This is a genomic window from Bacillus sp. FMQ74, from assembly GCF_001875785.1.
Lineage (GTDB): Bacteria > Bacillota > Bacilli > Bacillales > Bacillaceae > Bacillus > Bacillus stercoris.
Map to the genome: position 1 here is coordinate 230,687 of NZ_MOEO01000003.1, position 57,671 is coordinate 288,357.

Genomic DNA, 57,671 nt, shown 5'->3' on the forward strand with positions numbered 1-57,671 from the left:
AGTACGTATTTGTTACACCTTTATGGAACTTCTCATTCCCGCCAGTGATGAAAGCGTATCTTGATTCTGTTGCCGTTGCAGGAAAGTCATTCAAATACACAGAACAAGGTCCTGTCGGCTTGTTGACTGATAAAAAAGCAATTCATATCCAAGCACGCGGCGGCTACTATTCAGAAGGCCCTGCGGCTGAGATGGAAATGGGACACCGCTACATTGGCATCATGATGAACTTCTTCGGCGTACCATCATTCGATGGCATTTTCGTAGAGGGACATAATGCGGAGCCAGATAAAGCACAGCAAATCAAAGAAGACGCGATCGCGCGTGCGAAAGAAGCAGGAAAAACATTCTAATGAAAAAGCCTCCCCCAATAAGGGGAGGCTTTTGTTTATTTCTCCAGCATAATGGTGCGTTTCTCTTTACTGCTTTTCATCGCAGCTTCAATGATGCGGATGACATCAATACCTTCCTCAGCAGTGACTGGGAGCGCAGCACCTTCTCGTATGCTTTCCGCTATTTTTCGGTAATAAGTAAGATAGGAGCCATTTACTGATGGAACGGTTTCTGTTTTTTTGTCGGAGCCATGAACGGTTGTAAGCTGTCCGTAAAACTCCGGATCATCCGCACCCCAGCTGTCACCCTCTGGTTTTCTTCCCGCTCTGAGTGCGTCTTCCTGCCCGTCGATTCCATATTTGATAAAGCTGGAATTCTTTCCATGGATTTGATAACGGGGACCGTTTGCAGGAACAATTGATCCTCCGTATAGAATGGCTTGAAGCTTGCCGTAATCCAGGATTAAATGAAAATAGTCAACCGTTTCAGCATTTTCCCGCTGAGCCATTACGTTTGCAGTCACGGCTTCAGGCATCCCAAACAAATGCAGGGCTTGGTCTATAATGTGGGAGCCGAGATCATACAGCGTACCAGTGGCAGCACCTTCTTTTTCCCGCCAACGCGCTTGAACTTCAGGTCTGTAGCGGTCATAGGATACTTGATATGTATTGATATCTTCAAGGGATCCCTCAGAGATCAGCTTTTTAATCGTTAAAAAGTCGTTATCCCAGCGCCGATTATGATATACGCTTAACAATACGCCTTTTTCATAGGCAGCCCTTTTTAATCTTTCCCCCTCTTCGGCCGTCGCTGTCATAGGTTTTTCCATCACAACATGTTTTCCGGCCTGTATGCATGCCATAGCATGCTCGTAATGAAGGCCGCTCGGTGTGGTGACAATGACGAGCTCAATGGAAGGGTCATTTGTGATTTCCTCAAGCTCATGCACAACTTCAGCATCGGGAAAATCCCGTTTTACTTCTTCCGTCCGTGATGTCATGATTTTGCTGATGTGATACTCATCGAGAACAGCCAGCAGCGGCCCGTGAAAAACAGAACCGGACAATCCGTATCCTAATATTCCAACCTTTATCGTATCCACTTTTCTTCTCCCCTTTAAAAGCGTTTTCAACAGAAGTATATACCCTCCTGATCAAATGGTAAAACCTAACTGATTCATTTTTTGCGTCGGCATGCTTAGACAACCGTTTGGACAATCAGTATAATGGGAATTAATATCATTAAACAGAGGTGTACGCATGGAAAAGCATAACGAACATAAAACATTAAACCATAAAAGCTCGAAAGAAAAGGATCAAATCACAAACCGGCTGAAGCGGATTGAGGGCCAAGTCAGAGGCATTCAAAACATGGTGGAAAACGATAGATATTGTGTAGATATTCTTGTGCAGATTTCAGCTGTTCAGGCGGCAATGAAAAATGTGGCGCTTCATTTGCTTGAGGATCATGCCCATCATTGTGTAGCGGATGCTATCAAAAGCGGAGACGGGGAACAAGCCATTTCTGAGCTTTTGGATGTATTTAAAAAGTTCACAAAATCATAAAGCGTTTTTTATTGTAATACCCTACGGGGGTATGGTAGGATGAAAACAGAAAGAATAAACAGGAGGAATTCATATGGAACAAAAAACATTGCAAGTTGAAGGAATGTCTTGTCAGCACTGTGTCAAAGCAGTAGAAACAAGCGTAGGAGAACTGGACGGCGTCAGTGCTGTTCATGTCAATTTGGAAGCGGGTAAAGTCGAAGTTTCGTTTGATGCTGACAAAGTATCCGTCAAAGACATTGCGGATGCGATAGAAGATCAGGGTTATGATGTAGCCGATTGATTCAAGATATCGCGCCTTTATGGAGGTGCGATATTTCTTTCATTTTTATATACCCCCCGGGTGTATATAAAGGAGTGAGTATATTGAGTGAACAAAAGGAAGTCGCAATGCAGGTCTCTGGTATGACCTGTGCGGCATGTGCTGCCAGAATTGAAAAAGGCCTGAAGCGGATGCCCGGTGTCACGGATGCCAATGTCAATCTGGCAACGGAAACCTCTAATGTAATCTACGATCCTGCTGAAACAGGGGCTGCAGCGATTCAGGAAAAAATAGAGAAGCTGGGCTATCACGTCGTTACAGAAAAAGCTGAATTCGATATTGAAGGCATGACCTGTGCGGCCTGCGCCAATCGGATTGAAAAGCGGCTTAACAAAATAGAAGGCGTCGCAAACGCTCCTGTAAACTTCGCTTTAGAAACAGTTACAGTCGAATACAATCCAAAAGAAGCGTCCGTCGGCGATCTGAAAGAAGCGGTAGATAAGCTTGGATATAAGCTAAAGCTGAAGGATGATCAGGACAGTGAAGCAGCTGCTGCAAAAAAGAAAGATGAACGGAAGCAAACAGCGAGACTGATCTTTTCAGCAGTCCTGTCGTTCCCATTGCTTTGGGCGATGGTGAGCCATTTTACATTTACATCATTCATTTGGGTGCCGGACATATTCCTCAATCCATGGATGCAGTTTGCGCTGGCGACACCAGTCCAGTTTCTGATCGGCTGGCCGTTTTATGCGGGTGCGTATAAGGCACTCAGAAATAAAAGCGCCAATATGGATGTATTGGTCGCACTTGGAACGACTGCTGCTTACGCCTATAGTCTATATCTTACTTTTCAAAGCCTTGGTTCCCACGGACATACAGACGGCCTTTACTATGAAACAAGTGCGATTTTGCTGACACTGATTTTATTAGGCAAGTTGTTTGAAACAAAAGCAAAGGGCCGTTCCTCGGATGCGATTAAAAAGCTGATGAAGCTTCAAGCGAAAACAGCGACTGTCGTAAGAGACGGAAAGGAGCAAATCGTCCCGATCGCCGAAGTGCTCGTTAATGACATTGTTTACGTCAAACCTGGCGAACGAATTCCTGTCGACGGAGAAGTGATTGAAGGCCGCTCAGCGGTTGACGAATCGATGATTACTGGAGAAAGTCTTCCTGTTGATAAAAATCCTGGCGACAGTGTGACTGGTTCAACCGTTAACGCAAACGGCTTCCTGAAAATTAAAGCTGTCAACGTCGGAAAGGATACTGCGCTTTCTCATATCATCAAAATTGTTGAGGAAGCACAAGGGTCAAAAGCGCCGATCCAGCGTCTCGCTGACCAGATTTCAGGCATTTTTGTGCCGATTGTATTGGGGATTGCCGTTCTCACTTTTCTCATTTGGTATCTTTGGGCGGCTCCTGGCGATTTTGCTGAAGCGATCAGCAAGTTCATTGCAGTTCTTGTCATTGCTTGTCCTTGCGCCCTCGGTCTTGCCACTCCGACGAGCATAATGGCTGGATCTGGACGCGCTGCTGAATTCGGCATTTTATTTAAAGGCGGCGAGCATTTAGAAAAAACACATCGTCTCGATACCATTGTTCTTGATAAAACCGGAACCGTGACAAACGGGAAGCCGCGTCTGACGGATGCCATTCCATTCGGCCGTTTTGAAGAAACAGATTTGCTTCAATTTGCAGCGGCAGCGGAAACGGGATCGGAGCATCCGCTCGGCGAAGCAATTGTTGCTGGCGTGAAAGAAAAAGGGCTAGAGATACCGAAGCTAACCCGTTTTGAAGCGAAAGTCGGCGCAGGCATTTTGGCTGAAGCCGGAGGAAAAAGCATTCTCGTCGGCACAAGAAAGTTAATGGAGAGCGAACAGGTTGAGCATGGGGCTCTTCTCGCCCAAATGGAAGAGCTTGAGGCCGAAGGGAAAACAGTTATGCTTGTATCCATTGATGGAGAAGCAGCGGGGTTAGTAGCGGTTGCAGATACGATTAAGGACACGTCGCGGAAGGCTGTTGCCCGTCTGAAAGAGTTGGGGCTTGATGTCATCATGATGACAGGAGACAATCGCAGAACCGCAGAAGCCATTGCGAAGGAAGCGGGAATTACGAATATCATTGCGGAAGTCCTTCCCGAACAAAAGGCGGCAGAAATTGCCCGCCTGCAAAAAGAAGGCCGTCAGACGGCCATGGTAGGCGACGGAATTAACGATGCGCCGGCGCTTGCCACAGCTGATATCGGCATGGCGATTGGAACCGGCACGGACATTGCCATGGAAACAGCCGACATAACGCTGATTCGCGGCGATTTAAACAGCATTGCCGACGCAATCCGCATGAGCAGACTGACAATGAAAAACATTAAACAAAACTTATTCTGGGCGCTTGGCTATAACAGCCTCGGCATCCCAATCGCAGCACTTGGATTTTTAGCACCGTGGATAGCAGGAGCAGCAATGGCATTCAGCTCCGTTTCCGTTGTTCTGAATGCTCTTCGTCTGCAAAAAGTAAAATGAAAAACCGGCTATATGCCGGTTTTTGTTTTTCATTGACACTTTCTTGGAAAACAACATATAATAGGTGTAATAATTATATGAGTATATGCTCATATATGTATAATAAGTACAATGCTCATTGATACGCTTTGAAGAGGGAACCCTAAATCGGAAGGTAAGGTGAGACTAGTGAAACAGGAATACGTTCTGGACGGTTTGGATTGCAGCAATTGTGCCCGAAAAATCGAAAATGGAGTCAAAGGCATAAAAGGAATTGACGGATGCGCGGTAAATTTTGCGGCAAGCACCTTAACTGTCTCGGCCGATGGGAAAGAAGAGCAATGGGTCACAAATAAAATAGAGAAAAAAGTGAAATCAATCGATCCGCATGTAACGGTTCGCCAAAAGCATAAAAAGAAATCAGCGGATGACGGCTATCGTAATCGAATGGTCAATATGCTGATCAGAATGGCGGCGGCTGTCATTCTCGGCGCAGCGGCATATTTGGTTCATTCCGGAACCATTGAATTTTTCCTATTTCTTGCTGCTTATTTGATCATTGGCGGTGACATTGTCATCCGCGCAGTCAAAAACATCATCCGCGGCCAGGTGTTTGACGAACATTTCTTAATGGCCCTTGCCACAATTGGTGCTTTTCTGATTCAGCAATACCCTGAGGGAGTCGCCGTTATGCTGTTTTATCAAATAGGTGAGCTTTTTCAAGGAGCCGCAGTCAGCCGGTCCAGAAAATCAATTAGTGCGTTAATGGACATACGGCCTGATTACGCCAATGTGAAAACAAAGAACGGCATTGAACAGATTTCCCCGGAGGATGTTCAGACAGGGGATATCATTGTGGTTAATCCGGGAGAAAGCATACCCCTGGACGGTAAGGTCGTGCAAGGGTCAGCGATGGTTGATACATCTGCGTTGACAGGTGAGTCCGTTCCGAGAAAAGCTGCGGAAGGACAAGAGGTAATGTCAGGCTTTATCAATCAAAACGGCGTTCTGCATATTGAAGTCACAAAGGGCTATCAGGAATCAGCAGTATCAAAAATATTAGACCTGGTTCAGAATGCGAGCAGCCGCAAAGCCCGGACAGAAAACTTTATCACGAAGTTTGCTAAGTATTATACACCCGCTGTTGTCATTATCGCGGTATTGCTGGCCTTTGTACCGCCGCTTGTTGTTTCTGGCGCCGCGCTTTCCGATTGGGTGTACCGCGCGCTTATCTTTTTAGTGATTTCTTGTCCTTGTGCGCTTGTTGTCTCTATTCCGCTCGGTTTCTTCGGAGGAATCGGAGCGGCCTCAAAGGCTGGAGTGCTTGTAAAGGGAAGCAATTATTTAGAAGCCTTGAATCAAGTTAAATACGCGGTGTTTGATAAAACGGGAACATTAACAAAAGGCAGCTTTGAAGTGACAGAAATCAAGCCTTCGGAAGGATTTACAAAGGACAGCTTACTTGAAGCGGCGGCATACGCTGAGCTTCATTCACAGCATCCGATTGCTGAATCTGTGCGTAAAGCTTACGGGAAAATGCTTTCCTCCGATGAGATTGAGTCATACGAAGAAATCTCCGGCCACGGCATTTTTGCAAAGATAAATGGAACTGAGTTCCTTGCCGGGAATAAAAAACTCATGGAAAGAGAACAAATTGAGGATGTCCCGGATGAAAAAGCCGGAACAATCGTACACGTTGCCGTTGATCAACGATATGCCGGAGCAATCATCATAGCGGATGAAGTGAAGGAAGACGCAGCACAAGCGGTTGCTGATCTGAAGTCGCTTGGGATCAAACAGACAGCTATGCTGACGGGTGATTCGAAACAAACGGGGGAAGCCGTCGGAAAACAGCTTGGCATCGATGAGGTATATGCAGAGCTGCTCCCGCAGGATAAAGTCGCGCAGGTCGAAGCATTGGAAGCCAAGCTTTTGCCTAATGAAAAACTCATTTTTGTCGGTGACGGCATCAATGATACACCAGTGCTTGCCCGCGCAGATATAGGGGCCGCGATGGGAGGCCTTGGCTCAGACGCCGCGGTAGAAGCCGCAGACATCGTGCTGATGACAGATCAGCCGTCAAAAATAGCGGAAGCGATTCGGATTGCGAAACGGACACGGCGAATCGTGTGGCAAAACATTGGCTTTGCTTTAGGCGTGAAAGCGATCTTTCTCATACTTGGTGCATTTGGAATTGCGACTATGTGGGAAGCGGTTTTCTCCGATGTCGGCGTTACGCTGCTGGCTGTGGCGAACGCCATGCGTGTCATGCGTCTTCAAAACAAATAAATTGTCGGAGAGAATTCATTTTTCGGGGTTTTCTTATCTGCGCTTGTCTTGTTAAAATAAAGAAGTGGGTCAATTGCGATCCGCTTCTTTTTTAATTTTAAAACGATGAGGTGTCGGAGTGAAAAAGAAACAGCAGTCTTCTGCGAAATTCGCGGTCATCCTTACGGTTGTGGTTGTTGCATTGCTAGCAGCCATTGTCATCATTAATAACAAAACGGAACAAGGCGATGAAGCGGTTTCCGGACAGCCGTCTATTAAGGGCCAGCCTGTGCTTGGCAAGGACGATGCACCGGTAACTGTAGTAGAATTCGGAGATTACAAATGTCCGTCTTGCAAGGTGTTTAACAGTGACATCTTTCCAAAAATACAAAAAGACTTTATTGATAAGGGCGATGTGAAATTTTCTTTTGTGAACGTCATGTTCCATGGCAAAGGTTCAAGATTAGCCGCTCTTGCATCGGAAGAAGTATGGAAGGAAGATCCTGACTCTTTCTGGGAATTCCATGAAAAGCTGTTCGAAAAACAGCCGGATACAGAACAGGAATGGGTAACCCCAGGCGTTCTCGGTGATCTTGCAAAAAGCACCACAAAGATAAAACCTGAGACACTCAAGGAAAACCTTGATAAGGAAACATTCGCTTCTCAAGTGGAAAAGGATTCTGACCTTAATCAAAAAATGAACATAAACGCAACACCGACGATTTACGTCAATGATAAAGTAATTAAGAAATTTATGGATTATGATGAAATCAAAGAAACGATAGAAAAAGAGCTGAAAGGGAAGTAACGATATGAAAAATAGAATCGTATTTTTATATGCTTCCTGGGTTGTGGCTCTTGTCGCTATGCTGGGCAGCCTGTATTTTAGTGAAATCAGAAAGTTCATTCCGTGTGAACTGTGCTGGTTCCAGCGTATCCTCATGTATCCGCTTGTCCTGATTTTAGGCATTGCCACCTTTCAAGGGGACACACGCGTGAAAAAATATGTGCTTCCGATGGCGATGATCGGGGCATTTATTTCGATCATGCATTACTTAGAGCAAAAAGTGCCCGGCTTTAGCGGCATTAAGCCGTGTGTAAGCGGTGTGCCGTGCTCAGGCCAATATATTAACTGGTTTGGTTTTATTACGATTCCATTCCTGGCCTTGATTGCTTTTATCCTGATTATCGTTTTTATGTGCCTGCTGAAGGGCGAAAAATCTGAATAACCCAAAAGCGCCTCGTATGCCGGGGCGCTTTTTATTTCGCAAACTCATATCCATCAGCAATGGCTGTATTCCCTCTAAATTTATCTTTTTTTCTCATAAAAATGTTATTGATTTTACGCTTGAGCGATTATAAAATCTAGAGGTCGTCAGAAAATTTAACAAACATAAAAGGGAGTCATCAGAATGGCTTGGGAGCTGCTCAGTGTGATTGGCATCATTGCGTTTGCAGTCAGCGGCGCAATTGTTGCGATGGAAGAGGAATACGATATTTTAGGAGTTTATATATTAGGGATCGTCACAGCTTTTGGAGGAGGAGCGATCCGCAATTTGCTGATCGGTGTTCCGGTGTCAGCGCTATGGGAGCAGGGAGCGTACTTTCAAATCGCGCTTTTATCTATTACAATTGTGTTTCTGTTTCCGAAGCTGCTGCTGAAGCATTGGAATAAGTGGGGCAATTTGTCAGATGCGATCGGCCTCGCAGCCTTTGCTATCCAAGGCGCACTGTATGCCGTCAAAATGGGCCATCCGCTTAGTGCCGTGATTGTGGCTGCGGTGCTGACGGGAAGCGGGGGCGGAATCATCCGCGACCTTCTTGCCGGGCGCAAACCGCTTGTGCTGAAGGCGGAAATTTACGCGGTCTGGGCGGCTCTCGGCGGCTTAATCGTCGGATTGGGCTGGCTGGGGAACTCGCTGGGCTTGTACGTTCTGTTTTTTGTGCTCGTTGTTTGCCGGGTTTGTTCCTATATGTTTAATTGGAAGCTGCCAAACCGTTCTTTTCGCTTAGATAATTAATAGCAAAAAAACCGATTTCGATGTGAAATCGGTTTTTTTTCATATAAATAACCCAAATCTTGATTGATTTTGGGTAAATGTGATAAGATGAATTGTATTTGCCAGTTTTCATCATATATTTTATATATGTATCCAATTATATTTTACAGTAGTTCATCTATGTTTGTCAACTATTTTCTGGAGGTGCCGTTCATGAATCAGAAGGATAAGGAATGGAAGAAAGAGCAGTCAAGAATAGATGAGGTGCTGCAGGAACTCGGAAAAAAAGAGCGGTTTCTGGAAACGTCTGCGGGCGGGTTGAAGCATGATATCATCGGATTAAGAAAAAGCTTTTGGGAGGATGTGAAGGTTAATTTTGATGATGCCCATGAAGCGGTTGAAACGATGGCGAGCATTAAGCAGCAGGCAGAGCTGCTGTCTGATCGGGAACGGAATCATCGACGCATGGCCCAGCAGCTCAAACGAATTCAACAATTAAAAAAATCGCCTTATTTCGGACGGGTTGATTTTATTGAAAACGGCGAGGAGCAGGCAGAGCGAATTTATATCGGTTTAGCTTCCTGTTTGGATGAGAAGGAGGAATGCTTTCTGATCTATGACTGGAGGGCGCCGATATCAAGTATGTACTACAATTATTCCCCAGGAAAAGCGGAGTACGAGGTGTCCGGTGAAACGATAGAAGGGGAAATGGTGCTGAAACGACAGTTTATGATCAAAAACGGCGATCTCAAGGCGATGTTTAATACCGATATGACGATTGGCGATGAAATGCTGCAAGAGGTATTAAGCCATCATTCCGATACCCAAATGAAAAACATCGTGTCTACGATTCAGAAAGAACAAAATCAGATTATCCGTAATGAAAAAAGCAAATTCCTGATCGTGCAGGGAGCGGCTGGGAGCGGAAAAACTTCGGCAGCGCTTCAGCGTGTCGCTTATTTGTTATACAGGCACCGCGGCGTCATTGATGCCGGACAAATCGTTTTGTTTTCTCCTAACTTCTTATTTAACAGCTATGTCTCCTCTGTTTTGCCTGAGTTAGGAGAAGAGAATATGGAGCAGGCGACGTTTCAGGAATATATCGAACATCGGCTTGGCCGCAGGTTTCAATGTGAAAGCCCCTTTGATCAGCTTGAATATTGCCTGACTGAAACAAAGGAAAACGATTTTCCAACAAGGCTTGCGAGTATCAAATGGAAAGCGGGTTTATCTTTTCAGCAATTCATTGATGAATACGTCACACGGCTTTCCTCTGAAGGGATGATTTTTAAAAATATTGTCTTCCGTAGCCAAAAGCTGATTACAAAGGAACAAATTCAATCCTATTTTTACTCATTGGACCAAAATCACTCGATTCCAAACCGGATGGAACAAACCGCGAAGTGGCTGCTGAGTGAGCTTAACAAGCTTGAGAAAAAGGAACGGCGAAAGGATTGGGTCGTTCATGAAGCTGAGCTGCTCGACAAAGAGGACTACTTGGATGTGTACAAGAAACTGCAGGAAAGGAAACGGTTCAGCGAGAGTACGTTTAACGATTATCAAAGAGAGCAGCAGCTGCTTGCCGCCATCATTGTGAAAAAAGCTTTCAAACCGCTCAAACAAGCGGTCAGACTCCTCGCATTTCTTGATGTGAACCAACTGTATCTGCAATTGTTTTCCGGGTGGGGAGGGAAATCCCAGCATGAGAAGACAGCAGCGATAGGAGAGCTGACCCGTTCGGCATTTATGGAAAATAAATTGCTCTATGAGGACGCGGCACCGTTTCTTTATATGCAGGATCTGATTGAGGGCAGAAAGAAAAATACGAAGATCAAACATCTATTTATTGACGAAGCCCAGGACTATTCACCGCTGCAGATGGCTTACATGAGAAGCATTTTTCCGGCTGCCAGCATGACTGTACTCGGTGACATCAATCAGTCTATCTACGCGCATGCCATACATGGGGACCAGCGTATGGATGCGTGCTTTGAAGATGAGCCTGCGGAGTATGTTCGTTTAAAGAGAACATACAGATCCACAAGGCAAATTGTCGAGTTTACAAAAGCGATGCTTCAAGATGGGGCGGATATTGAGCCGTTTAACAGAAACGGGGAAATGCCACTCGTTGTCAAAACTGAAGGACATGAGCACCTTTGCCAAAAGCTCGCGCAAGAAATTGAACGGCTCAAGAAAAAAGGGCACGAAACAATAGCCGTCATCTGCAAGACTGCGCAGCAATGCATACAGGCGCACGCCCACATGAGTGAATATACAGATGTTCGCCTGATTCATAAAGAAAATCAACCATTCCAAAAGGGTGTTTGCGTGATCCCGGTATATTTAGCGAAGGGAATTGAATTTGACGCAGTACTTGTCTATGATGCATCTGAAGAACACTATCATACAGAGCACGACCGCAGGCTTTTATATACTGCGTGCACCCGTGCGATGCACATGCTGACGATATTTTATACAGGTGAAGCCAGTCCGTTTGTAACCGCTGTGCCGCCTCACTTATATCAGATTGCTGAATGAAGAGAAGGGAGTCCTTCTCTTTTTTCTATTTACATGAAGCATAGCCGTTTTATCATTAGGATTCTTAATAGTTATCATCATGTAAATATATTTTACTTAAGCCTAGTATTCCGGTAAAGTTCAATTAGATGCAATTTTCGATCAGTTTATAACTTTGTGAGGTGGATACGTTGCAACTTCAGGTAATGAACAGTCCGTTTAATCAGGAGCAGGCAGAGCTCCTTAACCGCCTTCTGCCGACCTTGACCGAATCCCAGAAAATCTGGCTGAGCGGATATTTATCAGCGCAATCTGTTTCCGCCCAAGAAACTGCGGGTGCGCCGGCGGCAGCTGTGTCTGCGGAAGCTCCGGCACCGGCCGTTTCAAAAGAAGTGACCGTTCTTTATGGTTCACAAACAGGAAACGCACAGGGGCTTGCAGAAAATGCCGGCAAGCAGCTTGAACAGAGCGGTTTTCAAGTGACCGTCTCATCCATGAGCGATTTTAAGCCGAATCAGCTGAAGAAGGTAACCAATCTTTTAATCGTCGTCAGTACACACGGTGAAGGCGAGCCGCCTGATAACGCGTTGTCGTTTCACGAATTTCTGCATGGAAGACGGGCGCCTAAGCTTGAAGATCTGCGATTTTCCGTTTTGGCGCTTGGTGATAGTTCGTACGAATTTTTCTGCCAGACAGGGAAAGAATTTGATCAGCGCTTAGAAGAACTCGGAGGAAAACGGATTTCTCCGCGCGTTGATTGCGATCTTGACTATGATGAACCAGCAGCCGAATGGCTTGAGAGTGTATTGAAGGGATTAAATGAAGCTGGGGGCGGAAGCGCCGCACCTGCGCCGGCGGCTGCGTCTCAAACGGGTGAGTCTTCGTATTCCAGAACAAACCCGTTTCGGGCTGAAGTGTTAGAAAATTTGAATTTGAACGGCAGAGGATCAAATAAAGAAACACGTCATGTGGAGCTGTCTCTTGAAGGATCTGGCCTGACTTACGAGCCTGGTGACAGTCTCGGCGTCTATCCGGAAAACGATCCGGAGCTTGTCGAGCTGCTCCTTAAGGAAATGAATTGGGACCCGGAAGAAATTGTGACGCTTAATAAGCAAGGTGATGTCCGTCCGCTGAAGGAAGCGCTGATTTCTCACTATGAGATTACCGTTCTCACAAAACCGCTTCTTGAACAAGCAGCCCAACTGACGGGAAGTGAGGAGCTTAGAGAGCTTTTAGCCCCGGGAAATGAGGAAAATGTAAAAGCTTATATTGAAGGACGCGATTTGCTTGATCTCGTCCGTGATTATGGCCCATTCAGTGTATCTCCGCAGCAGTTTGTCTCGATTTTGCGAAAAATGCCTGCCCGCCTTTATTCGATTGCAAGCAGTTTATCCGCAAATCCGGATGAAGTGCATGTAACAATCGGCGCAGTTCGCTACGATGCGCACGGCCGTGAACGAAAAGGCGTCTGCTCAATTTTATGTGCGGAACGTCTGCAGCCGGGGGACACACTGCCTGTTTATGTACAGCACAACCAAAACTTTAAGCTTCCGAAAGATCCTGAAACACCAATTATCATGGTCGGCCCCGGGACAGGCGTCGCGCCTTTCCGTTCCTTTATGCAGGAGCGCGAGGAGACGGGAGCAGAAGGAAAAGCATGGATGTTCTTTGGCGATCAGCACTTTGTCACGGATTTCCTTTACCAGACAGAGTGGCAGAATTGGCTCAAAGACGGTGTGCTGACAAAAATGGATGTGGCGTTCTCGCGTGATACGGAAGAAAAAGTATATGTGCAGCACCGCATGCTTGAACAGAGCGCAGAGTTGTTCGAATGGCTTCAAGAAGGAGCGGCTGTTTACATTTGCGGAGATGAAAAGCACATGGCGCATGACGTCCATAACACATTACTTGAGATTATCGAAAAAGAAGGCAATATGAGCCGCGAAGAAGCGGAAGCTTATCTTGCCGATATGCAGCAGCAAAAACGCTACCAGCGTGATGTATACTGATTTGACATGAAAGGAGTTTTTCAACATGGTGACCAAAATCTTAAAAGCACCGGACGGCTCTCCAAGTGATGTTGAACGCATTAAAAGAGAAAGTGACTATTTGCGCGGCACACTGAAAGAAGTGATGCTCGATCGGATCAGTGCCGGAATTCCGGATGATGACAACCGCCTGATGAAGCACCACGGCAGTTATTTGCAGGATGACCGCGATCTCCGCAATGAACGCCAAAAGCAAAAGCTTGAACCCGCATATCAGTTTATGCTGCGCGTGCGTATGCCAGGGGGCGTTTCAACGCCTGAGCAATGGCTTGTCATGGATGACCTTTCTCAGAAATACGGGAACGGCACATTAAAACTGACGACACGTGAAACGTTCCAAATGCACGGGATTTTGAAATGGAACATGAAGAAAACCATCCAGACGATCCACTCAGCGCTTTTGGATACGATCGCAGCCTGCGGAGACGTAAACCGTAACGTCATGTGCGCATCAAATCCTTATCAGTCTGAAATCCATTCAGAGGTATACGAGTGGTCTAAAAAATTAAGTGATGATCTGCTGCCGCGGACGAGAGCCTATCATGAAATTTGGCTTGATGAGGAAAGAGTGGCCGGCACGCCGGATGAAGAAGTCGAGCCAATGTACGGACCGCTCTATCTGCCGCGGAAGTTTAAAATCGGTATTGCCGTTCCGCCGTCTAATGATATTGACGTCTTTTCACAAGATCTCGGATTCATTGCGATTGTCGAAGATGGCAAGCTGATCGGTTTTAATGTGGCGATCGGCGGCGGTATGGGAATGACGCATGGCGACACAGCCACATACCCGCAATTAGCCAAGGTCATCGGATTCTGCCGGCCCGATCAAATGTATGACGTTGCTGAAAAAACAATTACGATTCAGCGTGATTACGGAAACCGTTCTGTCCGCAAAAATGCGCGGTTCAAATACACAGTTGACCGCCTCGGTTTAGAAAACGTAAAAGAAGAATTGGAAAACCGTCTCGGCTGGAGCCTGGAAGAAGCGAAGCCATATCATTTCGATCATAACGGCGACCGTTACGGCTGGGTGGAAGGCATCGAGGATAAATGGCATTTCACGCTGTTTGTCGAAGGCGGCCGTATAACGGATTACGATGATTATAAGCTGATGACAGGCTTACGGGAAATCGCCAAAGTTCACACAGGCGAGTTCCGTCTGACGGCCAATCAAAACCTGATTATCGCGAACGTTTCAAGCGAGAAAAAAGATGAAATCAGTGCGTTAATCGAGCAATACGGACTAACTGACGGCAAGCATCATTCAGCACTCCGCCGCAGCTCGATGGCTTGCGTCGCTCTTCCAACCTGCGGATTGGCAATGGCGGAAGCAGAACGTTATTTGCCAACCCTTTTAGATAAGGTTGAAGAGATTATTGACGAAAACGGCCTTCGTGATCAGGAAATCACCATTCGCATGACAGGATGCCCGAACGGCTGTGCACGCCACGCACTCGGTGAGATTGGATTTATCGGAAAGGCGCCGGGCAAATATAATATGTATCTTGGCGCTGCGTTTGACGGAAGCCGTTTAAGCAAAATGTACCGTGAAAACATCGGTGAAGCAGACATTTTAAGCGAGCTTCGCGTCCTTCTTTCCCGCTATGCGAAAGAACGTGAGGAAGGCGAGCATTTCGGTGACTTTGTCATCCGCGCCGGCATTATTAAAGCAACAACTGACGGTACGAATTTTCATGATTGAGAAAGAAAGACGAGAGACGGGGAATAGCTTCCTGTCTCTTTTTTTGCAATTTGCTCTGATGCAAAAAAGTTCACTGTGAGCATATCATGAGAAAAAATACCCTAAAAAGGGTACTATAAAAAGAAGACAGTGTGGAGCAAACTCCTGCGAAACCACATATCGGATGCAAGGCCAGCCTGGCTCAGCGACTTTTAGACAAGACTCACCATGCACAAAAGACAACAGACGAAGGAGGTCATGCATTTGGACATATTTTTAGTTGTGCTCGTTTTATTAACGATTATTGCGATTTCTAATATCGTGAACCGATTTATTCCGTTTATTCCGGTGCCGCTGATTCAAGTGGCTCTTGGGATTCTTGCCGCCTCATTTCCACAGGGACTTCATTTTGAATTAAACACCGAATTGTTTTTTGTTCTGTTTATCGCGCCTCTGCTATTTAATGATGGAAAGAGGACGCCGCGGGCGGAGCTTTGGAATTTAAGAGCTCCGATTTTATTGCTTGCACTCGGCCTAGTGTTTGCGACTGTGATTGTAGGCGGCTATACGATTCACTGGATGATTCCTGATATTCCGCTGGCAGCGGCCTTTGGACTTGCGGCCATTCTTTCACCGACTGATGTCGTCGCTGTCAGCGCATTATCAGGAAGAGTGAAAATGCCAAAAGGGATTCTTCGCCTGCTTGAAGGTGAGGGGCTGATGAATGACGCATCAGGCCTTGTAGCCTTTAAGTTTGCGATTGCAGCGGCAGTGACTGGTGCATTTTCATTAGCGCAAGCGGCTGTCAGTTTTGTCTTTATCTCTCTTGGAGGCTTGCTGTGCGGGGTAGTCATTTCATTTTTGATTATTCGTTTTCGCCTATTTCTGCGCCGCCTTGGCATGCAGGATGTCACGATGCATATGCTGATTCAAATTCTGACGCCGTTTGTGATTTATTTGGCCGCTGAAGAAATCGGCGTTTCCGGCATTTTAGCTGTTGTGGCGGGAGGGATCACTCATGCGGTTGAACAGGATCGTCTGGAATCAACGATGATCAAGCTGCAAATCGTCTCCTCAAGTACGTGGAACATTATTTTATTTATTTTGAACGGCCTGGTCTTTGTTATTCTCGGCACGCAAATCCCAGATGTGATTTCTGTTATCTTTAACGACACCGCCATCAGCAACATGAAGGTGATCGGCTATATCCTAGTCATCACATTTACGTTAATGCTCCTCAGATTCCTGTGGGTGCTGTTCTTTTGGAACGGCAAATGGTTCTTTAATAAAGATCAAAACATCTATAAACCGGGTCTTCGTTCGACACTGTTAATTTCGATTTCCGGTGTGCGCGGAGCAGTAACGCTTGCGGGTTCTTTCTCCATTCCGTATTTCCTGGAGGACGGCACGCCGTTTCCGGAAAGAAATCTGATTCTCTTTTTAGCAGCCGGCGTCATTTTATGCACGCTTGTCATTGCCACCGTAGTGCTGCCGGTTCTGACTGAAAAAGAAGAAGAGGACGAGGAACGAAATAAGAAGCTGCTGACGGCGAGACGCAAGTTGATCAAAACAGCCCTCCAAACGATAAAGGAGGACATGAACGATACAAACAAAACGGCCTCTCTTGCGGTTATAGCTGAATACAATGAGAAAATGAAAAACCTTCGTTTTCAGCAGTATACCTCATCTAATCGTATCAAAAAGCATGAGCGGAAGGTCCGTGCGCAAGGGGTTAAGGCTGAGCAAGAGGCACTGATGAAAATGCTGGAGCGGGGAGACATCCCGGAAGAAACAGCAAATGTGCTGCAAGAACGATTTAACGAGTTGGAAATTTTGTATGCCAACCCGTTTAAGGTCGGGTTATCAAAAACAAGGCTCAAGAGGCTGATGTATTGGATTTTCTTCGGTGAACATAAAAAGCCGGAGATGTCGATATTAAATGAAGCGGGATTGATACGGGCAACAAGAGTAAAAACGGCAAAAGCAGCGATAGAATATTTGGAAAAACATAAGACGGAAGAACATAAGGAAGTGTTTTTATCTGTCATTACCTTCTATAAACAGTTAATTTTCAGGCTGGAAAACAGCCATCATGAGTTAAAATCAAGCGCCCATTTTGAAAATCAAAAACTGGAAGTGAAGCTGAAGGCTGTGCAGGCGATCAGAAATGAAATTCAAACGCTGTTCGAAGAAAGAGAAATTTCCCGGGACATCTCCCATGAGCTTCGCCAATACATTAATGATGTTGAAGCCGCCATGCTTGAAGGCGGCGAATAAATGCAGCAAAAAAGCTGGTGCGTGAGAGCGCCAGCTTTTTTCTATATTAAGGGCGATGAAATTCGACAGTGCTGCCATCCCGGTCGAACCAGCCTCTGAAGGCCCAGTTAATCCAGCCGCCATCGCCCTTATTTGTAAATGTTCCGTCTTCAAATACCCAAATGCCATACGTAATGCCGTCATAAACGGCTGAGCCATAAAATTGCACACCGTTCAAATGATCTTCATATTCCTGGCTTAAATTAAATACCATGACGTTATATTTTTGGCCGGACGCGTAGAAGGAAGACTCCATGAGATTTTTCACAAATCCATCCCGATTCTGTGCGGATTTAATGGCATCAGCGATCTGGTTGGCAATTCCAAGTACATCTAGGTTGACGTTTAAACCTACATCAGCGGCAGTTGTTCCGGCAGTTGTTGTCTGCGAGATCTTCGGAGCAGGATTTTCTTCAGCGGAAGCAAAGGACAAAGGGGCAATTGTCAAAGCGGCACCAAGAGCAAGTGTCATTGGGATACGAATACGTTTCAAGTTGTTTCCTCCTTTGTTTTCATTTGGTTACACTAAACGCATTCCCTGCTCCATGTATTTGTAATCTCAATATTGTTAAAACAGGAAAAAAATAGTGTTTTGTTTTGCCTTTGCTGTGAAAAAAGAAGCAAAAAGAGGGTCTTAAGCGTATGATTGGTATCGGCTGAGAGGAATGTGAGATAATATAGACGCTTACATTTCAGTGAAAGGGTGGATGTTCAAGTGCCAACAAGTTTAAAAGATACGGTAAAGTTACATAACGGAGTTGAAATGCCTTGGTTCGGTCTAGGTGTTTTTAAAGTGGAAAATGGTAGTGAAGCGACCGAATCAGTGAAAGCGGCAATTAAAAACGGCTACCGCAGCATTGATACAGCAGCGATCTACAAAAATGAAGAAGGTGTTGGCATCGGGATTAAAGAATCCGGTGTGGCAAGAGAAGAGCTCTTCATCACATCAAAAGTGTGGAATGAAGATCAAGGCTATGAAACAACGCTTGCTGCCTTTGAAAAAAGCCTGGAAAGACTGCAGCTTGATTATTTAGATTTATATTTGATCCATTGGCCTGGCAAAGATAAATTTAAAGATACATGGCGCGCGCTTGAAAAGCTGTACAAAGACGGCAAAATTCGCGCGATCGGTGTCAGCAACTTCCAAGTTCATCATTTAGAAGAGCTGTTAAAAGATGCTGAAATCAAACCTATGGTGAACCAAGTTGAATTTCACCCTCGTTTGACGCAAAAAGAATTAAGAGACTATTGTAAAAAACAAGGCATTCAGCTGGAAGCGTGGTCTCCGCTCATGCAGGGACAGCTTTTGGATAACGAGGTGCTGACACAGATTGCTGAAAAACACAATAAATCTGTAGCTCAAGTGATTTTGCGCTGGGATCTGCAGCATGAAGTTGTAACCATTCCAAAATCCATTAAAGAACACCGTATCATCGAAAACGCTGATATTTTTGATTTCGAATTGTCTCAAGAAGACATGGACAAAATTGACGCATTAAACAAAGATGAGCGTGTCGGCCCAAATCCTGATGAGCTTCTGTTTTAATCAAAAAGCTCCCCGTTACGGGGAGTTTTTTAGTGCGTTTTTTTCTGTTGAATGAAAAACAGCATCAAAAAGGAAATGACAACAATACAGACGACCCATGCCCAGGCAAGGGTATTGTTTCCTGAATCCAATGCGACATATATGGCCGTCGGCAGTGTTTGTGTAACACCGGGGATGTTCCCGGCAAACATGAGTGTTGCGCCGAACTCTCCAAGCGCCCGCGCTAGGCTCAGGATGCTTCCGGTTAGCAATGAAGGATAGGCAAGCGGGACGGAGATATGGATAAAGACCTTCCATCTGCTTGCGCCGTCTACCATTGCCGCGCCTTGTATATCGGGGTCAATGTCAGCAAATCCGGTTTTGGCTGATTGATACATGAGCGGAAAGGCCACAACAGCCGAGGCGATCACAGCGGCCCACCAGGTGAAAATGACAGGCTGCTGGAAGATCCACTCGATGGCTTGTCCGATGAAGCTATGCTTTCCGAAAATGACGATCAAAATAAAACCGACAACAGTAGGCGGAAGAACGAGAGGAAGCATAAAACATGTTTCGAGCGCCGTTTTTCCGAAAAATGATGCCCGTGACATCCATGCTCCAGCAAGTGTTCCGAGAATAATGACAACAATTCCGGCAACTGCCGCCACCTGAAAGGAAAGCACAACGGGTGTGAAAAATTCTGAAGCGCTTATGCTACTCGGCAGTAAAGCCATATTTCTCAAATACTTTCATTGCTTCATCAGATTGCAGGTATTCGTAAAATTCCTTCGCTTCCTTACGGTGTTTTGTATCTTTTACGATTCCTAACGGATAGACAATCGGGCTGTGTGTATCTGCTTTTGCCTCGTCAATGATTTTGACCTTTTTTGAGACCAAGGCATCTGTTTTATAAACAATACCTGCGTCTACATTGCCGGTTTCCACATAAGAAAGAACTTGGCGAACGTCTTTTCCATACACAATTTTATCCTTCACTTTGTCCCATAAAGACAGCTTTGTCAGTGATTCTTTCCCATAAGCTCCTGCCGGTACGGATTCCGGAGTGCCAAGTGCGATTTTTTCTGATTCAGCCAGATTGCTGAAGCTTGTCACAGGTGAATCTCCGTTTTTCGGTACGACCAGCACAATTTCATTACCGACTAAATCAGTGCTGTCTTTTTTTGCGATATCCCCATCATCCACCAGCTTTTTAAATTTGTCCTCAGCAGCTGAGAAGAACAGATCTGCTCCTGCTCCTTGAGAAATCTGTTTTTGCAAGGCGCCGGATGAGCCATAGTTATCTTGGATGGTAATGTTTTGATGTTCTTTTTCATAGTTTTTTTGGATTTCCTCAAGTGCATCCTGTGCGCTTGCGGCAGCTGAGATCGTTAATGTTACTTTTTTCTCGCTGTCCGTTGAAGACTGGTTTGAAGAACAGCCTGCTGCAAGAAGAAAAGCGGTTAAGGCTGCGATTAAAATAGAATACTTCTTAAACATGATTGCACCCCTTATGATTAGTTATATCTAATTATAACTGATTATGTTTGGTTTATGTGGGTTTTTTTACATTCAGCGAAAAGGTATAATAAAATAGGAGAGTGATGATGATGAATGAAACCTCTTCCTATACGATAGAAGAAGTTGCAGGTCTGCTGAAGGTATCAAAGCTGACCGTTTATGATTTGATTAAAAAAGGCGTGCTGCCTGCTTACCGTGTCGGAAGGCAGATGCGTGTGGATGAAGAAGATTTAAAGCAATATAAGACGAATATGAGAATGTCTCAGCCCATCGCTGCAACAGAAGCGCCGAAACAGGTGCAGGAGGCTGAGCCGGACGGCAGACCGAATGTCATGATCAGCGGACAGGACATTTCGATGGATCTTCTCAGCAAGCATTTAGAGAATGCCATTCAAGAGACGCCGCTCCGTAAATACAAAGGAAGCTTAAACAGCCTGATTGATATGTATCAAGGCAAGTGTGACATTGTCAGCCTCCATTTGTACGATGCTGAAACGGGCCAGTATAATGCGCCTTATGTGAAACGGATTTTGTCAGGTGAACCGTTTTGTCTCATCAATGTCGTTCTCCGCAAAGCAGGACTGTATGTGCAAAAAGGGAATCCGAAGAACATTCAAGGCTGGAAAGACTTGAAAAGAGCTGATATCCGGATCATCAACAGGGAAAAGGGTTCTGGCGCAAGGGTGCTCCTTGATGAACAGCTTGGCTTGCTTGGTGTGAATCCGGCTGATGTAAAGGGATACGGCGATATTGTGACCGATCATTACGCTGCCGCTTCACAAGTTTCAAGCGGACAGGCTGACGCGGGAATCGGAGCGCAGCACGCGGCACATATGGGACGTGTTGATTTTATCCCGCTCATCGACGAACAATATGATATCGTCGTTTTGAAAAAAAATGAGCAGCTGCTCAAAGCCGTGAAGGAGATTTTGAATTCTGAGGACTACAAGGCGAATCTGTCTCATTTAAACGGCTATGAAACGAAGCTGACTGGCAAGGTGATGTTGGAAACGTAAAAAATCCCTCTTTAATAGAGGGATTTTTTCATTCGGAAAACCTGAGCAGGTCACCATTTAAAATTTTATCAGAGAGAGACAGTTCTTCGTTTGCTTTCTCCTTATAAGGGAGGCACGCATCCTGATCTTCCAGTATTTCACCTGTTTTTTGGCTGTAGCACGTGTTCTTCGTGTATATAAAATCGTTCGTAATAAAGCTTCCGTTTCGCAGAACGGCGAATGGTGTGCGATCGCCTGACAGCAAATCATTGCCGAATTGAATATCGCCTTTTGTGTCAACGCCGAGTAAATGCATCAGTGTCGGTCTGACGTCGACTTGTCCGCCAACATCAGAGATGGTTTCCGGTTGTTGATCGGTGATTCCCGGGATATGTATGATAAACGGCACCCGCTGGAGCTGAACATTGTCATACGGCGTGATTTCGTCTTTTCCTAAAAACTCCGCCAATGCCTCGTTATGGGCTTCTGAAATGCCGTAATGATCTCCCATAAATACAATCAGCGAATTTTCGTATAAGCCTTCGTCCTTCAGCTTTTTGATAAAATGCTTTAATGCCTCATCCTCATAGCGCACTGTTGTCACATAACGGTTTAGCAGGGCGCTGCTCGAATCGTATTCATCAATCAGCTGATCCTCTTTATCAATCTCAAACGGAAAATGATTCGTTAACGTGATGAAACTGCTGAAGAATGGCTGCGGCAGACTTTGCAGCTTTTCGGCGGACTGCTCTAAAAATTCCTTATCCTTTAAGCCCCAGCTTGTCGATGTTCCGGGAGTGACATGGAAGTCATCTACATCAAAAAAGCGGTCAATGCCAAATGTATCGTACATGACATCTCTGTTCCAAAATGTTTTATGATTGGCATGAAAGGCTGCTGAATAATAATCATGCTGTTTCAGCGATTTGTACATCGTATGAAATTGATGGTCGCTTTTCGTGAAAAAGACGGCGCCGCTAAGGGAAGGATACAGCGAGTTAGCAACGATGAATTCTGAATCAGATGTTTTCCCTTGTTCTGTTTGCTGATAGAAATGATCAAAGTAATAGCTTTTTTTAATGAGATCATTCATAAATGGGGTAATTTCTTTTCCATTGACTTTTTCATTCAGAACAAAGCTTTGGGTCGACTCAAGTGTTATAAAGATGACATTGCGCCCCTTTGCCAGTCCGAATTTGCTTTGATCAGGCTTGCTGTAATCAGCCTCTGTGTAATTTTTAATGGCAGTTATGCTGTCTTCATCGGCAAATGCCTTCGCGCTTATATTAACAGTCTGAGAAATCGTATCGTATATATGGAACTGAAACAGGCCGATGCTTTTGACGAGCATTTCCCGGTCAAAGGAATGTGCCAAAAGCTTCGGCTGCTGTACTTCTGCAAGTGCCAGCGTGCATAAAATCATGCCGCAGGAAGCTGCAAAGTACCGTTTGATCGTGCGGGGAGCGGCTTTTGTCTGCGGCTGTTTCGTTTTTCTAGCGAGCAGCAGCAGACAAGCCAAATCCGCAAACAGGGCAATAAACAGAGGATGGAACAGTTCTTTTACACTGCTGCCCATATCGCTCATGTTGCTGGCCTGAAATAAAACCGGAATGGTAATAAAATCGATATAAAAGCCGTAAAAAATCGTATTGGAGATCAAGATGACAGTCAGAACCAAATTGGCAATCAGCAAAAAGACCCGTTGCTTGTTTCCGTTCAGAAGCAGGCCGATCCCGAATAAAGGAAGGATAAAGCTGAGCGGATTGATCAGCAAAATCAGCTCTTCCAACAGAGTATCGATCTGCAAATCAAAGCCGAGTTTATATATCACATACGTTTTGATCCACATAAACAAGATCGAAAAACATAAAAACCGCTGATTGTGAAAAAAGGTTCCTTTCATCAATATGACTCCTCACGTTTTCTTGATCATCTGCATGAAATGCTTCTTAAGTAAAACCTACTAAAAACAGCTGGTTCAGACAAGTCTCAGCACTCGCGTTTACAACATGCGCCCATGAAACAGCATATAAAAGTAGTAACATGAAGCAAGGGTCAGGCCCGCTAGCACGAGCTGCTCAGAAAAACTGCCTGTCTTCATATATAATGGAAGCCGCACGCGGATCGTTGAAGGGAATAGTAATTTGATTCCGTTCACCGTCCAAGCGTCAAGAATCAAGTGGCTCGCCATTCCGATCATCAAGCCGGCTGAGATGTTTTTATCTGGAATATATGTAGAAGTGATAAAAAACATGATGAGCATAAACAGCAGGCTGTGTGTAAAGGTACGGTGGCCAAAAACGGAGCTGACCACTTTCGATAAAATAGGGAATTTTCTCCCGATTTTGCTTTGCGTGTGGCAGATATCGGGAATCAATGCCCCAACCGCGCCTGACGCAGCCATAAGCACTGGATCAAATCCATAATAATAAGCCGCCGCCGTACAAGAAGCGATGCCTCCCATGATGTGTGTTTTTCCTGTCATTTGCCGCTTCTCCTTTTATCTTTTGCAAAAAATCTCTGAATTACAAATATATCAAGAGAATGTATGTTTGATCAACAGGACTTTGTACGATAAAAAATATCCCGCATAATTTTTCAGGAAAAAGGCATCTTAAACATGTACCTATTTTTTAAAAGAGGTGATACGAATGGGTTTCTTTAATAAAGATAAAGGAAAACGTTCCGAAAAAGAAAAAAACGTAATCCAAGGAGCTCTTGAAGATGCTGGTTCAGCTCTAAAAGATGATCCGCTTCAAGAGGCTGTGCAAAAAAAGAAAAATAATCGATAACCACATGCGGATAGGGCTTGGCTCTATCCGTATTTTCCATCTGTTCCCTTTGACAGATCATCCTTTCTTTGATAACCTTCTGGGAGTAACTGAATAATTAAATCCTCACTCTTTCTCAGTGAGGTAGAGGTTGCGCGGATGATGAGTCACACATGCCAGGCTGACAGGGGCTGTTAAACATGTGTAAAAGGCATCAGCGCCGAAGTGTGGAGAAAGCCGATCCTTCTCTATGCTGGGACTGTATCTGAATAAGTGCAGGACTGCCGCGTGCTTTTTCGCGGAGGGCTATCCGGAGATCAAGGGTGTGTGTTTCTTTAAGCATGGACTTTTGTTCAGGCTTTTTTTGCGTTTATATGATCTCGGGGTCTGGTCCGTACAAAGAATCATGGAGGTACTGGAATGGAACAGACAAAAAAATGGGGTTTTTGGTTATTAACGGCGTTTGTCGTTGGAAATATGGTTGGATCAGGAATTTTCTCCCTGCCGAGCTCGCTTGCTTCAATCGCAAGTCCGTTTGGCGCTACGTCCGCCTGGCTTTTGACAGGTGCCGGCGTGCTGATGATTGCGCTTGTGTTCGGGCACTTGTCTATTCGCAAGCCTGAACTGACAGCGGGACCGCAAAGTTATGCTAGAGCGTTGTTTTCCGATCCGAAGAAAGGCAACGCTGCCGGTTTCACAATGGTGTGGGGCTACTGGGTGGCGAGCTGGATCAGCAACGTGGCGATCATCACAAGTCTCGCCGGTTACTTGACTTCGTTCTTCCCGATCTTGGTTGACAAACGTGAGATGTTTTCGATCGGCGGGCAAGAGGTGACACTCGGCCAATTGCTGACGTTTGCCGTATGTACGATCTTGTTATGGGGAACGCACACGATTCTTGTTGCCAGCATTAACGGAGCAAGTAAATTGAACTTTGTCACAACGCTTTCTAAAGTATTAGGTTTTGTCTTCTTTATCGTTGCCGGTTTGTTTGTGTTTCAAACGACATTATTCGGTCATTTTTATTTCCCGGTTCAAGGAGAAAACGGCACAAGCATTGGAATTGGCGGCCAGGTTCATAACGCCGCGATTTCTACACTGTGGGCGTTTGTCGGAATTGAATCCGCGGTGATCCTGTCCGGCCGTGCGCGTTCTCAGCGTGATGTGAAACGTGCGACGATTACCGGCTTGCTGATTGCTTTGAGCATTTATATTATAGTGACTTTAATTACGATGGGTGTTCTGCCGCATGATAAGCTTGTCGGCTCTGAAAAACCATTTGTTGATGTACTCTATGCGATTGTTGGAAACGCGGGAAGCGTGATTATGGCGCTTTTGGCTATCCTTTGTTTATTCGGAACGATGCTCGGCTGGATTTTGCTTGGCTCTGAGGTGCCATACCAAGCCGCTAAAGCAGGAGATTTCCCGGCATTTTTTGCAAAAACGAATAAAAAGGGAAGCCCGGTCATTGCACTCATTATTACAAACGTCATGTCACAGGTCTTCATTTTCTCCGTTATTTCCCGGACAATAAGTGACGCATTTACATTTTTAACGACAGCGGCGACACTCGCATATTTAATTCCGTATCTGGTATCAGCAATCTACAGCTTGAAGCTTGTCATCAAAGGTGAAACGTATGACCAGCTGAAAGGCTCTCGTGTAAGAGACGGATTGATCGCGATACTGGCGTGTGCATACTCTGTGTTTGTTATTGTAACAGGCACAGCAGATTTAACGACATTTATTCTTGGCATTGGTTTATTCTTTGTCGGCTTGATTGTTTATCCATTTGTGAGTAAAAAGTTCCAGAGAGAAAAACAAGCATAATGAAAAGACACCTGATTTGTTTTGTCAGGTGTCTTTTTTTATAAAAAAGAATTTCTACTGTTCGTTAACATAGTTCACAGGAAAGCTGGAATCAAAAAATTAAGTGGCAATCGAATATGCAACTTCCTGAAAATATCCGATCAAATTGAACGATCCTTATAAATGAGACAAAAGAGCCGCGGGCAGGCGGCTCTTTTGTTTATTTAGTCAAGCTTTCCGTAATAAACTTCAGCTGTCCTTCTAATGAAATCGGGTCAGAGAAATAGAATCCGATCGGGTCCATCTTGTAGACATGGCCATTTTTAACGGCGTTAAGGTTCTTCCAAATGGAGCTGTCAAAAACGCCGCCATCATCACCGCCTGATTGCCATGGGCCCGCGAAAATATAATCTCCTGCGAAGTCAGGGAGTTTTTCTAATGAGATACTTGTATAACCAGGTCCCTGGTCAATGGCTTTTTCTTTTGTCAGCTTTGTCGCCTGCAGGCCGAGGTCTTTGTAAATGATGCTTCCGCCTCTTCCAAAGTCTTTACCGAATACGTAAATGTCTTTTCCGTTCGTTTGCATAATGGAAATGGTTTTGTCACCGACCGCTTTTTTGATTTTTGTTTTAGCTGCCGCAACTTTTTTATCCCACTCGGCCAGCCATTTTTCAGCTTTATCTTCAGTTCCAGTCATTTTTGCAAATTCTTTCAGCTGTTCGATGTTGTCGAGCTTATCGTATTTTACTGCGACAGTCGGCGCGATTTTTTCAAGCTTTTTAATATCAGCACCCTGTGTTGTCCAGACGATAATCAGGTCAGGGTTTAAATCAATGACCTTTTCAACCGAAGTGCCGTCTCCGATGTTTTCGACGCCGGCTGTTTTTCCTTTGTAGTAAGGGTTTTTAAATACGTTCTCAGGTGCACCGACAACGTTGATGCCAAGTGTTTTGAAGTAGCCGTAGTAGCCGTCAGCCATGACAACCACCCGTTTAGGATGCTTCGGGATTTTTACATTTCCGTTTTCAGCCTTGTATGTAAAGGTTTCTGCGTCTTTTGAATCAGAGGCAGAGCCTTTGCTTTCTGAGTTATTCCCGCAGGCTGCCAGAGCTGCAATCAATAACAGGGCAAAAAACGCGGCTCCGAGTTTCTTGTATTTATGGGTCATATCTCATACCTTCTTTCTAAAAAAAAGATGAAAAAGAGAATCATTATCATCTGTGATTATACCATTGCAAGTGCCGGTTGACACGATATTTTTGCAAATGTATTTTCATTTTTGTTCAAAATCAGCTGAAAAAAGTGATATACTGAAACAGCAATTGATAATCATTATCAGTATCAGAAAGGAAGTACGGCAGTTGAGTCAACATAAAAATATACAGACTGCATCAGAAGAAATCCAATGGACGTCAAGGACATGTGGCGCGGTTATCGTCCTTATTGCAGGTCTATGCCTGCTTTGCCTTGGCGCACTTTTATCCATATCCCTCGGTGCAGCGGATATTCATTTGCGCACTGTATGGGACGCCATTTTTCATTATCAGCCGACAAAGACATCTCACCAAATTATACATGATCTTCGGCTGCCGAGAACGGCTGCTGCCGCACTTGTAGGCGCATTGTTAGCAGTGTCGGGAGCGATCATGCAGGGGATGACGAGAAACCCTTTGGCAGAACCTTCGATTATGGGTGTGACATCAGGCTCTGCGTTTGCTGTTTCGATTGCGTTTGCCTTTTTTCCCGGACTTTCTGCTATGGGGCTTGTGCTATTGTCCTTTGCGGGAGCGGGACTGGGTGCATCGACGGTAATGGGCATCGGCATGTTTTCAAGGGGCGGACTTACGCCTGTAAAGCTTGCTCTGGCGGGTACGGCAGTTACTTATTTCTTTACCGGCATTTCAACTGCCATTGCAATCCGCTTTGATGTCGCTCAGGATATCAGCTTTTGGTATGCGGGCGGGGTAGCGGGTGTGAAATGGTCAGGGGTCCAGCTTTTGCTTATTGCAGGGGCTGTCGGTTTAACGCTGGCGTTTTTCATCGCCCGGTCTGTGACAGTGTTAAGTCTTGGTGACGATCTGGCAAAAGGGCTAGGACAATATACATCAGCGGTAAAGCTGGTTGGTATGCTTATCGTAGTGATTTTGACCGGAGCTGCGGTTTCCATAGCCGGCACCATCGCATTTATCGGGCTGATCATTCCGCATATTACCCGATTTTTGGTTGGTGTGGATTATCGGTGGATCATTCCCTGCTCGGCGGTGCTTGGTGCTGTCTTGCTTGTTTTTGCTGACATAGCGGCCAGACTCGTAAACGCACCCTTTGAAACGCCTGTCGGCGCACTGACTTCTCTCATCGGCGTTCCCTTTTTCTTTTATTTGGCACGTCGTGAAAGGAGAGGGCTGTAATGAAAACAACAACAAGAAAACCGCTCGCAGTAATGGCTGTGACCCTTATGCTCATCGTGGTGGTCTTTTTTATCAGTCTCAATTTGGGTGTTATCAAAATTGCACCGCTTAAAACGCTTCAGGTCTTTTTCGGCCAAGGGACAGCGCGTGATGAACTTGTCTTATTTGAGTTCAGGCTGCCCCGGATCATCCTTTCTTTGCTTGTTGGAGCAGGAATCGCCGTTGCTGGCGCCATTTTGCAAAGCGTGTCTCAAAATGATCTTGCTGAACCTGGTATTCTCGGAATTAACGCCGGCGGCTCACTTGCCGTTGTGCTTTTTATATACTTTTTTCAAGGATCAGCTTCAGATCTCAGCTTTTTCGGAACATTTATGCTGCCGTTCAGTGCTTTGGCAGGAGCAATCCTCGCTGCGTTTCTCATTTATCTTCTGGCATGGAAAAAGGGCGTCACACCGATTCGGCTGATTTTAGTCGGCATAGGGGTAAATGCCGGATTCAACGCCCTGTTGCTGATTTTTCAGCTCAAGATGGACCCTCATGATTTTATGCAAGCCGCGGTTTGGATATCCGGCTCAATATGGGGAGCGAACTGGAATATGATCTGGGCGATCCTTCCTTGGATTGTGATCTTGCTACCGTTTACTTTATATAAGGCACGCTATTTGAACATATTGCAGCTAGGAGACCAATTAGCCACCGGACTGGGCACTGCTGTTGAAAGGGAGAGGCGGATTCTCCTTCTGGCAGCGGTCACTCTTGCCGCTTCATGCGTGGCAGCTGCGGGAGGCATCGCGTTTCTCGGATTGATCGCGCCTCATGTGGCTAGAAGGCTGACCGGTCCGCGTCACCAGACGCTGATACCGGTCTCCGCTCTCATCGGCGCATTCCTGTTTTTGCTCGCTGATACGATGGCGAGAAATGTATTGGCACCATCAGAAATTCCGGTCGGACTTGTCATTTCCGTGCTAGGTGCGCCTTACTTTATTTATTTATTGATGAAAGCGAATTAGAGGAGGGGGCCGAATATGAATTCATTATCAACGGAACAGCTTGGAATCGGTTATGGCGACAGGGTGATTGTAGAGGATTTAAATATAGCGATTCCTAAAGGGAAAATTACCACCTTAATTGGCCCGAACGGCTGCGGGAAATCAACGATTTTAAAAACAATGTCCAGAATTATGCGTTCGCATGCAGGTGCCGTCTATTTAAACGGCAAAGCGATTCATAAAATGTCTACAAAGGACATTGCAAAAGATATGGCGATTCTGCCACAGACACCTGAAGCGCCGAGCGGCCTAACGGTGCACGAATTGGTGTCGTACGGCAGGTTTCCGCATCAATCAGGATTCGGCAGAATAAATGACGAAGACCGCCGGATTATCAAATGGGCGCTTGAAGAAACAGGAATGGCTGAATATGCTGAACGGCCGATTGAGGCATTGTCAGGCGGACAGCGTCAACGCGTGTGGATTGCCATGGCGCTTGCGCAAGGGACGGAACTGCTGCTGCTGGATGAACCTACGACGTATCTTGATCTTGCACATCAGCTTGAAATTCTGCAGCTGCTTGACAGACTCAACAAAGAGCAGGGGCGGACGATTTTAATGGTCATTCATGACCTTAACCACGCAGCTCGTTTTTCCCATTATATGATCGCGCTCAAAAAAGGCACGGTCATCAAGGAAGGAACTGCACTGGAGGTCATGACACCGGACATTTTGAAGCAGGTATTTCAGATTGATGCCGAAATCGTGACTGATCCCCGTACAAATAAACCTGTATGCTTGACCTATGACTTGATTAAAAATGAAAAAGAGTAGTTACTGTATGAAAAAATCCCGGTTCGAAGCCGGGATTTTTTTTATTCGGCTTTGAAAATACAATTTTTCTATTTGATTTCGTCATTTCAATAAAAAGATTGCAAGTCTTTTTGAATTAATAGATAATATTGGTTAGAATGTTTCGAAAATATTACATAGTTTACAGAAAGAGGAGATCGTTGTGTCAAAGAAGAAAAAATGGCTTATTGGCGGTGCGATATGTGCCGGTGTGCTTGTATTGGCTGGGATCGGCGCCGGCGGTTTTTACTTTTTTACTCACATGAACCAAGTTGCCGTATCATCGGAGCCCTATGCTGAATCGGTAGCGGTATACATGGGAGGAGATTCAGAATCAGGCCAAACGTTTTCTGGAAAGGTTGAACCTGAGAAACAGCAGAAAGTATACATAGATTCAGAAAAAGGCAGTATTAAAAAAACATACGTCAAAGAAGGCGATCAGGTTAAAAAGGGCGATAAGCTTTTTGAGTATGAGGGCGAGGATCACTCTGATGAAATTGAGCAAGCCAATTTGCAAATCGAAATGACAACTTTGCAAATCAGCCGTTTGCAAAAATCAATAACAGAAACGGAAAAGAAGCTGAAAGCTGCAGGAAAAGAAGAGAAAGCCCAGCTTCAAGATGAAATTGACCAAGCCAATTTCGATTTGAAAACAAGCCAGCTTGAACTGAAGCAGCATCAAAAAGAACTGGCTGGCCTGACGAAAAACAAAGGTTCCAATGTCATTACAAGCAAGCATGACGGAATCGTTCAAAGCGTCAATCAGGATATCGCTGACGGGGCAACAGGCGACCAGGCAACAGGCCCGTATATCCAGATTGTTTCGACGGGCAAATATCTAGTCAAAAGCCAAATCAATGAGCTGTTAATGGACTCGATCAAAAAAGGCAGCAAAGTCAGGGTTACGCTGAAAACAGGCGGTGAGGGCGAGTGGAAAGGAAAGGTCACCTCGATTGGCAAGCTTCCAGCGGGAGCAGGCGAGGGTGAAGAATCAGAAAGCTTTGCTGATGAAGAAATGAATCCTCAGTCCTCTAACTATCCTTTCACCATTTTATTAGACAGCCATAAAGGTCTTGAAGTCGGCTATCATGTCAACATCGAAGTGGTGAGTGATGATGCTGATGCGGATACGATCAAGCTGCCGTCCGACATGGTCATTCAGGATGACGGCGAACCGTACGTGTGGAAAGCTGATGAGAAGCAGAAAGCGGTTAAGCAGCCTGTTGAAATCGGCGAGACTGATGAAAATAACATGGTGGAAATTAAGAGCGGTCTGACGCCGGAAGATTATGTGATCTACCCTGATCCCGCGGTCAAGGAAGGAAAGCAGGTTACAGTCAATGCTGACACTGAATAATATTTCGAAATCGTACAAGCTGGGAAAAGAAGAAGTTCCAATCTTGAAACATATCAATCTGACCGTCCAGGCAGGGGAGTTTTTGGCTATTATGGGGCCTTCGGGTTCTGGAAAGTCAACGTTAATGAATATTATCGGCTGTTTGGACAGGCCAACCTCAGGAACCTATACGCTTGATCAGATAGATATATTGAAAGGGAAAGACGGAGCTTTAGCCGAAATTCGCAACGAATCAATCGGGTTTGTGTTTCAAACTTTTCATTTACTGCCGCGTCTCACCGCGCTGCAAAATGTCGAGCTGCCGATGATTTACAATAAAGTGAAGAAAAAAGAGAGAAGGCAACGGGCATATGAAGCGCTGGAAAAGGTCGGATTAAAAGACAGGGTCTCCTACAAACCTCCTAAGCTGTCAGGCGGTCAAAAGCAGCGGGTGGCGATAGCGAGAGCCCTTGTCAATCAGCCGAGGTTTATTTTAGCTGATGAACCGACCGGGGCGCTTGATACCAAATCAAGTGAACAAATTTTGTCACTGTTTTCCGAACTTCATCGGGAAGGCAAGACCATTATTATGATAACCCACGACCCGGACGTCGCCAAAAAAGCTGACAGAACCGTTTTTATCAGAGACGGAGAGTTGGTATTAGATGAGAGAGGGGATATCAGCCATGCTTGAGCATATTCGAATCTCCTTTCAATCCATTTTCTCTCATAAATTAAGATCCATTCTGACAATGCTCGGCGTGATTATCGGCATAGCGTCAATCATTGCGATTGTTTCGATGCTGAAGGGCCAAAGTGAGCAATTAAAGCAAAGTATGATCGGCATGGGAAACAACGCGATCAACGTTGTCTACCAGCCGTCGGGCGGTGAAGAGGAGGGCGGCGGCCCTCAGGTTTCGTATACGTCCGCGCCGCCTGTAGCGGAAGAAACAGTAAAGGCGATCAAATCTGATCCTATTGTCAAAGGATTATCCTTATATTACATGTCAGAAGGCGCGAGCGTTTTTCATTTAACAAACGTTTCGTATCCCCAAGTATACGGAGTGGACGATGATTACTTCGATATGTTCCCAATCCGAATAACCGAAGGGAGAAAGCTGACGGAAAACGAATTAAACAGCACACACCAAGTGGTGATGATCAATGAAGCTGTCAGAGATGAACTGTTTCCAGACGGAGACGCTCTGCATAAAAGCATTGAAATGAATGGTGTGCCGTTTAAGGTCGTCGGTGTTTTTAAAGAAAAAAATCAGCAGGAAAGCATGTTTGAAGGCGACTACGCGAACCCGGTTTTGTATGTGCCGAAAAAAGTGTGGCCGCTTATTGAAGGGTTTGATGCGCCTACGCAGATTGCCGTGCAGGCTGACTCTTCTGAGCATATCCAAGAAGCGGGTGTAATGGCTGCGGATCTTTTAAATCAGGGACTGTCAGAAGCTGAGTTGGAGAAAGCAGAGTACAGTGTAATGGATCTCCAAGAGATCGCGCAGGAAGTAGAGTCCTTTAATCAGTCATTTGCATTGTTGCTTGGCGGAATCGCCAGTATTTCACTTTTGGTGGGCGGTATCGGCGTCATGAACATTATGCTCGTTTCCGTAACGGAGCGCACGAGGGAAATCGGGATTAAGAAAGCGCTCGGTGCTAAGCGGCGTGTAATACTATTTCAATTTTTAACTGAGGCTGTTGTGCTGACAAGCATTGGCGGAATACTCGGTGTGCTGGCGGGCTTCGGCATCGCTAAGCTGCTGACGGTCGTTTTTCCGATGCCTTTTATCGTCTCTGTTCCAGCTGTTGTCGGAGCACTCATCTTTTCAATGGCAGTCGGCATTATCTTCGGCTTGCTTCCGTCCATCAAGGCATCTAAGCTTCAGCCTGTAGACGCGCTACGCTATGAATAAAAAGAACGCATCCAATTGGAATGCGTTCTTTTTTTAGCTGGGAAGTGCTGAGTTGCATTTGTCTAAAATCAGAAATACGGCTGCGATGATCATTTCTTCAGTGGTAGACAGCCAGATGTCGCTGATCATTTCGTCTGTTGTATGAGCAGTCATCCATAAAAACATAAGCTGGACGATGCCTGCCAGGAGAATGAGTAAGCGTTTGTCTGTCTTGAAAAATGTAAAACTATGTATCATCAGGCGTTCAAATGGTTCTAGGAATAGCCCAAGGATAAGAAATAACACAGCAAAAAGCAGGACATGAGCTGCTGAGCGGTAGCTCGTTCCCGCTAAGGAAAATAATATATAGATGACAGCAAAATAGGTCAACACCACTGCTGCTGCGGCCAGCAAGTATTTGATGGAGAGCCGCAATAAGCGTTTTGAAGACGTTTGATGTTTCACAGGTTCAGCTCCTTATAAAGGGCTTGCAGAGAACGAGTGCTCTCTGCAAGCTGTAAGTCTATTATTTACTGCATTTCTTTTTTACAACTGGGTGCTTTTCTTTTGAAAGCAAATCAGTAAAATCTTTGCCTAAGTCAAGGTGAGCTTGAACAAATGTTTCAGGAAGCATGGCAAGCCATTGGTTTAAAGATACATCGGCATAATGGTCGTCTTTGAAGATTTCTAAAAAGACAAGCGGTTCATCCCCAATGTTTTCAACGTAATGACCCATTGCAAATGGTACATATCCGACATCACCGGCTTGGTAGTTAAACGTTCTGGCATGGCCGTCAGATGCAAAGACGGTCATTCTTGCTTTACCGGAGATGTAGTATTGCCATTCGTGTGTATTCGGATGCCAGTGCAGCTCTCTCATGGCGCCGGGTTCTACTGTTACGAGCGCTGATGCGATGGTTTTAGACACTTTGAAGTTTGTCGAATCTGCAATGTATACTTTTCCTCCCTCAGATTCAATCGGCTCTTGTTCAAGAAGGCGGTAAGTAAATGGATAAGGAACTTCGCCGTTTGGCCCTTCCACAATGTCATCTTTTAAGCTGCCAGGGAGTTGGTTTTCAAATATATATTTTTCTTTGCCTGGCAAATTAGCAATCTCTTCTTCTGTCACGCCGAAGTTCGCAGCAATCACTTCTTTTGGAGTGTGGGCAAGCCAATCTGTCAGCTGGAACGTGCTGTTTTCAGAGAATGATCCATCGTCAAACACAAGCAGGAACTCAGCCCCCTCATCCAGCGCTTGGATAGAGTGCGGCAGGCCTGACGGGAAGTACCAAAGGTCACCTTCACTTACATCATCAATAAAGCTGCGCCCTTTTTCATCTACAATTGTGACTCTTGCGCTTCCGTAAATCATATAAGCCCATTCTGCTTCTTTATGCCAGTGCAGCTCGCGAATGGCGCCTGGTTTCAGCCGCATATTTACAGATGCAAGGTTTTCTGAAATCGGCAGTTCACGTACTGTCACTTCACGGGCATATCCGCCTTTTTCTAATCGGTTATGAGTATCAGAGAACGAAAATTTCATATTGCTGACGGTGCCATGATCGGTTTCAGGCGGAACAAGCATATCAGGGTTTTGCCGATCTCTTTCAATATTACGTGGGATTTTTACCGTTGCTCCTTTGTCTCCTCTAATTGGCTGCGGAATGTCATTTTGTTTTTTCATGAAATGTTTCCTCCTTACATTTAATTGTGATAGCAGAAAGAGAAGGTGAAAGGCCTTTCGTTTTCCCTTCTGTTTTGTTAAGTGAAAAAAATCAGCGAAAAGTCAACTTTGATTGAAAAATTATTTTTTTGCATGATCTTTCAGTTCTGTCATTAGTTCTATTAGTTGATCAAACTTCTTTTCGAATCGGGTCAGCAGGTACATTGCAATCAGCGCGGGAAACCCCAAATTGCCGATTTGTTTTACGACTTCCTCTATAAAAACTTGATCCATAGGAAAATACCTCCCTTCTTTTTCTGCAGTCATGTATGTAAGTGAAGGAAATCCGATAAAACGTAAACTGCTGCAAAGTATTTTGGAAGACACTAGTCGGAAAGTAGTAGTTTACTTTTTTTTGCTTTCCTTCATTTAATTTAGTAGGGAGGCGGTTTGATGGACTATCAAAGTCTTTTACGGTCAAAATGTAAGGAGATAATGAAGCATCCCATCGTGAAGCATTTTTTGAGCAATCCTCAGCATTACCGTTTGTTCAAAAACGTAATGGAAAGCCCTAACGAAAAAGATGCAAAATCATTGGACGAGCTATTTAAGCAGTTTTATAAAGAAATCCGCATCGTCAAGTATATGAATTCAATGATTCGCATCTTTTCTATTGATTTTGATAAGCGGGTTCGCAAAAATCAAAAACGGTATCCACTGATGGTTGATCATCCGGAGGCAGGAGATCGACTTCCTTCCGAAACAGGAAGCGATGCATTTGAAGAATTTTTAGACCGGCAGGATGATTTGAGCCAGCATGTTCAGGATTATCAGCTCTACCAAGCGATTCAGAATCTGACTGACAAACAAAAAAGCGTGCTGACGAAAGTGTATCTTCACGGTGCCACGATGCAGGAGATTGCAGATTCATTAGGGGAGTCCCGACAAAACATTTCCAACATTCATAAAAAGGGGCTGGAGAATATCAGAAAGCAGCTAGCGGCGCAAAAAAAGGGGGAAAAGTAAGCTGTGAACGGCCAGTTTGAACAAAAAAAGAAACAAAAAGACGAGACTTATGACATTGAGCACCTGATAGCATGCTTTTCACCGATGATCAGAAAAAAACTCAGCAATACGTCTTATCAAGAAAGAGAAGATTTAGAGCAAGAGCTGAAGATCAAAATGTTTGAAAAGGCTGATATGCTTTTGTGTCAGGATGTCCCGGGATTTTGGGAGTTTATTTTGTACATGGTAGATGAGAACTCATAATATTTTAGATATGAAAAAACATCAAAAGGGAGCGCTTGTTTGCTCCTTTTTTGCTGTTTTGATTTGCCAGCCCCAATGTATTCAAAAATGTACCATAAATAAACGATATAATGATAAGATGAAAAAAACAGTGACAGAAAGGAACATAAAAGTGGAAAATGCGTCAATTTTAATCGTAGACGATGAGAAAGCGATTGTGGACATGATCAAGCGCGTTCTCGAAAAAGAAGGTTATCGAAATATACTGGATGCGGCAAGCGCAGAAGAAGCGATTCCTGTTGTGAAGGCCAATAAGGTTGACTTAATAGTGCTGGATGTCATGATGGGCGGAATGTCCGGTTTTGAAGCCTGCACGCTGATCAGGGAGTATTCAGACGCTCCGATTTTTTTCCTGACGGCAAGGTCATCCGACGCGGACAAATTATCGGGCTTTGCGGTCGGAGCTGATGACTATATCACAAAACCATTTAATCCGCTGGAATTAGCGGCGCGGATCAGAGCGCATCTCAAGCGTACATATCAATCGAAAGAAACGAGTTTAAATCAAACCTACACATATGATTATTTTACTTTTTCTCCGCAAAATGCCGAGCTGATCGTAGGCGGGGAAGCCGTTGCTTGTTCAGCTCAGCTTCTGCAGCTTTTGCAGTATTTTTGTGAACACCCTAACGTGGTGCTCTCCAAGGATCAAATATATGAAAAAGTATGGGGCTACCCTTCCTATGGTGACAACAACACCGTCATGGTTCATATTCGCAAGCTTAGGGAGAAGATTGAGCGCGATCCGAGCAATCCAGAGTATATTGTAACCGTTCGAGGTCTCGGCTATCGTTTTATCCCAAATCCTGAAGGCAAGCGGTCATGAGGTTAAGATGGAAGTTTTTGTTTCACTTTTTCGGGCAGATGCTGATTGTGATCCTGCTGCTTACGGTGATGCTTGTTGCGTCGTTTTTCTATTTAGACGCTCGTTTTAGCGATGCGGAATCCAATTCAGGGCTGACGAAGGCGACGACCGACACACTTGAGGCATATCTCGATGTAAACGAAGACGGGACATGGGAAGTGGATAATTTCCTGAAGAAATCTGTTGATAAACAGCACGGCTGGATGCAAATCATTGATTCGGAAGGAAACACTGTTTATTCCTACAGCGTGCCAAAAGACGTGCCGGGCACTTATACCAAGAAAGAGCTTTTGTCTATTTATAAAATCAAAAAGCTTCATAACTATAAACTGAATTATTGGGCCATCAATATTGAAGATAAGTCGTATCTTCTATTGTCCGGCTGGAAATCAAAGAGTGAACAGCTCCTGACTTCCGTTGAAAAACGTGAACAAAAGATAGACGCTCTAGCGCACTATAAGTCCAGCACCATCGACTATATTAAGCAGAAAAAAGGCGCCATTTACCTGTTAGACAGCAATGGAAACATTCTCGACAGCATCAACAGCACAAAAAGCGAAAGAAAAACGATGAACCAGCTGGAGCTGCTGAAATACAGCTCTAAACCTTGGAACTATAAGCGGGAAATTTCCGTTAAGATCCTCAATAAAGACAGATGGATGGTCGCTACGGTGCCGAACCCTGTCTATGTAACCGATCAGGAGTTTAACAAATCGTTCCTGAAGGTTGTATTAAAAGCGATGTTTCTTGTTATGGCCGTTTTGTTCATGTATATCATTTGGATGACCGTTTGGTATATGTTCCGATTCGGGCTGCCGATTTTTCACACGATTAGATGGCTGGTCAATCTGTCAAAAGGGAAGCTTGAGGAGCCTAGAAACCGGGAAGGCCGTCCTGTCAGCAAAAATAAAAAGGGAAAAATCAAACAGCCGTACCGCTTCTTCGGTGAGATATTTGAATCAATGGATCAGCTGACTGAAACGCTGAGAAGGGATAAAAGAAACAGAGAAAAAATCCAGGCGACAAGGGAAGAATGGATCGCCGGTTTGTCACATGACTTAAAAACACCGCTCAGCAGCATTTACGGCTACAGCATGATGCTCGAGTCGAAGCAGTATGACTGGTCGCCGGAAGAAGTGAAAGAAATGGGACAGGTTGTCAGAGAAAAATCTGAATACATGTCCAAGCTGATTGAAGACTTAAATTTAACATATCGGCTGAAAAATGATGCTCTTCCTATTGAGAGAAAGCTTACTAGCCTTATCCCGTTTTTTAAAAATGTCATTGAGGATTTTAAGAAAAATCCGTTTTCTGAAGGATATGATATCTCGTTTGTATCCAAAGAAGAGCATATTGAATTTGCCCTTGATGAAGCGTGGTTCAGGCGCATATTAGAAAACCTCCTTGGGAATGCCGTGAAGCACAACGGCAAAGGAACAGAGATTCAAGTCATTCTGGAACAAACAAAAAATCATATTTCTTTAAAGGTGAAGGACAATGGGAAAGGAATGGATGAAGAAACCATTACCCATTTGTTTAACCGTTACTACAGAGGGACGAACACAAAAGATTCAACTGCCGGAACGGGTCTCGGGCTTGCGATTGCCAAGGAGCTTGTCCATCTGCATAACGGAACGATCCATGTGAACAGCAGAATGGACATTGGGACGGTCATTACCATCCTTTTTAAAAAACAATAAACATCATGTGGTTTGGACACCTCTTTGCCGGGAATAACAATATATAGACTGAAGCTAAAGAGGTGTAACACATGGATGCAGTATTGGAAGCAGACACTCGGGCAGTGATTGGAGAAGGCCCGTTATGGGATGAAGAAAACGGCCGCTTATATTGGGTTGATATCCTGGGGAGCGAGCTCCACATCTTTGACCCTGAAGAAAAAATCAACCGATCGATCAAATTCAAATCCTTTGTGACAGCGCTTGCGAAATATTCAAAGGATGAACTGATAATGACGATGAAGGATGGGTTTTACCTGTATCATCTTCGGGATGACAGCCTGGAAAAAATTAAACAGCCGAAGGACATGCATGAGAGCCTGCGATTTAATGATGCTAAATGTGACCCGTACGGAAGGCTTTGGGCGGGGACGACGAGCATGGAAGGCGAGCAAAAACAAGCGTCGCTGTACCGTTTGAATCTAGACGGCAGTCTTGTCAAAATCAAAGATCAAGTCTCTACCTCAAATGGTTTGGATTGGGATCGCGAGCGGAATTTGATGTATTACATCGACACGCCGACGCAGGAGATCGTGTGCTACAGCTATGACCCTCAAAGCGGAGATGTTTCAAATCCAGAACCTGTCTATCGTTTTAACCAATCAGAAGGATTGCCGGACGGCATGACAATCGACCAAAATGGCATGCTGTGGGTGGCGCTGTTTGGGGGCAGCCGCGTTGTTCACATTGACCCGTTTCAGAAAAAGGAAATCAATTCAATCAGCGTGCCGGCTAAGTATGTCACCTGCTGCGCGTTCGGCGGCAGAGACTTAAAAACCCTTTACATTACAACTGCAACGGAACAAATGACAGAGAAAGAAAGATACGAGCAGCCTCACGCTGGAGGGTTGTTTTCAGCACAACTGGAAACAGGCGGATATCAGCCGGTACCATTTGCTGGAGACGTATAAAAAAACGCATCCGATAGACGGATGCGTTTTTGCATGTTACAGAGAACGGATAATGCCGCCTTCCACACGCTGTGCCGTGCCGTTAATGGCGGAGGCGGCGTCAGACGCGAGGAATACGATTGTGTTGGCGACTTCTTCTGCTGTCGCGTACCGCTGAATAAGCGAAGTCGGCTCATTGACCTTGAAATAATCTTTGATAAATGTATCTGTATCCTGGCCGGCTGCTTGTGCGGCGCCCTCCATATAGGAGGCCACGCCCTCTGTCCAAGTAGGCCCCGGAAGCACTGAGTTGACCGTCACATTCGTGCCTTTTGTCATTTCAGCCATTCCTCTTGAAAGGCTGATCAGCGCCGTTTTTGTCATTGAGTATGGAATCATCGTTGGCAGCGGTTTGATGCCTGCTTCACTTGCAATATTTAAAATGCGGCCGCTGTTTTTAGCAAGCATTTTTGGAAGGAAGTGACGGCTTGTCCGAACGGCGCTCATCACGTTCACTTCGAAATATTGATTCCACTCTTCATCTGTCACATCGGCAAAGTCTTTTACTTCGAAGAAACCGAGGTTGTTGACAAGGATATCGATATCACCAATTTCATTTACTTTTTCAATAAAAGCCGCTGCTTCATCTGTCTTTGACAAATCGGCAGCCGCACCGTGCACTGTTCCGTATCCAGAAAGCTCTTCAACCGTGCGATCGACAGTCTCCTGTTTGCGTCCGTTGACAATGACTGCCGCACCCTCTTGCAGAAAGCTTTTTGCGGCGGCTTTCCCGATACCGGACGTCGAGCCGGTGATTAAGACGAGTTTGTCTTTTAGCTGTAAATCCATAAGAATCATTCCTTTTGATTGATGATGGTATTAAGTATACAAGATCAAATTTAGTGTTTACGAGGATTTTGCTTCCATGCATAATACGGGGAAAAGTCATTCAGGACGCATATACAAGCCTGTCAGTCATATAGTATAATTACTCCGAAAAAAGGATACCAATGTCAAATAGGTGCCGGTCCGTGGATAACAGCCGGCTTAATAGGGAAACCGGTAAAAGCCGGTGCGGTCCCGCCACTGTAATTGGCCAAGCGCCAAGAGCCAGGATACCTGCCTGTTTGATCAGCACGAATTCTGCGAGGACAGATGATGTGTAAACAATAGGCTTTTTTGTGTTGTTTACAGCATCTTTACCGTCGTAGAGATGCTTTTTTAGTTCGTTTAGGAGGAAAAGATTATGAAAAAACGAGCCGGGATATGGACTGCGCTCCTGCTGGCTGCTGTTATGCTGGCAGGCTGCGGCAATTCTGCGGATCAGAAGGATTCCAAGGCAAAACAAAAGTCAGAAGCATTCCCTGTCACCATTGATGATGCGTCAAACCAGGATGTAACCATCAAAAAAGAGCCGAAAAAGATTGTTTCATTAATGCCGAGCAACACAGAAATTACATATGCTCTCGGCCTCGGTGACAAAGTGGTCGGTGTCACCACAAACGATACCTATCCAAAGGAAGTCAAAAAGGTTGAAAAAGTCGGAGATATGAATGTAAACGTTGAAAAAGTCATTTCTCTAAAGCCAGATCTCGTTCTGGCTCACGAGTCTTCCATGTCAGCGTCAGCGGATGCCATCAAACAGCTGAAGGATGCGGGCATTACCGTGCTGACTGTCAATGATGCACAATCATTCTCCGAGGTGTACAAATCAATCGAAATGATCGGAGAAGCAGCCGGGGCGGAGAAACAAGCCGATCAGCTCGTGAAAAGCATGAAATCAGATGTAAAAGATATTCAAGAAAAAGCGAAAACCATTTCAAAGGACGAGGAGAAAAGGGTATTTATCGAGGTTTCTCCTGATCCTGACATTTATACAACCGGAAAAGACACGTTTATGAATGAAATGCTGAATGTCATCCATGCTAAAAACGCAGCGGCGGATCAGACTGGATGGGTACAAATGACAGATGAGGCGATCGTAAAACTCAATCCTGATGCAATTGTTACAACAGACGGTGTGAAAGCGAAAGCTGTGGAAAAACGCGATGGCTGGAGCGAAATCAATGCTGTGAAACATCATCGCGTGTATGATGTGGACCCTGATCTTGTAACACGTTCCGGTCCCCGTCTGATCGAAGGGGTCGAAGAACTTGCGGAAAGCATTTACCCGGATACGTTTAAGGAATAATCGTTTCGCTGCATATATCATCGGTTTCTTATTTTTAGCCGTGAGCATCATATTAGGAATTTCTTGCGGCAGCCTGCAAATTCCTATTCTCGCAGTCTTTCGTGTCTTTTGGCATCAAGGCTTCGGTGGCTCTATCGGCTCTGATGATCAGATGTACACAAATATTATGATGAATATCAGACTGCCGAGAGTTGTGCTGGCCGCCCTTGTGGGGGCGGCTCTTTCTATCGCAGGGGCCGCTTTTCAGGGGCTGCTGAAAAATCCGCTTGCTGATCCCTATACGCTCGGTGTTTCATCCGGTGCTTCAGTTGGCGCGGTTGTGACCCTATTTTTTAGCCTGCAGCTTCCTGGCATCGGAGGGTTTACACTCCCGGTTATGAGTGTAGCTGCGGCGCTTGCCACGATGGCGGCGGTCCTTTCCTTCAGCCGCCTCGTTCACACTTCGATGTCTGTTTCCACCCTCATTTTGACTGGTGTTATCATCAACTCTTTTTTGGGCGCATTTATTTCTCTTATCATCGCCTTGACAGGAGATAACCTGCTTCCGATTGTGCATTGGCTGCTTGGCAGCGTCTCAATGAGAGGCTGGAGTTATGTTATTTTGTTTCTTCCGTTTTTTCTTTTGGGAACCATTTTATTGATCATAAACGGAAGGGAGCTGAACGTGATGACATATGGAGAAGACAAAGCAAAGCTTCTCGGAGTCAGCGTTCAGCAGAGGAAGATGATGATTTTAATAGCCGGCTCTCTTTTGACAGGAAGCGCAGTGGCAGTGTCGGGCACGATCGGCTTTGTCGGCCTTGTCATTCCGCATATCACAAGGCTTTTGTGGGGAACAGACCATCGGCATTTACTGCCGCTGTCTGCATTGCTCGGGGCAGGGTTTCTCGTTTTAGCCGATCTGCTTTCCAGAACGATCATTGAGCCTATTGAACTGCCGATCGGGATCATTACGTCCTTGGCGGGAGCGCCTGTGTTCGCTCTGATTTTAATTCGGCAGCATCGCGGGAGGAAAAGCTTATGATGAGGACAGAAGGGCTGTCGGGAGGATATGGCGACAGCTGCCTGGTCAACAATGTCAGCTTAACAGTGGAGAAGGGAGAATTCCTCGGAATTCTCGGCCCTAATGGAAGCGGGAAAACCACGCTTTTGCACTTGCTGACAGGTACGCTGCCGGCCAAGGAAGGCAGCGTTTATCTGGCCGGAAAACCGCTGGCGGACTATAAACCGAAGGAACTGGCGCAAATCATGGCTGTCCTGCCGCAAAAAACGGATCAAGCCTTCACCTTTACCGTCAAAGAAACTGTTGCCTTTGGCAGATATCCATTCCAAACGGGACTGTTCAGACAGCAGACTGAAAAGGATGAAGCTATTGTACAGGAAGCAATGGAGCAAACAGGAGTCGCCGATTTTGCGCAAAAGCCGATTCGCGTACTAAGCGGAGGGGAACAGCAGCGGGTGTATTTGGCACAAGCTTTGGCGCAGCAGCCGCGTATTTTATTTTTGGACGAGCCAACCAATTTTCTCGATCTGGCTTATCAAAAGGACCTGCTTGATCTGATCAAACGCCTGACGAGAGAACGCGGATTGGCAGCTGTTAGCGTTTTTCATGATTTGAACACCGCAAGCCTGTACTGTGATGGGCTCATGTTTATGAAAAACGGTACCGCAGGGCCTAAGCAAAAACCGGAATATGCTGTCACAGAACATTGCATAAAGGCGGTGTACGATACAGATGTCACCGCCTTGGTTCATCAAAGCTCACCTAAACCGATGATTGTGATTCAGCCTGAAAAAGATAGCGTGAAGCGGCAGTCTATCCCATTTGAAGCATTGCTCCAAGCGGGGCGTGATGACATTCTTCTGCAAACGGAAATCCCGCTTCGAACATTGTCCTCGACGCCTATCGGTGCAGGGTTTTCGTGGAGCAGAACGCTGATCCATAAACGGCTGCCAGATCAGTCAGATCCGATAAAAGGACTTACAGCTTACCTTTCAGAGAACGGTTTTCAACTGGAGGAAACGTGTGCCACCGCTTCTTCAGAAAAGCTTGACCGTTTCGTGTATCGAACGTTTGAAGATGGGGAGTTATCTGTTTTCATATGCGTTCTGACCGGCTTTTCAATTTGGATTTTGATTAACGGCTATGCATCAGATCAATTCTTCATCAAAGCTCTTATGGCAGCCGAAGCAGAACGGACGAAAGGGCTGGGAGACGGACGAGGCACAGGTGATATTCTCGTCGCCGCGACCCAAACTCAGCAATCCGAAAACACAGAACAGCGGCTGATTCAATTGATACAGAACGGGACAGCTGAATGTGTAAAAGAGGCTGTTGAGCTGTTTGAATAAGTCTGTAAAGGAGATTCAGGTATGAAACTATATACAAAAACAGGCGATAAGGGACAAACGGGCTTAATCGGAGGCAGAACGGACAAGGACAGCCTACGCGTCGAAAGTTACGGCACGATTGACGAGCTTAACAGCTTTATCGGGCTTGCTTTGGCAGAGCTTTCCGGGCAGTCCGGTTTTGAAGATCTGATAGCCGAGCTGCTGGCCATCCAGCATGAGCTGTTTGACTGCGGAGGCGATCTGGCAATTGTCACGGAAAGAAAAGACTATAAACTAACGGAAGAATCTGTTTCCTTTTTAGAAACGCGCATTGATGCCTATACTGCAGAAGCGCCGGAACTGAAGAAATTTATTCTTCCAGGCGGATCGAAGGGTGCTTCGCTTCTCCATGTGGCGCGTACCATTACAAGGCGGGCAGAACGAAGAGTGGTGACACTGATGAAATCGGAGGAGATTCATGAAACAGTGCTGCGTTATCTCAATCGACTGTCCGACTATTTCTTTGCCGCTGCACGGGTTGTGAATGCAAGATGCGGTATTGGCGATGTAGAATATGAAAGAAGTGCTATTGTGTTTCGGGACCGAAACAGCAGTGAATCGGAAAAGTAAAAGTGAGAGCCGGCGTGTTCAAATACATGCCGGCTTTTTTGTTTTTCACTCTGTCAATTTCCCATTTTACGACAAAAAATGAACCTTATGAATTATTGACTGAAAAATGGAAAAATGAGATATTGTAATGAATAGATGTAAAAAATAGGCAGTGGGGGGCTCTGATGGATGGTGAATTTAATTGAAAGTGATAGCATCTGGAAGAGAAATTTCAATTATCTGTTTTTCTCAAGAATAGTCAAGATATCCGGCGATATGTTCGCATTTAATTCAATATTATGGTTTTTAATTTATGACGGCAAAGGTGCGATCGGCACTGCTTTATTGATTGCTGTCACTTTTTTGCCGGAAGCCGTGCTGGCGCCAGTGACAGGGCCATTTATGAAACAGAGCACGCTGAAATTTTGGATGTACTTTTCAGATTTGACAAGGGCAGCAATTGTTTTGATTATCCCTCTATGTCATTTTGCGGGCTTCTCTCCGCTGTGGTTTGTCATGACGCTTATGATAGTGCATTCAGCTACTGGGGCTGCCTACAATCCCGCCTCTATCGCTTTGATACCTCAAATCGTAAATGAACAGGGCATTCAAAAAGCAAACGCTGTGCTGCAATCCTCCGCTCAAATTGTCCGGCTCGGGGCTGTCACATTATGCGGCGCTTTTCTTACATTTATCAGTCCTTCTTATACAATGCTTATCGCACTTGTGCTCTATTTGGTGTCAGGTTTTCTCGTCCTTTTTATTAAGTACACTGCGGTTGAGTCTCAATCAGAGTCTGCTGTTGTTACACAGAGAGGCACGTATATCGGAAGACTGAAACGCGGTTTTAGGCTCGTCAGAAAACATCAGATTTTATATCCGCTCGCTATTTACTGTATCTTTATGAATTTCGCGGCTGCCCCTTGGGAAGCGCTCTCGGCCGTATACGTTGCGGAAGATTTAAACGGCCAGCCGATCGTTTACTCGCTTTTAAAGGCCACCACCGCCGCAGGTGCATTTTTATTAGGATTTGTGCTGGCGAAAGTCAAAGTAAACAGGTACGGGCTGCTTTTCGTCACTGCCGGCATTATTGAAGGCTTTGCTTTCTTTATTACCGGGATGAACACCTTTTTGCCGCTCGTGTTTTTCGCTGCGTTTACCTTTGGCGCCGCAGTCAGTGCTGTTAATGTTCCTGAGTACACGATTATCCAGACCTCTGTGGATAGTGAGGATCAGCCGCAGGTTTACGCCGTTATACATATGATCTCAAATATTTCGATCCCTGCCGGAGCTGTCATTTGCGGGTATGCCGCCAATGCTTTCGGCTCAGGAAAAGTGATCGCTGCCGGTGGGATTGTCGAAATTATTGCGGGTATCGGAATTTTGCTGTTTACAAAACTGGCCAAAGCAGAAAGGTCCGACCTGATTAAAGAAAGGGAAGCAAGTGTTCATCTGTAAAGGGTTTTGAAACGCCATGCCTCGTGCATGGCGTTTTTTTGTGCCGATGGGTCCGGTGCGAGATACGACTCGGGTCTTATATAAAAATCAATCTCTGATTCGTTTTGCATAAATGCCAACTTGTATAAGATGAAGACAAGGAAAACGAAAGGAGGATCTGCATGAAGATAAACAAAAAAACAGTAGGCGGATTCTTATTAATTGTATTTGGGATATCTGTCTTTTTTGGAGGAGGAAGCTTCGGCTTTATCATCCCGCTCGCCATCGGGAGCTTAATGACATACGCAGGAGTCAAAAGGTTTGCCGCGGGAAAAACCATCACGGGAATCATCGTGGGCGGTATCGGAGCCATTATGCTCATCTGCTCACTTCCGTTTGTCGTCGGAATCGCATTGGCAGCCGCTATGGTGTACTACGGCTGGAAGCTGATGAAAAACGGATCAGCTGATAACGGTATATCATCTTTTGATCCTGAACCGGCTTCGGCTGCCTACCAATCTCACTTTGATGACGAATGGGAAGAATTTTTGAAGAAAAAATAATATCAATATATTAGGAGGAATCAGGTATGGTATTAAAAAGAATCAGAGACATGTTTGTTGCGTCAGTTCATGAAGGACTTGATAAAATGGAGAATCCAAAGGTAATGCTGAATCAATATGTACGCGATATGGAAAGTGACATTGCAAAAGCAAAGCAAACAATTGTGAAACAGCACACGATTGCCTATCAATTTAAGAAAAAATATGAAGAAGCCGCTGAAGTGGCTGGCAAACGGAAAAAACAGGCACAGCTCGCATTTGACGCAGGTGAAGAAGAACTGGCGAAAAAAGCGCTGACTGAAATGAAGTATTTAGAAGGGAAGGCGGCTGAGCATAAAGTTTCCTATGAACAGGCTGACAGTCAGCTGGCTGACCTGAAAGAACAGCTGGCGGCACTTGAAACTAAGCTTCAAGACGTAAAGGATAAAAAACAGGCGCTGATTGCGCGGGCAAATGCGGCGAAAGCTAAAGAGCATATGAATACGACATTTGACAAAATTGACAGTGAAAGCGCGTATCGTGAATTTTTACGTATTGAAAATCGTATTGAAGAAATGGAAATCCGCGCGAATTATTCAAAGTCAGCGGAAGCCGGCACAGAACTAACACGCAAGGAATTCGCAGATGATGTGGAAGCGGAGATTGAAAAAATGCGCGCGCTCTCACTGCAAAAATCAGACAAGACACAAGCGGCAAATGAATAAGCGGAACAGGGAAGGATTTGCTGTCAAGTCCTTCCCTTCCGCACGTATCAATTCGCAAGCTTTTCCTTTATAATAGAATGAATGAGAAGGATGAAACCGAATGAAAAAAATGCTTGGCAAACTGTTGATCACTGCCGGTATCCTTGTCTTTTTCGCTGTCGTCGTAAAAGACGTGTTTGCCGCAGGCCTGGGTTTCATAAATGGCACAGAAGCCGATTCAGCCAGCGCGTTGCCGCGAGACATTGACAGCATGGTCATAGAGTCTGATAGCAAGGATGTCCGGGTCATCGCGGAAGAACGAAATGACATATCAGCAGGCATTGAAGGAGACTCTGGAAAGTTATTTGTTACTGAAAACAAAAGAAAATTGGAGCTGACCGTAAAGGAAAAAGAATTTCAATTTTTGAATGGGTTTAACCGTTCGACTCTTATCGTCCGGCTTCCGTATGACTACAAAGGTGATCTGACAGTGCGAACCTCAAGCGGGGACGTGTCTGTGGTCGGGAATGACCATCTTGCGCTTTCCAGGCTGAACGCAGTATCTGCAAGCGGAAATACGAGAGTGACCGACGTCCGTCTTCAAGAACTGAAAGTAAAGGGATCATCCGGAGATGTCACCATTTCAAATACCAATTACAAAACAGCCGGCATTGATTTAGCTTCAGGGGACGCAAATCTGGTTCATGTATCAGGCTCTCTTGATGTGAAAATGACTTCAGGAGATTTTAATGCTGTATTAAAAAAGGTAACCGGCCCCGTATCTGTCACGCTGACAAGCGGTGATGTCAATCTAAGCCTTCCCCAAAACGGCAGCTTTACAGTCAAAGCGAAATCAGCGAGCGGTGACGTCAGTTCGCCGTATTCATTTGCTGATACAGCACATAAAGAACAGCATCACATCACAGGCACACAAGGAAACGGCCAGCATCCAATCGACATCAAAACGGACAGCGGGGATCTAGCGATACGGTAATACCAGGCAGAAGAAAGGAGGCGGACACCAGGAATGACAAAAAAACAGCTTCTCGGATTGATCATTGCTTTATTCGGCATCAGTATGTTTTTGCAAATTATCGGAATAGGCGATCTGCTGTTTTGGCCGCTCTTTTTTCTGATTGCCGGCTATTTTCTTAAAAAATATTCCCGTGATTGGCTTGGCTCCGTCATGTATATCTTTGCCGCGTTTCTATTTTTGAAAAACCTCTTCAGCATCACCTTTAATTTATTCGGCTATGCGTTTGCCGCGTTTCTGATTTACGCCGGCTATAGGCTTATCAAAGGGAAGCCGATATTTGAACCGAATGAGAAACAGGTCAATCTCAATAAAAAAGAACATTATAAGCCGCCAAAAGATGTAAAACATCCAGACTTGCGCAGCTTTTTTATCGGAGAGCTGCAAATGATGAAGCAGCCGTTTGACCTGAATGATTTAAATGTCTCTGGTTTTATCGGTGATATCAAAATCGATTTGTCTAAAGCGATGATTCCCGAGGGAGAAAGTACAATCGTCATTAGCGGAGTCATCGGAAACGTTGATATTTATGTACCATCGGACCTTGAAGTGGCTGTCAGCTCGGCTGTTTTTATAGGAGATATCAATCTGATCGGTTCGAAGAAAAGCGGATTAAGCACGAAGGTATATGCCGCGTCAACCGATTTCAGCGAGTCAAAGCGCCGGGTCAAAGTGTCCGTTTCCTTATTTATCGGTGATGTGGATGTGAAGTACGTATGAGAAAAAAAATGCTTGCCAGCCTCCAATGGCGCGCCATCCGCATGACAACGGGAATCAGCCTGCTCCTTTTTGCCTGCCTGATTTCCTTTATGATGTTTTACTATCGGCTCGATCCGCTTGTTTTGCTGTCATCAAGCTGGTTCGGAATTCCGTTTATCCTGATTTTGCTGCTGATCAGCGTGACGATCGGTTTCGCCTCAGGGTATATGTACGGCAATCGGTTGAAGACAAGGATTGATACATTAATTGAATCCATTTTAACCTTTGAAAACGGCAATTTCGCTTATCGGATACCGCCGCTCGGTGATGATGAAATCGGCCTGGCCGCCGATCAGCTGAACGAAATGGCGAAGCGCGTGGAGCTTCAAGTCGCATCCTTGCAGAAGCTTTCCAATGAACGTGTGGAATGGCAGGCGCAAATGAAGAAATCGGTTATCTCAGAAGAACGCCAGCGATTGGCCAGAGATCTACATGATGCGGTCAGCCAGCAGCTCTTTGCAATATCGATGATGACATCAGCCGTGCTGGAAAATGTCAAGGGTGCTGATGACAAAACAGTCAAGCGTATCAAGATGGTCGAGCATATGGCAGGCGAAGCCCAAAATGAGATGAGGGCTCTGCTGCTCCATTTACGGCCTGTTACCCTTGAAGGAAAAGGGCTGAAGGAGGGCCTGACGGAGCTTTTGGACGAGTTCCGAAAAAAGCAGCCGCTTGATATTGAGTGGGATATACAGGACACAGAAATATCCAAGGGTGTTGAAGACCACTTGTTCAGAATCGTCCAGGAGGCCCTTTCAAACGTATTTAGACATTCGAAAGCGACAAAAGTAACCGTGATTCTGGGCATAAAGAACAGCCAGCTCCGTCTGAAGGTGATTGATAATGGAAAAGGCTTTAAAATGGACCAGGTGAAAGCATCCTCATACGGCTTGAATTCTATGAAAGAACGTGCAAGTGAAATCGGCGGGGTCGCCGAAGTGATTTCAGTAGAAGGAAAGGGCACACAAATCGAAGTGAAGGTCCCGATTTTCCCGGAAGAAAAAGGAGAGAACGAACGTGATTCGAGTATTATTGATTGATGATCATGAAATGGTCAGAATGGGGCTCGCGGCTTTTTTGGAGGCGCAGCCCGATATTAAAGTCATCGGCGAAGCATCGGACGGCGGCGAAGGTGTTCGGCTTGCTGCGGAACTGTCGCCGGATGTCATTTTAATGGATCTTGTCATGGAGGGCATGGATGGCATTGAAGCTACAAAGCAAATTTGCCGGGAGCTTTCCGACCCGAAAATTATTGTGCTCACTAGCTTCATTGATGATGACAAAGTGTACCCGGTTATTGAGGCTGGCGCGCTCAGCTATCTGTTGAAAACCTCAAAAGCGGCAGAAATCGCCGATGCCATCCGCGCCGCAAGCAAGGGAGAGCCAAAGCTGGAATCAAAAGTGGCGGGAAAAGTATTGTCCAGGCTGCGCCACTCAGGTGAAAACGCGCTCCCGCATGAATCACTTACGAAACGGGAGCTGGAAATACTCTGCCTGATCGCAGAAGGAAAGACAAACAAAGAAATAGGCGAGGAACTGTTTATTACAATTAAAACAGTCAAAACGCATATTACCAATATTTTATCAAAGCTAGATGTCAGTGACCGGACGCAGGCGGCGGTGTACGCACACCGAAATCATCTCGTAAAGTAGGCGGCTGCTATTTGTTTGCGCCTTTCGTTCCGAAGTCTCTGACAACCACATTGACCCGGTAGTCTATTTCCGCATTGCTGAAATAATCATCATCCCATTTTCTTGAAATCTTTTTCCACTTTTGAGGATAATGAATTCTGACCTCGTTTCCCAGCCCGGTGACGTCCGCTTTGATCTCTTTCTGCAGCTTCTCTGTAATAAATGTCGTTACTGTTTTGTGTACTTTTTTTTCGACTGTCTTTTCAATGCTTTTAATATATGAATCCTTAAACGAATCTTCACTGGGATTCCAGTCCTCAGATAGACGACCTTCAATAGTGCGGGTGACAGTGAATTTGAACTTTCCGTCCTTATAGGCCGTCTTGATCTTCCGATTGCTCGAATATACTTCATAAGAAAAGAGATGGCCATCGCGCTTCATCTCAATGACGCCACCCTCGACAGTGCCAGAAAATAAGTTAATATTTTGAACCTCAATCGGGGTGAGATTCCGGTGCCATAATTTATTTTTTATGATAGAGGCTCCGTTTATCGCGAGCATGCCGTTTTCCTTACCGACATGAGGGATGAGGAATGAATCGTCAGAGGTTAAGTGTTCTGAGATCTCCCCCAATGTAACTGGCTCCATCATTCTGATCGTCACCTTATTATTCTCTGTCAGATCATATATCACGTTGGATGCGGGCTCGCCTTCATCATTCATTTTAAATATATCCTTAGTTCGGCCATTGGTGATGAAGACGTAGGAACTCCTCCTTGTTCCGTTGTCTCTGACAAACTGGTTAATGATCGCGTCCATTCCAATGTGATTCGCAATCACGCTTTTGGAAAGCAGAATGAGACGCAAATGCTGTGAAAATGTAGGATTATGCTTTAATGCAGAGGTTCTCATCATTTGATGGACAGTTTCACCCTTTGTGATAGACAGCTGTGTCGGGTCAGATGAAGAGCTCTCCTTGGCGCTGATTTTTTTTGGCACGAGAATCTGCTGTGTCAGCTCTAAATTCTGATCGTCGGGCTTGTCTAGGCCTACTCCGATCACCAAGCTTAATTCCTCGATGTTTTCGCTGTCCCAGCATCCGGACAGCAATAGGGTGCATAAAAACATACATAAAATCCGGATTTTCATTTTGCTGTAATCCTCCTTTTGAGAGCTACAATGAAAAAGAGAATGAAGGGAAGCAGAAACAGGGAGACAAAAATATATCCAAGATAATTGCTGTACATCATGACTTGATTGGCGTCATCCGGCCAGAGAGAAAAATAAAAGACCGTTATGCCGATAATCACCATGCTTGTTTTAGTCGATAATCCGAATGTCTTCTTTAGCCCGTTAGCGGCAAAGTATCCGTAAATGACAAATGTTGTAAAAAATTGGATGATCCAAACCACCAGTAAAAACGATTCAAACCGTTCAATGAATATGCCTTTAAGCTCAAAGGACTGAAAGAGAGAAATAGTCGGCCAAATCAGCGTTTTCACCTCGGGTGCGGTCAAAGCTCCGACAACGATAATATACGTAATGATATATAAGATAATCGGAATCAAAAATCCTAGAGACGCATATCTGAATGTGTATTTCTTTTTCTTCATATGTTCAGGAAGAAACAGCATCACTTCCATTCCTAAAAAAGAGATGGAAACGACGGTAAGGGAGTTTGCAACAGGTCCAAGGCCTTCACCTAAAACAGGACGCAAATTATTGATATCAAAAATTTTAAAACTGATCCCAAACACAACCAGCAAAATTATAATGGTTACCGTTAAATAAAAGGGAAACAGCCGCGACACATCACTTAAGCCTCCAACCATTAAATAAATACCGCAGCAAATAAACGTTAAAATAATGACTTGAATTGGTGTTCTCTCCAGCAGGAAAAACTTCACCATTTCAGCCATCGCCCGGGTCTCGAAGCTGGCTACGCCGAGGAAATAGCCGCAAATCAAAAGGCCGATGATACCGCCGATCCATTTTCCAAGCCCTTCCTGCAAATACTCAAAGAGTGAAGGGTATTGATGTTTTTTCTGAATGAGCGTGTTTAAATAAATGAAGAAAATAAAAATGAAACCTTCTAATATCAGCGTGATCCAGCCGTCAGGCGTATTAGCCTTAGTGGTCAGCGCTCTCGGCAAGGTTAAAAGTCCGGCCCCAAGCATTGTATTAGCAATAATCGAAATACCTTGAAAGGTATTAAGTTTCAGTGGAGTCTGTTTTTGGCTCATTTGGATTATTCGCCTCTTTTGGTTTGTTTTTAATTGGGAGACGGATAATGGAGTCATCCGTATTTTTCAGGCTAAAGAATCCGTTTGGCGAAAAATACGGAGACCCAAAGCTCGTTTGTCTCGTTAAGTGCGTATAAACGACAAGCATAAATAAAATAATGCCGTACAGCCCTAAAATAGCGGCGGAAAACATCGAAATAAAACGCAGCACCCGGAAAGACAGCCCCATTCCGTATTGAGGAACGGTAAAGGATGCAAGGGCAATGACACTGACGACAATGACCATAATCGAACTGACGAGATTCGCTTCTACAGCCGCCTGTCCGATGACTACGCCCCCGACGAGGCCGATCGTCTGTCCGAGCGGATTGGGGAGTCGCAGTCCGGCTTCCCTTAGCAGCTCGATGGTTACTTCCATCAGCAAGGCTTCAAATATCGGAGGGAACGGCACGTTTTCCCTGTTCGCCGAAATTGTAACGGCGAGTGCGGTCGGCAGCAGCCCCTGATGGAAGGAAACAAGTGCAATATAAATCGATGACAAAAACAAGGTGATAAAGATAGAAGCAAAACGCAGCGACCGGATAAGAGATGCTGAAATCCAGCGTTCATAGTAGTCATCCGGGGACTGCATCAGGATGCCGAGAGAAACCGGCACCAGCAGCACAAATGGTGAACTGTCGACCAAAATTGCCACACGGCCGTTAAACAGGGCTGAAGATACCTTGTCGGGTCTCTCCGTATTTTGAATCTGCGGAAATGGTGAATATTTATTATCTTCAATGAGCTCCTCGAGCGTTCCGCTGTCCTGGATATCCTCCAGCTGGATATTTTTAAGGCGTGCCTTTACTTCTTTTATGACGGACTTTTTTGCTTTGCCCTCAATGTACATAATGGCTGCAGGCTTCAGCTTGTTTTCGCCGATCATGATTTTTTTGGTGATTAATTTCGGATGAGAGGTTCTTTGTCTGATCAGAGCGAGATTTGTATCGAGATCCTCTACAAACGCAACTTTTGGGCCGCGAACCACTTTTTCTGTTGTCGGCTCTGTCAGGCTTCTTGTTTTTTTCTTTGCTGTGCTCAGAATATAGGCTTTGTCCAATCCGTTGATAAACACAGCACAATTGCCGTTGAGAATCGATTCAATCGTTTTTTTTGCGGTTTCAATAGGTCTTGCGTCAAGCTGGTCAAGGCGTTTTTTGACCTGGTCAAGCGTTAAGGTCTCCTCATCTTTAATCAAAGTTTTAATGGCTTCTGACACCTTATTCTCATCAGTCAGTTCACTGAAATAGAGATAGTAAAAAACCAATCCGTTCGCAAGCATTTTTTTATTTTTCACAAGATCATCGTTTTCTTTTAATTTTGGGAGCACCAATGCTAAATTATCGTGTATATATTCTTTAAACTCTGTTTGTTCCAATGAGGTCACCTCTTATCCAAAACCTTAGTAGAGGTTATCTTTTCCTGTTAAAAAAATGATATACTGTGTTAGAGTATTTCATGGAGTAAGTTTTTTTATGAAAGCGGAGGAAACGAAGTGGCACAGGTAAGGCTTGCTGGTAAACAAGAAGAAATCGAACAGCTCATCAGATCATTTGAACAGCATTATGATGTCTCTTATACATCAAAGGAGTACGGCAGGACGAATCCAAAATACAAATATTCAAAGGATTCTCGCGTATATCTTGAATTAAAATTAAAATCTGCCAAGATCGAAAAATAAAAAGGATTTTTTGTGTCATTGGCGAATTATGATCTATTGAAGCAACCGTTATGGAGGGATACATAAATGGAATACAGAATTGAACGAGACACCATGGGAGAAGTAAAAGTTCCTGCTGATAAATTTTGGGGCGCCCAAACACAGCGAAGCAAGGAGAACTTTAAGATTGGTTCTGAAAAAATGCCGATGCGTGTTGTGAAGGCGTTTGCAATATTGAAACGAAGCACAGCTCTAGCTAATAAACGCCTCGGCAATCTGGATGCTGAAAAAGCTGAAGCGATTGCAGCGGTTTGTGATGATGTCCTCAAAGGCAAGTACGATGACAACTTCCCGCTTGTTGTATGGCAGACCGGAAGCGGCACACAAAGCAATATGAACATGAACGAAGTGGTAGCCAACCGTGCGACTGCTTTATTAAAAGAGAAGAACTCTGATCTAACGATTCATCCAAATGATGACGTGAACCGCAGCCAAAGTTCAAACGACACATTCCCGACTGCGATGCATGTTGCCGCTGTTTTGGCTGTTTACGAACAGCTTGTGCCGGCGCTTGATCAGCTTCGCAATACACTGGATGAGAAAGCGAAAGCATACAATGATATTGTCAAAATCGGACGCACGCATCTTCAGGATGCTACGCCACTGACCCTCGGGCAGGAAATCAGCGGATGGGTTCACATGCTGGACCGTTCGAAGGAAATGATTTTGGAAGCGACAGATAAAATGCGTGCGCTTGCAATTGGTGGAACGGCTGTCGGAACGGGTATCAACGCCCACCCAGAGTTTGGAGAGCTTGTCTCAGAAGAGATCACTAAGCTGACCGGCCAAACGTTCAGCAGCTCGCCGAATAAATTCCACGCGCTGACAAGCCATGACGAAATCACTTATGCGCATGGCGCATTAAAAGCGCTTGCGGCTGACTTGATGAAAATCGCGAACGATGTCAGATGGCTTGCAAGCGGACCTCGCTGCGGCATCGGGGAGATCGTCATTCCTGAAAATGAGCCGGGCAGCTCCATTATGCCTGGTAAAGTCAACCCGACACAAAGCGAAGCGTTAACAATGATCGCAGCGCAAATCATGGGGAACGATGCGACAATCGGCTTTGCGGCGAGTCAGGGGAACTTTGAACTGAACGTGTTTAAGCCTGTTATTATTTACAACTTCCTGCAATCTGTGCAGCTGCTCAGTGACGGCATGAATTCATTCCATGATAAATGTGCTGTCGGTATTGAGCCTAATAAAGAAACCATTCAGGAAAACCTGTCAAATTCATTAATGCTTGTTACGGCGCTGAACCCGCATATCGGTTATGAAAACGCGGCGAAAATCGCCAAGCTTGCCCATAAAGAGGGATTGACGCTCAAAGAAGCGGCTTTGAAGCTTGAATTGCTGACAGAGGAGCAATTTAACGAAATGGTTAAGCCGGAAGATATGGTAAAACCAAAGGCGTAATAGAAAGAAAAAACGGCTGCTTTTTAAGCAGCCGTTCTTCTAAATATGTTGCTGTTTTAATAAATATTTAAGCTGCTCCGCATCTTTGGCGAGCGCTTCAGACTCCGCCAGATTATGAATCATTCCTTTTATGATCGCCAGCTTCGGTGTTTTTTTCTTCATTTCTGCTTCAAGTATGTCCAAGCTCTCCGATAATTCAAGAGAGGAGTTTGTGTGTAAGCTGTTAATTTTGTCACGTAGGCTTTTCACAATCGATTCAGTCAGCGGGTCAGGCCGTCCGTGTGTAAGAGGCCCAAATAAAGAGCTCGCCTCTTCCAATGTGATGAAAGGCTTATCGTTTCGTTCAGACATGCCTTTTACCATATCATCAATTCGATTCATAATGATATCAGCTAATTGAGACGGCTTCACAGTATACCCGAGCAAAATCATGCATTCCAGGTAAATCTGGCTGATGCCCTCTATTAAAAAACAAAGCTCTGCAGTGTACGGTTCCGCTTTTTTTCCGTAGATGTTCAGCAGACTGTCAATATGAAATTGAAGTGAGGACTGGCGGATTTTTTTTGCGCATTGCTCCACTTCCTCTGTGTAAGGCAGAGAACCTTCCTTCATTTGCATGCTGATAAAATCCTTGTGTTCAAGGATGTTTTCATAGAGTACGGTCAGTTGTTTGCGGTAAGCCGTTCTGGGGCTTTCGCCCTTCGTTTTAATATTTAAAATTCGGGTAAACGTTTTATCATAATAGTAGTTCAGCATAGACAGAAGAAGCGCTTCTTTCGAAGGAAAATAAATATAAAAAGCGCCTTTAGATATTTTGCATTCTTTTGCGATTTCTTGGACTGATGTTGAGTTGTATCCTTTTTGGGCAAACAGTTTTAAGGCTGTTTCAATAATCAGCTTTTCTTTTTCCTTCAATGGTTCCACCCTTTCGGAGCCCGGAGGCCTGCTAGGATATGACCATATAGT

Annotated in this window: 55 protein-coding genes and 2 riboswitches (1 of these 57 cut by a window edge); of the genes, 40 read left to right on the top strand and 15 right to left on the bottom strand. The window is 45.1% G+C overall.

Annotated features, from left to right (window positions below; genetic code table 11):
* On the top strand, nt 1–353 hold the 3' portion of the coding sequence (azoRB, locus tag BLL41_RS08000) for an FMN-dependent NADH-azoreductase AzoRB (protein ID WP_069150319.1). It extends 283 nt beyond the left edge of the window; the window shows 353 of its 636 coding nt (coding positions 284–636); its start codon lies off the left edge, out of view; it ends in the stop codon at nt 351–353.
* Nucleotides 354–388: 35 nt separating this feature from the next.
* Here azoRB and iolW read toward each other — a convergent pair whose 3' ends face one another.
* Complete coding sequence (gene iolW / locus BLL41_RS08005; protein WP_071577437.1) at nt 389–1,465, bottom strand: scyllo-inositol 2-dehydrogenase; 1,077 nt, start codon at nt 1,463–1,465, stop codon at nt 389–391.
* Nucleotides 1,466–1,592: 127 nt separating this feature from the next.
* On the opposite strand from iolW, the gene csoR reads away from it, so the two are divergent.
* The 11 genes from csoR (at nt 1,593) to BLL41_RS08060 (ending at nt 17,446) form a co-directional block, all read left to right on the top strand.
* Complete coding sequence (csoR, locus tag BLL41_RS08010) at nt 1,593–1,898, top strand: copper-sensing transcriptional repressor CsoR (protein WP_003228404.1); 306 nt, start codon at nt 1,593–1,595, stop codon at nt 1,896–1,898.
* 73 nt (nt 1,899–1,971) lie between these two features.
* A complete protein-coding gene (gene copZ, locus BLL41_RS08015; RefSeq protein ID WP_071577438.1) occupies nt 1,972–2,181 on the top strand; it encodes a copper chaperone CopZ in 210 nt (69 codons plus the stop codon).
* Nucleotides 2,182–2,264: 83 nt separating this feature from the next.
* Nucleotides 2,265–4,676 (top strand): copper-exporting P-type ATPase CopA, encoded by a 2,412-nt coding sequence (gene copA / locus BLL41_RS08020; protein WP_071577439.1) that lies wholly within the window; start codon nt 2,265–2,267, stop codon nt 4,674–4,676.
* A gap of 159 nt (nt 4,677–4,835) precedes the next feature.
* The gene (locus tag BLL41_RS08025) at nt 4,836–6,944 is read left to right on the top strand and encodes a heavy metal translocating P-type ATPase (protein ID WP_141770193.1); all 2,109 of its coding nucleotides are present in this window, start codon (nt 4,836–4,838) and stop codon (nt 6,942–6,944) included.
* A 118-nt stretch (nt 6,945–7,062) separates the two neighbouring features.
* Complete coding sequence (gene bdbD / locus BLL41_RS08030; protein WP_071577441.1) at nt 7,063–7,731, top strand: disulfide bond formation protein BdbD; 669 nt, start codon at nt 7,063–7,065, stop codon at nt 7,729–7,731.
* A gap of 4 nt (nt 7,732–7,735) precedes the next feature.
* Nucleotides 7,736–8,152 carry a disulfide oxidoreductase gene (locus BLL41_RS08035; RefSeq protein ID WP_071577442.1) on the top strand — a complete coding sequence of 139 codons (417 nt, stop codon included), beginning with the start codon at nt 7,736–7,738 and terminating at the stop codon, nt 8,150–8,152.
* Between the two features lie 183 nt (nt 8,153–8,335).
* Nucleotides 8,336–8,944 carry a trimeric intracellular cation channel family protein gene (locus BLL41_RS08040; RefSeq protein ID WP_071577443.1) on the top strand — a complete coding sequence of 203 codons (609 nt, stop codon included), beginning with the start codon at nt 8,336–8,338 and terminating at the stop codon, nt 8,942–8,944.
* A 192-nt stretch (nt 8,945–9,136) separates the two neighbouring features.
* Nucleotides 9,137–11,461: a DNA helicase IV gene (gene helD / locus BLL41_RS08045; protein WP_071577444.1), complete on the top strand. Its 2,325-nt coding sequence runs from the start codon at nt 9,137–9,139 to the stop codon at nt 11,459–11,461.
* 170 nt (nt 11,462–11,631) lie between these two features.
* Nucleotides 11,632–13,449 (top strand): assimilatory sulfite reductase (NADPH) flavoprotein subunit, encoded by a 1,818-nt coding sequence (locus BLL41_RS08050; protein WP_071577445.1) that lies wholly within the window; start codon nt 11,632–11,634, stop codon nt 13,447–13,449.
* 25 nt (nt 13,450–13,474) lie between these two features.
* Complete coding sequence (gene cysI, locus BLL41_RS08055) at nt 13,475–15,190, top strand: assimilatory sulfite reductase (NADPH) hemoprotein subunit (protein ID WP_071577446.1); 1,716 nt, start codon at nt 13,475–13,477, stop codon at nt 15,188–15,190.
* A 243-nt stretch (nt 15,191–15,433) separates the two neighbouring features.
* A complete protein-coding gene (locus tag BLL41_RS08060; protein ID WP_014665376.1) occupies nt 15,434–17,446 on the top strand; it encodes a Na+/H+ antiporter in 2,013 nt (670 codons plus the stop codon).
* A gap of 46 nt (nt 17,447–17,492) precedes the next feature.
* Here BLL41_RS08060 and yvgO read toward each other — a convergent pair whose 3' ends face one another.
* Nucleotides 17,493–17,978: a stress response protein YvgO gene (gene yvgO, locus BLL41_RS08065; RefSeq protein ID WP_014665375.1), complete on the bottom strand. Its 486-nt coding sequence runs from the start codon at nt 17,976–17,978 to the stop codon at nt 17,493–17,495.
* Nucleotides 17,979–18,200: 222 nt separating this feature from the next.
* Here yvgO and pgoN point away from each other — a divergent pair, with 222 nt between their 5' ends.
* Nucleotides 18,201–19,031 carry a glyoxal/methylglyoxal reductase gene (pgoN, locus tag BLL41_RS08070; RefSeq protein ID WP_069150310.1) on the top strand — a complete coding sequence of 277 codons (831 nt, stop codon included), beginning with the start codon at nt 18,201–18,203 and terminating at the stop codon, nt 19,029–19,031.
* A gap of 29 nt (nt 19,032–19,060) precedes the next feature.
* Here pgoN and modB read toward each other — a convergent pair whose 3' ends face one another.
* Together modB and modA are read right to left on the bottom strand one after the other, a co-directional pair.
* Nucleotides 19,061–19,753, bottom strand: coding sequence for a molybdate ABC transporter permease subunit (gene modB / locus BLL41_RS08075; RefSeq protein ID WP_014906541.1), 693 nt, complete (start codon nt 19,751–19,753; stop codon nt 19,061–19,063).
* Nucleotides 19,725–20,507 carry a molybdate ABC transporter substrate-binding protein gene (gene modA, locus BLL41_RS08080; protein ID WP_071577447.1) on the bottom strand — a complete coding sequence of 261 codons (783 nt, stop codon included), beginning with the start codon at nt 20,505–20,507 and terminating at the stop codon, nt 19,725–19,727. Before modA ends, modB begins: the two co-directional genes overlap by 29 nt.
* Before the next feature lie 110 nt (nt 20,508–20,617).
* On the opposite strand from modA, the gene BLL41_RS08085 reads away from it, so the two are divergent.
* Nucleotides 20,618–21,544, top strand: a complete 927-nt coding sequence (locus BLL41_RS08085) for a substrate-binding domain-containing protein (protein ID WP_071577570.1) — start codon at nt 20,618–20,620, stop codon at nt 21,542–21,544.
* A gap of 28 nt (nt 21,545–21,572) precedes the next feature.
* Here BLL41_RS08085 and BLL41_RS08090 read toward each other — a convergent pair whose 3' ends face one another.
* Together BLL41_RS08090 and BLL41_RS08095 are read right to left on the bottom strand one after the other, a co-directional pair.
* Entirely contained in the window at nt 21,573–23,426 is a 1,854-nt protein-coding gene (locus tag BLL41_RS08090; RefSeq protein ID WP_071577448.1) for an LTA synthase family protein, read from the bottom strand.
* A gap of 99 nt (nt 23,427–23,525) precedes the next feature.
* Entirely contained in the window at nt 23,526–24,008 is a 483-nt protein-coding gene (locus tag BLL41_RS08095) for a metal-dependent hydrolase (RefSeq protein ID WP_014665369.1), read from the bottom strand.
* 166 nt (nt 24,009–24,174) lie between these two features.
* Between BLL41_RS08095 and sspJ the strand changes: the two genes are divergently transcribed.
* The gene (gene sspJ, locus BLL41_RS08100; protein ID WP_003221612.1) at nt 24,175–24,315 is read left to right on the top strand and encodes a small acid-soluble spore protein SspJ; all 141 of its coding nucleotides are present in this window, start codon (nt 24,175–24,177) and stop codon (nt 24,313–24,315) included.
* A 116-nt stretch (nt 24,316–24,431) separates the two neighbouring features.
* A riboswitch (Lysine riboswitch) is annotated at nt 24,432–24,611 on the top strand.
* 103 nt (nt 24,612–24,714) lie between these two features.
* A complete protein-coding gene (locus BLL41_RS08110) occupies nt 24,715–26,124 on the top strand; it encodes an amino acid permease (protein ID WP_071577449.1) in 1,410 nt (469 codons plus the stop codon).
* A 199-nt stretch (nt 26,125–26,323) separates the two neighbouring features.
* Here BLL41_RS08110 and BLL41_RS08115 read toward each other — a convergent pair whose 3' ends face one another.
* The gene (locus BLL41_RS08115) at nt 26,324–27,271 is read right to left on the bottom strand and encodes an iron-hydroxamate ABC transporter substrate-binding protein (RefSeq protein WP_071577450.1); all 948 of its coding nucleotides are present in this window, start codon (nt 27,269–27,271) and stop codon (nt 26,324–26,326) included.
* Between the two features lie 193 nt (nt 27,272–27,464).
* Here BLL41_RS08115 and BLL41_RS08120 point away from each other — a divergent pair, with 193 nt between their 5' ends.
* The 6 genes from BLL41_RS08120 (at nt 27,465) to BLL41_RS08145 (ending at nt 33,604) form a co-directional block, all read left to right on the top strand.
* Nucleotides 27,465–28,511, top strand: coding sequence for a FecCD family ABC transporter permease (locus BLL41_RS08120; RefSeq protein ID WP_071577571.1), 1,047 nt, complete (start codon nt 27,465–27,467; stop codon nt 28,509–28,511).
* Nucleotides 28,511–29,521 carry a FecCD family ABC transporter permease gene (locus BLL41_RS08125; protein ID WP_071577451.1) on the top strand — a complete coding sequence of 337 codons (1,011 nt, stop codon included), beginning with the start codon at nt 28,511–28,513 and terminating at the stop codon, nt 29,519–29,521. Before BLL41_RS08120 ends, BLL41_RS08125 begins: the two co-directional genes overlap by 1 nt.
* Nucleotides 29,522–29,536: 15 nt before the next feature.
* Entirely contained in the window at nt 29,537–30,334 is a 798-nt protein-coding gene (locus BLL41_RS08130) for an ABC transporter ATP-binding protein (protein WP_071577452.1), read from the top strand.
* A 181-nt stretch (nt 30,335–30,515) separates the two neighbouring features.
* Nucleotides 30,516–31,709 (top strand): efflux RND transporter periplasmic adaptor subunit, encoded by a 1,194-nt coding sequence (locus tag BLL41_RS08135; protein WP_071577453.1) that lies wholly within the window; start codon nt 30,516–30,518, stop codon nt 31,707–31,709.
* Nucleotides 31,693–32,382: an ABC transporter ATP-binding protein gene (locus tag BLL41_RS08140; RefSeq protein WP_014480848.1), complete on the top strand. Its 690-nt coding sequence runs from the start codon at nt 31,693–31,695 to the stop codon at nt 32,380–32,382. Before BLL41_RS08135 ends, BLL41_RS08140 begins: the two co-directional genes overlap by 17 nt.
* On the top strand, nt 32,375–33,604 hold the full coding sequence (locus BLL41_RS08145) for an ABC transporter permease (protein ID WP_071577454.1): 1,230 nt from the start codon (nt 32,375–32,377) through the stop codon (nt 33,602–33,604). Before BLL41_RS08140 ends, BLL41_RS08145 begins: the two co-directional genes overlap by 8 nt.
* 33 nt (nt 33,605–33,637) lie before the next feature.
* Here the strand turns inward: BLL41_RS08145 and BLL41_RS08150 are convergent, their stop codons facing one another.
* The 3 genes from BLL41_RS08150 to BLL41_RS08160 all read right to left on the bottom strand — a co-directional run bounded on the left by BLL41_RS08150 (nt 33,638) and on the right by BLL41_RS08160 (nt 35,540).
* Nucleotides 33,638–34,048 carry a regulatory YrvL family protein gene (locus tag BLL41_RS08150; RefSeq protein ID WP_071577455.1) on the bottom strand — a complete coding sequence of 137 codons (411 nt, stop codon included), beginning with the start codon at nt 34,046–34,048 and terminating at the stop codon, nt 33,638–33,640.
* 61 nt (nt 34,049–34,109) lie between these two features.
* Nucleotides 34,110–35,267: an oxalate decarboxylase gene (gene oxdC / locus BLL41_RS08155; protein ID WP_071577456.1), complete on the bottom strand. Its 1,158-nt coding sequence runs from the start codon at nt 35,265–35,267 to the stop codon at nt 34,110–34,112.
* Between the two features lie 120 nt (nt 35,268–35,387).
* Nucleotides 35,388–35,540, bottom strand: coding sequence for a YvrJ family protein (locus BLL41_RS08160; protein ID WP_003244090.1), 153 nt, complete (start codon nt 35,538–35,540; stop codon nt 35,388–35,390).
* A gap of 201 nt (nt 35,541–35,741) precedes the next feature.
* Here BLL41_RS08160 and sigO point away from each other — a divergent pair, with 201 nt between their 5' ends.
* The 5 genes from sigO to BLL41_RS08185 all read left to right on the top strand — a co-directional run bounded on the left by sigO (nt 35,742) and on the right by BLL41_RS08185 (nt 40,069).
* Nucleotides 35,742–36,272 (top strand): RNA polymerase sigma factor SigO, encoded by a 531-nt coding sequence (gene sigO, locus BLL41_RS08165; RefSeq protein WP_083427972.1) that lies wholly within the window; start codon nt 35,742–35,744, stop codon nt 36,270–36,272.
* 3 nt (nt 36,273–36,275) lie between these two features.
* Nucleotides 36,276–36,515, top strand: a complete 240-nt coding sequence (rsoA, locus tag BLL41_RS08170) for a sigma-O factor regulator RsoA (RefSeq protein ID WP_021480583.1) — start codon at nt 36,276–36,278, stop codon at nt 36,513–36,515.
* A 151-nt stretch (nt 36,516–36,666) separates the two neighbouring features.
* Entirely contained in the window at nt 36,667–37,380 is a 714-nt protein-coding gene (gene yvrH / locus BLL41_RS08175; RefSeq protein ID WP_083427973.1) for a two-component system response regulator YvrH, read from the top strand.
* Nucleotides 37,377–39,119 (top strand): two-component system sensor histidine kinase YvrG, encoded by a 1,743-nt coding sequence (yvrG, locus tag BLL41_RS08180; protein ID WP_071577458.1) that lies wholly within the window; start codon nt 37,377–37,379, stop codon nt 39,117–39,119. The genes yvrH and yvrG overlap by 4 nt, the downstream gene beginning before the upstream one ends.
* A gap of 71 nt (nt 39,120–39,190) precedes the next feature.
* A complete protein-coding gene (locus BLL41_RS08185) occupies nt 39,191–40,069 on the top strand; it encodes an SMP-30/gluconolactonase/LRE family protein (protein ID WP_071577459.1) in 879 nt (292 codons plus the stop codon).
* 36 nt (nt 40,070–40,105) lie between these two features.
* On the opposite strand, the gene BLL41_RS08190 is transcribed toward BLL41_RS08185, so the two are convergent.
* On the bottom strand, nt 40,106–40,897 hold the full coding sequence (locus BLL41_RS08190) for an SDR family NAD(P)-dependent oxidoreductase (protein WP_071577460.1): 792 nt from the start codon (nt 40,895–40,897) through the stop codon (nt 40,106–40,108).
* A 154-nt stretch (nt 40,898–41,051) separates the two neighbouring features.
* Nucleotides 41,052–41,189: riboswitch (cobalamin riboswitch) on the top strand.
* A gap of 105 nt (nt 41,190–41,294) precedes the next feature.
* Between BLL41_RS08190 and BLL41_RS08195 the strand changes: the two genes are divergently transcribed.
* The 11 genes from BLL41_RS08195 to liaR all read left to right on the top strand — a co-directional run bounded on the left by BLL41_RS08195 (nt 41,295) and on the right by liaR (nt 51,307).
* Nucleotides 41,295–42,239 (top strand): ABC transporter substrate-binding protein, encoded by a 945-nt coding sequence (locus tag BLL41_RS08195; protein ID WP_071577461.1) that lies wholly within the window; start codon nt 41,295–41,297, stop codon nt 42,237–42,239.
* Entirely contained in the window at nt 42,202–43,263 is a 1,062-nt protein-coding gene (locus BLL41_RS08200; protein WP_071577462.1) for a FecCD family ABC transporter permease, read from the top strand. The genes BLL41_RS08195 and BLL41_RS08200 overlap by 38 nt, the downstream gene beginning before the upstream one ends.
* Nucleotides 43,263–44,591: an ABC transporter ATP-binding protein gene (locus BLL41_RS08205; RefSeq protein WP_083427974.1), complete on the top strand. Its 1,329-nt coding sequence runs from the start codon at nt 43,263–43,265 to the stop codon at nt 44,589–44,591. Before BLL41_RS08200 ends, BLL41_RS08205 begins: the two co-directional genes overlap by 1 nt.
* Before the next feature lie 21 nt (nt 44,592–44,612).
* Complete coding sequence (locus BLL41_RS08210) at nt 44,613–45,200, top strand: cob(I)yrinic acid a,c-diamide adenosyltransferase (protein ID WP_071577464.1); 588 nt, start codon at nt 44,613–44,615, stop codon at nt 45,198–45,200.
* A gap of 168 nt (nt 45,201–45,368) precedes the next feature.
* Nucleotides 45,369–46,637: an MFS transporter gene (locus BLL41_RS08215; RefSeq protein ID WP_071577465.1), complete on the top strand. Its 1,269-nt coding sequence runs from the start codon at nt 45,369–45,371 to the stop codon at nt 46,635–46,637.
* A 161-nt stretch (nt 46,638–46,798) separates the two neighbouring features.
* A complete protein-coding gene (liaI, locus tag BLL41_RS08220) occupies nt 46,799–47,179 on the top strand; it encodes a cell envelope stress-induced membrane anchor protein LiaI (RefSeq protein WP_071577466.1) in 381 nt (126 codons plus the stop codon).
* A gap of 26 nt (nt 47,180–47,205) precedes the next feature.
* On the top strand, nt 47,206–47,883 hold the full coding sequence (gene liaH, locus BLL41_RS08225; protein WP_071577467.1) for a stress responsive protein LiaH: 678 nt from the start codon (nt 47,206–47,208) through the stop codon (nt 47,881–47,883).
* 100 nt (nt 47,884–47,983) lie between these two features.
* On the top strand, nt 47,984–48,856 hold the full coding sequence (gene liaG / locus BLL41_RS08230; protein ID WP_071577468.1) for a LiaG family protein: 873 nt from the start codon (nt 47,984–47,986) through the stop codon (nt 48,854–48,856).
* 33 nt (nt 48,857–48,889) lie between these two features.
* Entirely contained in the window at nt 48,890–49,615 is a 726-nt protein-coding gene (gene liaF, locus BLL41_RS08235; protein ID WP_071577469.1) for a LiaRS two-component regulatory system accessory protein LiaF, read from the top strand.
* Entirely contained in the window at nt 49,612–50,694 is a 1,083-nt protein-coding gene (gene liaS / locus BLL41_RS08240; protein ID WP_071577470.1) for a two-component system sensor histidine kinase LiaS, read from the top strand. Before liaF ends, liaS begins: the two co-directional genes overlap by 4 nt.
* Nucleotides 50,672–51,307: a two-component system response regulator LiaR gene (gene liaR / locus BLL41_RS08245; protein ID WP_071577471.1), complete on the top strand. Its 636-nt coding sequence runs from the start codon at nt 50,672–50,674 to the stop codon at nt 51,305–51,307. Before liaS ends, liaR begins: the two co-directional genes overlap by 23 nt.
* Before the next feature lie 7 nt (nt 51,308–51,314).
* Here the strand turns inward: liaR and gerAC are convergent, their stop codons facing one another.
* From gerAC to gerAA, 3 genes are read right to left on the bottom strand one after another with little or no spacing between them, the layout of a single operon-like run.
* Nucleotides 51,315–52,436 (bottom strand): spore germination receptor protein GerAC, encoded by a 1,122-nt coding sequence (gerAC, locus tag BLL41_RS08250; RefSeq protein ID WP_071577472.1) that lies wholly within the window; start codon nt 52,434–52,436, stop codon nt 51,315–51,317.
* Nucleotides 52,433–53,530, bottom strand: coding sequence for a spore germination receptor protein GerAB (gene gerAB / locus BLL41_RS08255; protein ID WP_071577473.1), 1,098 nt, complete (start codon nt 53,528–53,530; stop codon nt 52,433–52,435). Before gerAB ends, gerAC begins: the two co-directional genes overlap by 4 nt.
* Entirely contained in the window at nt 53,499–54,947 is a 1,449-nt protein-coding gene (gene gerAA / locus BLL41_RS08260) for a spore germination receptor protein GerAA (RefSeq protein ID WP_071577474.1), read from the bottom strand. Before gerAA ends, gerAB begins: the two co-directional genes overlap by 32 nt.
* Nucleotides 54,948–55,064: 117 nt before the next feature.
* Here gerAA and BLL41_RS08265 point away from each other — a divergent pair, with 117 nt between their 5' ends.
* Both BLL41_RS08265 and fumC read left to right on the top strand, forming a co-directional pair.
* Complete coding sequence (locus tag BLL41_RS08265; RefSeq protein WP_003244599.1) at nt 55,065–55,250, top strand: YvzF family protein; 186 nt, start codon at nt 55,065–55,067, stop codon at nt 55,248–55,250.
* 66 nt (nt 55,251–55,316) lie between these two features.
* Nucleotides 55,317–56,705, top strand: coding sequence for a class II fumarate hydratase (gene fumC / locus BLL41_RS08270; RefSeq protein ID WP_071577475.1), 1,389 nt, complete (start codon nt 55,317–55,319; stop codon nt 56,703–56,705).
* A gap of 39 nt (nt 56,706–56,744) precedes the next feature.
* On the opposite strand, the gene BLL41_RS08275 is transcribed toward fumC, so the two are convergent.
* Entirely contained in the window at nt 56,745–57,620 is an 876-nt protein-coding gene (locus BLL41_RS08275) for a TetR/AcrR family transcriptional regulator (protein ID WP_071577476.1), read from the bottom strand.
* Nucleotides 57,621–57,671: the final 51 nt, after the last annotated feature.

What these genes read in the sequence shown, in the direction of transcription:
- gerAB (WP_071577473.1), bottom strand. Translation starts at nt 53,530, where the DNA reads ATGAGCCAAAAACAGACTCCACTGAAACTTAATACCTTTCAAGGTATT.
- BLL41_RS08110 (WP_071577449.1), top strand. Translation starts at nt 24,715, where the DNA reads ATGGAACAGACAAAAAAATGGGGTTTTTGGTTATTAACGGCGTTTGTC.
- liaG (WP_071577468.1), top strand. Translation starts at nt 47,984, where the DNA reads ATGAAAAAAATGCTTGGCAAACTGTTGATCACTGCCGGTATCCTTGTC.
- BLL41_RS08125 (WP_071577451.1), top strand. Translation starts at nt 28,511, where the DNA reads ATGAAAACAACAACAAGAAAACCGCTCGCAGTAATGGCTGTGACCCTT.
- BLL41_RS08210 (WP_071577464.1), top strand. Translation starts at nt 44,613, where the DNA reads ATGAAACTATATACAAAAACAGGCGATAAGGGACAAACGGGCTTAATC.
- BLL41_RS08205 (WP_083427974.1), top strand. Translation starts at nt 43,263, where the DNA reads ATGAGGACAGAAGGGCTGTCGGGAGGATATGGCGACAGCTGCCTGGTC.
- gerAC (WP_071577472.1), bottom strand. Translation starts at nt 52,436, where the DNA reads ATGAAAATCCGGATTTTATGTATGTTTTTATGCACCCTATTGCTGTCC.
- csoR (WP_003228404.1), top strand. Translation starts at nt 1,593, where the DNA reads ATGGAAAAGCATAACGAACATAAAACATTAAACCATAAAAGCTCGAAA.
- cysI (WP_071577446.1), top strand. Translation starts at nt 13,475, where the DNA reads ATGGTGACCAAAATCTTAAAAGCACCGGACGGCTCTCCAAGTGATGTT.
- sspJ (WP_003221612.1), top strand. Translation starts at nt 24,175, where the DNA reads ATGGGTTTCTTTAATAAAGATAAAGGAAAACGTTCCGAAAAAGAAAAA.
- BLL41_RS08040 (WP_071577443.1), top strand. Translation starts at nt 8,336, where the DNA reads ATGGCTTGGGAGCTGCTCAGTGTGATTGGCATCATTGCGTTTGCAGTC.
- BLL41_RS08185 (WP_071577459.1), top strand. Translation starts at nt 39,191, where the DNA reads ATGGATGCAGTATTGGAAGCAGACACTCGGGCAGTGATTGGAGAAGGC.
- helD (WP_071577444.1), top strand. Translation starts at nt 9,137, where the DNA reads ATGAATCAGAAGGATAAGGAATGGAAGAAAGAGCAGTCAAGAATAGAT.
- BLL41_RS08160 (WP_003244090.1), bottom strand. Translation starts at nt 35,540, where the DNA reads ATGGATCAAGTTTTTATAGAGGAAGTCGTAAAACAAATCGGCAATTTG.
- BLL41_RS08035 (WP_071577442.1), top strand. Translation starts at nt 7,736, where the DNA reads ATGAAAAATAGAATCGTATTTTTATATGCTTCCTGGGTTGTGGCTCTT.
- yvrG (WP_071577458.1), top strand. Translation starts at nt 37,377, where the DNA reads ATGAGGTTAAGATGGAAGTTTTTGTTTCACTTTTTCGGGCAGATGCTG.
- BLL41_RS08215 (WP_071577465.1), top strand. Translation starts at nt 45,369, where the DNA reads ATGGTGAATTTAATTGAAAGTGATAGCATCTGGAAGAGAAATTTCAAT.
- fumC (WP_071577475.1), top strand. Translation starts at nt 55,317, where the DNA reads ATGGAATACAGAATTGAACGAGACACCATGGGAGAAGTAAAAGTTCCT.
- BLL41_RS08115 (WP_071577450.1), bottom strand. Translation starts at nt 27,271, where the DNA reads ATGACCCATAAATACAAGAAACTCGGAGCCGCGTTTTTTGCCCTGTTA.
- BLL41_RS08195 (WP_071577461.1), top strand. Translation starts at nt 41,295, where the DNA reads ATGAAAAAACGAGCCGGGATATGGACTGCGCTCCTGCTGGCTGCTGTT.
- oxdC (WP_071577456.1), bottom strand. Translation starts at nt 35,267, where the DNA reads ATGAAAAAACAAAATGACATTCCGCAGCCAATTAGAGGAGACAAAGGA.
- BLL41_RS08130 (WP_071577452.1), top strand. Translation starts at nt 29,537, where the DNA reads ATGAATTCATTATCAACGGAACAGCTTGGAATCGGTTATGGCGACAGG.
- BLL41_RS08090 (WP_071577448.1), bottom strand. Translation starts at nt 23,426, where the DNA reads ATGAAAGGAACCTTTTTTCACAATCAGCGGTTTTTATGTTTTTCGATC.
- BLL41_RS08190 (WP_071577460.1), bottom strand. Translation starts at nt 40,897, where the DNA reads ATGGATTTACAGCTAAAAGACAAACTCGTCTTAATCACCGGCTCGACG.
- liaS (WP_071577470.1), top strand. Translation starts at nt 49,612, where the DNA reads ATGAGAAAAAAAATGCTTGCCAGCCTCCAATGGCGCGCCATCCGCATG.
- BLL41_RS08095 (WP_014665369.1), bottom strand. Translation starts at nt 24,008, where the DNA reads ATGACAGGAAAAACACACATCATGGGAGGCATCGCTTCTTGTACGGCG.
- BLL41_RS08140 (WP_014480848.1), top strand. Translation starts at nt 31,693, where the DNA reads ATGCTGACACTGAATAATATTTCGAAATCGTACAAGCTGGGAAAAGAA.
- modA (WP_071577447.1), bottom strand. Translation starts at nt 20,507, where the DNA reads ATGTTTAAGAAGTATTCTATTTTAATCGCAGCCTTAACCGCTTTTCTT.
- BLL41_RS08085 (WP_071577570.1), top strand. Translation starts at nt 20,618, where the DNA reads ATGAATGAAACCTCTTCCTATACGATAGAAGAAGTTGCAGGTCTGCTG.
- BLL41_RS08145 (WP_071577454.1), top strand. Translation starts at nt 32,375, where the DNA reads ATGCTTGAGCATATTCGAATCTCCTTTCAATCCATTTTCTCTCATAAA.
- liaI (WP_071577466.1), top strand. Translation starts at nt 46,799, where the DNA reads ATGAAGATAAACAAAAAAACAGTAGGCGGATTCTTATTAATTGTATTT.
- copZ (WP_071577438.1), top strand. Translation starts at nt 1,972, where the DNA reads ATGGAACAAAAAACATTGCAAGTTGAAGGAATGTCTTGTCAGCACTGT.
- liaH (WP_071577467.1), top strand. Translation starts at nt 47,206, where the DNA reads ATGGTATTAAAAAGAATCAGAGACATGTTTGTTGCGTCAGTTCATGAA.
- liaF (WP_071577469.1), top strand. Translation starts at nt 48,890, where the DNA reads ATGACAAAAAAACAGCTTCTCGGATTGATCATTGCTTTATTCGGCATC.
- sigO (WP_083427972.1), top strand. Translation starts at nt 35,742, where the DNA reads ATGAAGCATCCCATCGTGAAGCATTTTTTGAGCAATCCTCAGCATTAC.